Below are 56,602 nucleotides of genomic sequence, written 5' to 3'. Positions count from 1 at the left end.
GGCCAGGCCCGGAATGGTCATGAACAGAACCAGCGCGGTGGCGGTCAGCATCCAAGCTGTGTCACCGGAATTCAGCGTCGCTTCCTCAGCCATGGCTAGGCCGGGGGAAAGCAGAGACAAAAGGGCTCCAAGCCCTGCGATTTTTCGCAGAGTCATGATTTAACTCCTGGGACGATTCTGGGGGTGGGGCGGCGTTGGGCTTAGATCGCGTCGGTATCGGTTTCGCCGGTACGGATGCGAATCGCCTGCTCCAGGTTGACCACGAAAATCTTGCCGTCACCGATCTTGCCGGTGTTGGCAGCCTTGGTGATGGCCTCGATGACGCGATCCAGTTGGTCGTCAGCGATGGCCACGTCGATCTTCACCTTGGGCAGGAAGTCGACAACGTATTCAGCACCGCGATACAGCTCGGTGTGACCTTTCTGGCGACCGAAGCCTTTGACTTCGGTAACGGTGATGCCTTGCACGCCGATTTCCGACAGCGACTCGCGGACGTCGTCCAGCTTGAACGGCTTGATGATGGCAGTGACTAGCTTCATGAACTCTCTCCCGTATTAGGTTGACTTGCCCCAGGAATTCTCAGCCCTCGACAAGTCTAAGCGCAGTGTCCGGCTTTTGTAATGCACCGACCGCCCTAGCTGGCGTGGTCGACATCCATCAACCGCTCCTGGCGAAACACTCCCCACGCTTCGCCTGACGCACCGGTACTGCATCGGTGCATGCGTCACCAGGGGCTAAGCAGAAAGCTTGCCAGCTACATCAAAAGCCTGATGTTTCAGGACTTTGCGCTGGTGCCGAGGATGTGACCGAGCATTCATAATAGAAACTACGCACAGAGTTGGTGCATCGAGCCATCCGCGCACGCTCAAAAACCGTGCACCGCAGTGCCAGGCCTCGGTTTTCGCCTGCGTGCTACACTGCCCGCCGTCTGTATCTGGAACCTACCCATGCTCCCGCCCAAAGCTCTGCTCGACACCCTCAGTAGCCACGCCTCGCGCCTGTTCAGTGGCGACAGCCCACTTCCTCGCGCCGAACTGGAAGCCCAGTTCAAGGCCCTGCTGCAGAGTGGTTTCAGCAAACTCGATCTGGTCAGCCGGGATGAGTTCGATAGCCAGATGGTGGTTCTGGCCCGCACCCGCGCCCGCCTCGAGGCGCTGGAGGCCAAGGTCGCCGAACTGGAAGCCAAGCTCACCGCAGCAGACTAAGGTTTGTTGTAGGAGCGGCTTCAGCCGCGAACAGGCTTCGCGGCTGAAGCGGAATGCCGCCCAGCCGCTCCTACAGGCACTGCACCCTACTTGATCAAGGAGTGATCATGTCCCTGGCAATCGTCCATAGCCGCGCCCAGGTCGGCGTCGAAGCACCGGCCGTTACCGTCGAAGCGCACCTGGCCAACGGCCTGCCATCCCTGACGCTGGTCGGCCTGCCGGAAACGGCGGTCAAGGAAAGCAAGGATCGCGTGCGCAGCGCCATCCTCAATGCCGCTTTCGAGTTTCCCAGCAAACGCATCACATTGAATCTGGCGCCGGCTGATCTGCCGAAAGACGGCGGTCGCTTCGACCTCGCCATCGCCTTGGGCATCCTCGCCGCCAGCGGCCAGGTGCCCGCCCAGTCACTGGACGAATACGAGTGCCTCGGCGAACTGGCGCTGTCCGGCGCAGTGCGTCCGGTGCAGGGGGTATTGCCAGCCGCCCTGGCAGCACGCGAAGCCGGGCGCACCCTGTTGGTGCCGCAGGCCAATGCCGAAGAGGCCAGCCTGGCCTCGGGGTTGAAGGTGATTGCCATCGAGCATCTGCTGCAGATCGCCGCACACCTCAACGGCAGCGCCCCACTTGAACCCTATGCGGCACAAGGTCTGCTCCGGCAAAGCCTGCCCTACCCGGATCTGGCCGAAGTACAGGGGCAACTGGCTGCCAAACGTGCGCTGCTGGTGGCCGCCGCGGGCTCGCACAACCTACTGCTCAGCGGCCCGCCCGGTACCGGCAAGACGCTGCTGGCCAGCCGCCTGCCCGGCCTACTGCCAGCGCTGGACGAAGACGAGGCACTGCAGGTCGCCGCGATTCACTCGGTGGCCAGCCATACGCCGCTGCAACACTGGCCGCAGCGGCCTTTTCGCACTCCCCACCATAGTGCTTCCGGGCCAGCATTGGTCGGTGGCGGCAGTCGCCCACAGCCTGGCGAAATCACGTTGGCCCACAAGGGCATTTTGTTTCTCGATGAACTGCCGGAATTCGATAGAAAAGTGCTCGAGGTGCTGCGCGAACCGCTGGAAAGCGGCCACATCGTCATCGCCCGGGCGCGGGACAAGGTGCGCTTCCCGGCGCGCTTTCAGCTCGTCGCCGCCATGAACCCCTGCCCGTGCGGTTACCTCGGCGACCCGAGCAATCGCTGTCGCTGCACGCCAGAGCAGATCCAGCGCTACCGCGCCAAGCTATCCGGGCCACTGCTGGATCGCATCGACCTGCACCTGACGGTCGCTCGCGAGACGACGGCCTTGAATGCTCCGCCGCAGGATGGTGAAAACACTGCACAGGCGGCGGCCAAAGTGGCGCGGGCGCGTGAACGGCAACTGCAACGCCAGGGCGTGGCCAACGCCTTTCTCGACTTGCCGGGGCTACGCCAGCACTGCGCGCTGAGCGATACGGATCGTCAGTGGCTGGAAAGCGCCTGCGAACGCCTGGGCCTTTCCCTGCGCGCCGCGCATCGCGTGCTCAAGGTCGCGCGCACCCTGGCCGACCTGGCGGAGGAAAAACACATCGCCCGTGCACACCTGGCCGAAGCGTTGCAGTACCGCCCCGCCGCCGGGTGACTCAGCGGAAGCGCTCGACCTCCTGACGCAACTGCGCGGCAAGGCGATCCAGCTCACGCGCGGTTTCGGCCAGATTGGCCACCACCTCACGCTGTTCACCATTGGCCTGAGCGATGCTTTGCAGGTTGGAACTGAGCACGGTCGCTGTACTGCTCTGCTCGCTGGTGGCTGTGGTGATGGCGGCGAACTGCTCGCCCGCGGCCTCGCTCTGCTCGCTGATCTGCGCCAATGCCGCGGCCACCTTGGCGTTGCGCTCCAGGCCGTCCTGCATCAACTGCCGGCCCTGCTCCATGGTGGCGATGGCACTGCTGGTTTCGCTCTGGATGCTGCCGATCATCGCGGAAATTTCGTTGGTCGCCTCACGGGTACGCCCGGCGAGGTTGCGCACTTCATCGGCGACCACGGCAAAACCACGTCCCTGCTCTCCGGCCCGCGCGGCCTCAATGGCGGCGTTGAGCGCCAGCAGGTTGGTCTGGTCGGCAATCGCGGTAATCACGCTGACGATTCCGCCAATCTCCTGGGAGCGCTGGCCAAGGCCGTTGACCACCTTGGAGGTCTGCTCCAGCGCCTCGGCAATCTGCACCAGCGCCTCGGAGGCCTGATCCATCGAGGTGCGACCGATACGGGTCTGCTGGGCGTTGTCACTGGCCAGGCGCTCGGTGCTGCGCATGTTGTCGGCGATGTTCTGCGAGGTGGCACTGAACTCTTCCACTGCGCCAGCCATGCTGCTGATCTCGCCCGATTGCTGATCGATGCCCTGATAAGCATCGCGCGACAGCGTGGACATCGCCTGCGAACGTGCGCTGACATCCTGGGCAGCGCTGCGAATCCCCGCCACCATACTCGCCAGGGCTTCGCCCATACGGTTGAAGCTGCGCGCCAGCTCACCGATTTCATCGTCGCTAGACTGCGCCATGCGCGCCCCGAGATCACCGGCACCGAGCGCCTGGGCCTGCTGCACCAGGTCACCCAGCGGGCGCAGTTTGCGCCGCAACAGCCAGACCACAGCGATCACCGCCAACAGCAGGGTCAGTGCACTGCCAATGGCCAACTGGGTGCCGACATGCCAGGTGACGGCCTGGATTTCCTCGCGCGGCATGCTCGCCAGCACCGTCCAGGGGCCGCCGGCAAAGGGCATGGCAACGCTGTAGAACTCCTCACGGCCGTCCGTCCAGAAACCGCCTTTGCCGCTGTTGCCGATCAGTTCGGCAAGCGACGCGGGCAAGGTGGTCATCGCCACCGCACCGGCGGGCGCCACCAGCCACTTGCCCTGCTCGTCGAGCAGCGCCAGCGAGCCCGTGCTGCCGATGCGGAAATCGCTGAGGTTACGCATCTGCAGGTTCTGCGCGTCGGTGTAGTCGAAGCCAACGAACAGCACCGCGATCACCCGTCCGCCGCTATCGCGCACCGGGGTGTACTGGGTCATGTAGAAGCGCTCGAACAACAGCGCGCGGCCCACATAATTCTGCCCAGCCAGCAGACGCTGGTAAGCCGGGTGTTGATGATCGAGCACGGTGCCGAGCGCACGGGTGCCGTCCTGCTTGGTCAGCGAGGTGGTGATGCGCACGAACTCTTCGCCGTCACGCACGAAGACCGTGGCAACACCGGCGGTCATGCGGGTGAAATCGTCGACCTCGCTGAACTCGTTGTTGAGCCGCGTCGCGCCCAGATAGAGCGCCGGAGTCTGCAGGCTGCCGACAGTGACGCGCTCGTCGTTGCGCACCTGCAAGCCACCACTGAAGCGCTGCTCGAACAGCCCGGCCAGGCGCTGCGTGCTGTCGCGCAGGCTGCCATGGAAGGTGTCCAGCTGATCGGCCAACAGGCGCGCTTCACTGCCCAGGTGCTCGGCCCGGGTCACCAGGTTGGCATTGTTCAGCGAGCGCAGGGCGAACAGGGTGCTGATGCTGATCAGCAGAACCAGCATCAGCGCCAGAGCAACAGCCAGCTGCAGAGCGATACGGGAACGGGGAGGGGTCATTCAGGCCTCTCAAGGCCTGCCTCATGATGGCAGGCCGAACGGAACAGGGGGATGAACTGGCCAGAGTCGTCATACGACCGGGGCCAGGGCGCGGCAGGATACCTGAGCAGTATGGTTGGTCAATCAGCGTTTGCCGAACGGCCATCAATAATTATCAAAACCCATCCGCATTACCGTTCAAACCACGCGCTGTACATTCGGCAGTTGCATCGACGCCACTTCCGCCAGCAGATACTCGCGCAGCCGCTGCAGACGCGCCTGCGCACGGTGGCCACGCGGCCAGACCAGGTAGTAGCTGTCACCACTGAACACCGCTGTCGGCCAGGGCAAGCCGAGCCGACCGGCACCCACGTCTTCGGCCACCATCAGCAGATCACCGATGGACACGCCGTAACCGCGCGCGGCGGCGACGATGCCCAGTTCGAGCATGTCGAACAGTTGGCCGGTCTTCAGCGGCACCTGCTCCCCCAGGCCCGTGGCCTGCAGCCAGCGCCGCCAGTCACGACGATCCGGAGTCGGGTGCAACTGCTCCGCCGCCTGCAGGCGCGCCAACGACCAGGGCCCCGCCTCACTATCGGCCGCCGCGCACACCGGGATCAGCCACTCCTCGAACAGCAGCACGCTTTCCCATTCCTCCGGAAACTGGCCATCGGAGAGCAGCACCGCACAGTCGAAGGGCTCGTGGCGAAAGTCGACCTTGTCCACATCCATCCAGGCACTGGTGAGCTGCACCTCGCTGTCCGGGTTGGCCAGACGAAAGTGCGACAGGCGCGCCAGCAGCCAACGCATGGTCAGGGTCGACGGCGCCTTCAGACGCAACACCTCGTCGTCTGCACGCAGAGCGGCGCTGGCGCGTTCCAGCGCATCGAAGCCGTCGCTCAACCCTGGCAGCAAGGCACGGGCGGGGTCGGTCAGTTGCAGGCTGCGACCACGACGCTCGAACAGGCGACAGGCGAAATACTCCTCCAGCGTGCGGATATGCCGGCTCACTGCGCTCTGGGTGATGGCCAGTTCTTCCGCGGCACGGGTGAACGAGGCATGCCGTGCCGCAGCCTCGAAGGCACGCAGGGCGTACAGCGGAGGCAGTCGTCGGGTCACGGCATCAAACCATGAGTTTTAATCATGCCAGGCATGGCTATTTTCCTTTTGTGGGTAATCCGTACAAACCAGAGAATAGCCGTCATTGCTCATCCCCCGACAGCCTGGGGATGCTTACCCTGCCGAAGTTTTACTCATCATGAAGAATTCCATTGGTCACGAACTGGGCGCATTGCTGCGCCTGGCCGGCCCGCTGATCTCCGCCCAGCTGGCCCACGCGCTGATGATTTTCACCGACACGCTGATGATGGCCATGCTCGGCCCTCAGCAGTTGGCTGGCGGCGCACTGGGCGCCACCTGCTATTTCATCTTCTCGATCTTCTGCACCGGAGTGATTGCTGCGGTGGGCAGCCTGGTCGCCATCCGCCATGGCGCCGGTGACACTGGCGGCGTCACGCGGTTGCTCCGCAACGGCTTATGGCTGGCCATATCGCTGGGGATCGTCAGTGCGCTGTGCCTCAATGGCCTGGGCCCGCTGCTGCCACACCTTGGCCAGGATCCGGCGGCCGCCAGCCAGGCCATGGAATTTCTCCGCCCGCTGTCGCTGGCCCTGCCTGGTTATCTGTGCTTCATGGCCTTGCGCGGCTTCACCAGCGCCATCGGCCACCCGGGCCCGGTGATGGCCATCAGCATCGTCGGCACCGCGGCCAACTTCATCATCAACTACGCCTTGATCAAGGGCTGGTTTGGCCTGTCCAGCCTGGGTCTGAGCGGCATCGGCATGACCACTGCGCTGGTCAGCAGCGCGATGGCCCTGGCCTTGGCGCTGTATATCCTGGTTTCACCGACCTACCAGCGCTACCAACTGCGCGGTGGTCTGGGTCGCCCGCAGCGCGCGGAAATGCGGGCGCTGCTGCGCCTTGGTCTGCCCATCGGCGGCACCTACGCTGCCGAGCAGGGCCTGTTCACCTTCGCCACCCTGTGCATGGGCGCCCTCGGCAGCGTGCAACTGGCAGCGCATCAGATCGCCATACAAACGGTAGCGCTGGCGTTCATCGTGCCGCAGGGGCTGTCCTACGCGGTGACCTTCCGCGTCGGTCTACATTACGGCGCCGAACGCCTGCACCTGTCGCGCCTGGCCGGAAACCTGGGCATGGTTCTGGGCGCATCGCTGATGCTGTTGTTCGCCCTGCTGTTCTGGCTGGCACCGGAGTGGATCATTGGCCTGTTCCTCGACCGTCACGACCCGGCCTTCGCCGACATCGTCACCCTGGCGGTGAGCCTGCTGGCGATCGCCGCCTGGTTCGAGCTGTTCGATGGCCTGCAGAGCATCGCCATGGGCGCGATTCGGGGGCTCAACGACGGCCGCACCACCCTGATGATCGGTCTGGCGGGTTACTGGTGCGTTGGTGCGCCGCTGGCCTGGCTGTTCGCCTTCCCGCTCGGTTGGGGCGCGCATGGCGTCTGGTGGGGGCTGGCGGCGGGACTAGCGGTCACGGCTACCGGCCTGGTATTGGGTTTCCAGTGGAAGACCGCACGCCTGCAACGGCCGAACGGGGTGGCGGGCGCGGCCTGTCTGTCGTAACGGCCATTCGGCCAGTGCGCACAGCGCGCCCTACGCCGGGCCTCCGGTCAGCAAAGGCTGGCGCATGCCGAATACCAGAAAGCGCGCCAGCTCGGCCAGCGGTACCGCCTTGCTGATCAGGTAGCCTTGCACCTGGTCGCAGCCGAACTGGCGCAGCATGTCGAGCTGCTCGATGTTCTCCACACCTTCGGCCACCACCTCGAGATTGAGGTTGTGCGCCAGGTTGATCATCGCCCGCACCAGTTGGCGATTCTCGGCGCGTTCGCCCATGCCACCGACGAAGCTGCGGTCGATCTTCAGCAGGGTGATCGGCAGGCTGTTGAGGTGGACGAACGAAGAGAAACCGGTGCCGAAGTCGTCCAGCGAGAAGCGCACGCCCAGCCGCCCCAGTGCCAGCATGGTCTGCTGCACCTGGTCGCTGCGGCGCATCACCGCGGTTTCGGTCAACTCGAACTCCAGCCACTGCGCATCCACCCCGCGCTCTTCGATCAGACGGCTGAGCGTGGCCAGCAGCTGGCTGTCCTGAAACTGGCGGAACGACAGGTTGACCGCCATATGCAGGGCCGGCAGACCGCGCCCACGCAGCCACTGCATGTCGCGCAGGGCACGGGAAATGACCCAGTAACCAAGCGGCACGATCAACCCGGTTTCCTCGGCCAGCGGCACGAACTCGCTGGGCGACAGCAGGCCACGCTCGCGGTGTTGCCAACGCACCAACGCCTCCAGGCCGACGATGCGCCCGGTCTTCAAGCACAGCCGTGGCTGGTAGTGCAGCTCCAGTTCGTCGCGGCGCAGTGCGCGACGCAGTTCGCTCTCTAGATCGGCCTGGCTGCGCTCACTGCGGTTCAGGCGTTCGTCATAGACGTGAAAGACGCAGCCCTGCTGATTCTTGGCCTGCTGCATGGCGATATGCGCATGCCACAGCAATGGATCGGCACCCTCGCCGGAGCGCGCATGGGCCAGGCCGAGACTGCAACCGACCAACAGGCTTTCGCCGTCCACCCAGTAGGGTTCGGCCAGCACCTCGGTAATGCGCTCGGCCAGGCGCTCGACGCGTTGCGGGTCACGGCGCACATCGAGGAGCAGGGCGAATTCGTCGCTGCCCAGGCGAGCCAGCTGATCGCAGGGCTGCAAAAGCCCCTTGAGCCGCGACACCACCTGCATGATCAGGCGGTCGCCACCCTGATAGCCGAGCGCGTCGTTGGCATGACGGAAGTTGTCCAGATCGAGATGGCCGAGCACCAGGCCGCGACCGTTGCACTCACCCAGGCGCGCGGCAAGCAAGGTCTGGAAACCCTGGCGGTTGGCGATGCCGGTCAATGGATCCTGCTCGGCCAGACGCTGCAGCGTTTGCTTGAGGTTGCCCTGCTCACGCGCATAGCGCAGGCAGCGGCGCAGCATATCGAGGCTGAGGTTGCTGCGTACCAGCCAGTCACTGACGCCTGCCGGCTCTTCGCTGGGCTCTTCATCGAGCAGCAGCACCATCGGCAACGGACATTGATTGGGTTGAGGAAGGCGATCCGGTGTCGCCAGCAGCAGGCCACTGGCGTGGTCATCGAACAGGTTGCTGGCCGCTTCCCAGGAGGGCGCGGTGATCAGCGGGGAGGGGCTGCCCAGTGCGCCCAGTTGCTCGCGCAACAATTCGGCCCAGTCGGGCGAATCCGCCAGCAGGATCAAACGCATGGGTTCGACGAGCGTGGACAAGCAACCTCCCCCAATGACCACAAGAAGAATGGCGAATCGCGTCGCCTGAACGCGTCGTAATCGACGTCTAATCAATCACATCCGAGTGAAAATAGATGCACATCCTGAGGTATTGCCAAAAAACCGGCAAGTGAAACCAGAGTACTGCATAGATCCACATAACCCAGCGCGCCAACATTCAATTCCGTGCGCCAGCCCACAGTTCCAGACGGTCGCGGCAGAAGTTGCCAGGCCTGCTAAAATGCGCGGCCTTTTTCCTGCGAATGATGATCCCATGTCCCGACTGAACCCCCGGCAACAGGAAGCCGTGAACTACGTCGGCGGCCCTCTTTTGGTGCTCGCCGGTGCAGGCTCCGGCAAGACCAGCGTGATCACCCGCAAGATCGCCCACCTGGTGCAGAACTGCGGCATCCGCGCCCAGCACATCGTCGCCATGACCTTCACCAACAAGGCAGCGCGCGAGATGAAGGAGCGCGTTGGCACCCTGCTCAAGGGCGCCGAAGCCCGCGGCCTGACGGTGTCGACCTTCCACAACCTGGGCATGAACATCATCCGCAAGGAATACGCGCGCCTGGGCTACAAGCCCGGCTTCTCGATCTTCGATGACGGCGATATCAAGGCTCTGCTCACCGATATCATGCAGAAGGAGTATTCCGGCGATGACGGTGCCGACGAGATCAAGAACTACATCGACAGCTGGAAGAACGACCTGATTCTGCCGGACGAGGCCCTGGCGGGTGCGCGCAACCCCAAGGAGCAGACCGCCGCCATCGTCTACCTGCACTACCAGCGCACGCTCAAGGCGTACAACGCGGTGGACTTCAACGACCTGATCCTGCTGCCGGTGAAGCTGTTCCAGGAACACGCCGACATTCTGGAAAAGTGGCAGAACCGTATCCGCTACCTGCTCGTCGACGAATACCAGGACACCAACGCCAGCCAGTACCTGCTGGTGAAGATGCTGGTGGGCATGCGCAACCAGTTCACCGTGGTCGGCGACGACGACCAGTCGATCTACGCCTGGCGCGGCGCGCGGCCGGAAAACCTCAACCTGCTCAAGGAAGACTACCCGTCGCTCAAGGTGGTGATGCTCGAGCAGAACTACCGCTCCACCAGCCGCATCCTCAAGTGCGCCAACGTGCTGATCGCCAACAACCCCCACGTGTTCGAAAAGCAGCTGTGGAGCGACATGGGCATGGGCGACGAGATTCGCGTGATCCGTACCCGCAACGAAGACGCCGAGTGCGAGCGCGTGGCCCTGGAAATCCTCACCGAACACCTGCGTACCCAGCGCCCGTACAGCGAGTTCGCCATCCTCTACCGTGGCAACTACCAGGCCAAGCTGATGGAGCTGAAACTGCAGCACCACCAGATTCCCTATCGCCTGTCTGGTGGTACCAGTTTCTTCGCCCGCCAGGAGGTGAAGGATCTGATGAGTTACTTCCGCCTGTTGGTCAACCCGGACGACGACAACGCCTTCCTGCGCGTGATCAACGTGCCGCGTCGCGAAATCGGCTCGACCACCCTGGAAAAACTCGGCAACTACGCCAACGAGCGCAAGATCAGCATGTACGCCGCCGCTGGCGAGATCGGCCTCGGCGAACACCTCGACGCGCGCTTCACCGAGCGCCTGCAACGCTTCACCAGATGGATGGATCGCGTGCGCCAGGAATGCGCGCAGAACGACCCGATTGCCGCCATCCGCAGCATGGTCATGGACATCGACTACGAGAACTGGCTACGGCAGAACGCCTCCAGCGACAAGGTGGCCGATGCGCGCATGGGCAACGTCTGGTTCCTTGTCGACGCCCTGAAAAGCACCCTGGAGCGCGACGAAGACGGCGACATGACCATCGAGGACGCCATCGGCAAACTGGTGCTGCGTGACATGCTCGAACGCCAGCAGGAAGAGGAAGAAGGCGCCGAAGGCGTGCAGATGATGACCATGCACGCCTCCAAGGGCCTGGAGTTTCCCTCGGTGTACATCATCGGTTTCGAGGAGGAGATTCTTCCCCACCGCTCCAGCATCGAAGCCGACACCATCGAGGAAGAACGCCGCCTGGCCTACGTCGGCATCACCCGCGCCAAGCGCAACCTGGCGCTGACCTTCGCCGCCAAGCGCAAGCAATATGGCGAGGTGATCGACTGCTCGCCGAGCCGCTTCCTCGATGAACTGCCGCCGGAAGACCTGGTGTGGGAAGGACTGGAAGAGGCGCCCGTGGAGGTCAAGGCTGCACGCGGCAACGACGCCCTGGCCAATATGCGGGCGATGCTCAAGCGCTGAAGCCTGGGAATTGCTGTCTGGTGGGCTAAAGCCCACCCTACTCCACTGAAGCCGGGTACTGCTGTCTGGTGGGCTGAAGCCCACCCTACTCCACCCATACACAGCGTAGGGTGGGCCGGGCGGCGATTCGCTTCAGCCCACTACGTCAATGCCACTGGCACCCTCGCCATATTTGCCAGTCAGAAGAAAACATCGTTCAGAAACAGGGACTGAAACCATGCGCACTTTCACGCTCGACCTCGACGCCCTGACTCAACTGATCAATGGCCGTGAACAGCAGGAGAACTGGCTGGATCTGGAAAGCGGTAGCGTTCTAACCCTGTCGCCGGACGATCAGTACAGCGACGAGCGCCAGCAGGTGGAACTCGACCCGGATCGCTACACCCAGATACCCAACCTCGACGTGCCGCAGCGCGTGGCCATGCGCGAGTCCTTCCTGTTCACCCTCGATGACCTGCACGCCCACCCACTGCTCAGCGCCGCGCTGACCAGTCGCAAGCCGCTGCGCTCGTTCGACTACGAGATCGAGGCTTTTCCGGCGATCCGCGAACAGTGGCAAGCCTACGAACTCAAGCAACTGCGCGAGTACGCACTCAACTGGCTCTACGAACTCGGCCTGGAACCCGCGCCGGACAGGATGCCACTGGATACCCGAGGCATTCCCAGGGATATCCTGCGCAGGCTCAACAAGAGCGCCTGAAGGAAGGCCGACGGCGAGCGTCGCGCGGCGGGGACAGCCTTCCAGGCAGCGAGGGTGCTGCACTGGAAGAACACGGGGAACGAGCCGGGTTCGACTGGCGGAACCCGGGCACAACTCACTCGAACTGCGCGGCCACCTTCGACCACAGGCTGACCGGGCGCCCCTTCTGCTCGAAGAAGGCGATCTCGCGCTTGATTCCGGAGCTCAGATCCCAGCCGGGCAAGTCCAGAATGATCAGCTCCTCCATGGCCTCCATGAACACGGCATCCACGGGGCCCCAGAGCTTACCGATGACGGCGCTGTCGCGGTTCTCGAACGCCAGGTTGATCGGGTGAGACATGGACACCTGGCTGAACACGCAGTGACCTGACTCGATGATGGTCGCCGCCACCACGTTGCATGCCAGGAAGCGTTCATGAACGACCTCCGAATCGGCATGACTGTAGGGGCAGGCGAGAAAAATCTTACGCATGACGAACCTCTTTCTACGGGGGAGTCGGGGGCCGGAGCCCCCGGGTAAATCAGGCGGGGCTCAGCTCGGAGTTGCCGACGGGCTCGGCTTTGCGCTCCTCGGCCTCATAGCGGTTGGCGGCCGGGACGGAGATCTTCACGGCGATGAAGACCGCCAGCAGGCCACCGAACAGCTTGGCCAGCAGGATCGGCATGATCAGCGAGGGCTGGAAGTTGGCGGTGAAGGCCAGGTGATCGCCGATGGTGGCCTGGGCGCAAACGCCCATGGCGACGCACAGCACCTTGTCGCGGGCATTCATGCTCTTGAACATGTGGTACACGGCGATGATGTTCGCCAGCACCATGACGAAGGCGGCGGCGCCGGGGGCGGAGAGGCCCAGCTGGCGGCCGAGCATTTCCATCGGACGACGGCAGTACTTGTTGAACAGGTAGCAGATCGGGAAAGTGCCGGCGAGCATGATGCCGATGTAGCCGGCGATCTCGATGGCGCGGAACAGCTCCTTCTCGTCGGCGAACATCGGGTCGAAGCCCCAGCCCACGGTCTTCGAGAAGAACCCGGTGAAATGCTCGACGATGGCGAAGGCCAGGATCATCTTGATGAAAGCGTCCATCAGCTTGCCGAAGATCAGGAAGCCGTTGACCATCATGGTCGCGCGGTAGCGCAGGCCGGCGGCGAGCAGGAAGCAGAAGACGAACAGCGGCGCCAGCAGTTTCAGCGCACCGACGAAGTCGAGGGTCAGCAGATGCGTGGCCTGCGAACTGGTCGAGACGATGTCGCGCACCGGCAGGTTGAACAGGGTGATCATCATCAGCGCCGCCAGCACCGCGAAGGGGATGCTGATCAGGCCGGCCATGGCACCGAGGGCCAGGTACTTGTGATCCTTGCGCTCGAGCATCATCAGCCCGACCGGGATCAGGTACACGATGGTCGCCCCGGAGGTGTAGCCGACGATCATCGCGGCGATCCACATGTCACGGTTAGCCGTCAGCGCATCGGCCAACTGATAACCGCCCATGTCCACGGCGATGATGGACAGGGCCGCGATCGACACGTCCGAACCCATGGCCGCGAAGTACGGGCCGAGCACCAGCGAAATCAGCTTCGACAGATAGGGGATCGAAATCATGATCCCTGCCTGTGCGAGAAACACCGGCCCGATGGAGTGGATGCCGTTGACGAATTCCTTCCCCAGCCCGCTCTGTGGCTGAACCACCGAAGCGAAAGCCCCCACCACTGCGCCGATCATTATCAGGTAGATAACGAAGTTTCCGAACTCTGCCATCACATTCACCCTAGTCTTCTTACTTGACGCCCAGACCGCCAACGCAAGGTTCTTTCTATATGGCGCCTCTCACGCAGAGGCGTGTTCTCTCGTTCTCGTCGCTCTCGCGAGCCGTCTCGACCAACCCTGTGAGACACCGTAATAGCAACCACTATGCATGCCATTTTGAGGTTTAAATGTGGGAATGACCGTTGATAACCACCAGTTCAGTCAGCATTCCTGTGAGTTCCATCTATAATGCCCGCAACGACGGCGCTGGACGCCGAGGCGTGAAAGCACGAAACCCGCAACCCGTGCCCTTGCCCCCGCCAGCCCAGCGACTCCGTTCTCTTCTTTCGCCTCAAAGGTGTGCCGAGGTAACACAACCTCGCCCCGTTATGTGGCGGCCCGGTAACAGCTTCAGGATGCGATATGCGCCCCAGTGAACGACGGCAACACATTCTCGAACTGCTTCGCCAGCGCGAGAGGATTTCGGTGGATGAACTGGCCCGAAACCTGGGCACCTCGCAGGAAACCATTCGCCGCGACCTCGCCGAACTGGCCGACAACGGCCAGGTGACCAAGTACCACGGCGGCGCCTCCCTGCCGCCCAGCGGCGAGCATGAAAACGCCTTCCAGACGCGGATGAACGAGTTCGCCAGCGAGAAGAAAGCCGTCGCCCGCTATGCCGCGGGGCTTTACGCACCGGGCGACAGCATTCTGATCGACACGGGCACCACGACGCTGTTCTTCGCGCGCGAGCTGGCCCGCCTGAGCCGCATCACCGTGATCACCAACTCACTGCAGATCGCCACCAGCATCGGCGCCAGTGGCAATCGCGTGTTCATGATCGGCGGTGAGTACCGCCCCGAGTCCGCACAGAACACCGGCGCCCTGGCCTTGGAGCAGATTGCCCGGTTCAACGCCGAGCATGCGGTGGTCACCATCGGCGCCCTCAACCCGGACGGCGCCTTCGACTTCTCCATCGAAGAGGCCGAGATCACCCGGGCGATGATCGCCAGAACCCGCTACCTGACGGTCATCGCCGACTCGTCGAAGATGGGCCGCCGGGCGCTTTTCGAGGTCTTCCCGCTGAGCCGTATCGACCGCCTGATCACGGATCGCAAGCCGTTGGGGGCATTGGCCGAGGCCCTGCAGGCTGCCCACGTCGAGGTGCACGAAGCGCCTGCATTGAGCCGGATGGAGTCAGGCCCGCTGGGCGCGGGCCTGAAGCGCTGAGCGCTGCCTCAGCGCCAGCTACGGCAACGGGTCACCGCATCGGCGAATGTCTCACGCCACTGGCGGGCGACACCGGCCTCGACCTTCGGCCGGAAGCTGGTGCTGGTGTTGCGCGGCGGCGCAAGGTCGACCCCTACGCCCCGAGCCGCCAGCGCCGCGCAACCGAAGGCCGTCAGTTCGTCGAAGCGCTGAGTCACGATGCAACGCTGCAGGGCATCGGCGAGGAACTGGGCGAAGTAAGGACTGCGCGCCAGGCCACCATCGATGGACAACTGGTCGGTGACGTTGAGAAACCCGTCCATCGCCGAAATCACCTCGACACTGCGCAGCGCCACGCCCTCCAACAGCGCCTGGCACATGTCCTGCCGGCTGGTGGCGGCGTTCATGCCAACCCACAGCGCGGCCGCGCTGCGATCCCAGTGCGGGCAGGCAAGGCCTGAAAGCGCCGGCACGAAGGCCAGTTGCCGACCGATGGCCGGTGGCTGGTCGAAGGCCGCCAGCTCGGAAAAGTCGTTGAACAGCCCCAGCCGGCCAGCCCACTCGACCGCAGCACTGGCGTCGTACACACCCCCGTCCATGGCGTACTGCGGCTTGCCGTCGATCTGCCAGGCGATGGTCGCCAGCAGGCCCTTCTCGGGTGCGCGAATGATCTCCTCGCCAGTCAGCGTCAGCGCGAAGGCGCCGGTACCGAAGGTGATCTTCGCATCGCCGGGGTTGCGGCAGCCGTGGCCGTAGAGCGAGGCCTGCTGATCGACCAGCGAGGCGGTCACCGGCGTGGCACCGATCTCGCCGAAATGCCCGACGGTATCGCGGATCTCCGGCAAGGCTTCGAGCGGCACGCCAAACAGCGCGCACAACTCGGGATCCCATTGCGCGGTGGCCAGGTTCATCAGCGAGGTACGCGAGGCGGTGGTGACGTCCGTGGCGAAGACCCCGGTCAGGCGATCCAGGAAATACGCATCGGTGGTGCCCAGGCGCAGCCGGCCTTCACGCTGGGCCTGCTGAGCAGCAGGCAGGTTGCGCAGAATCCAGGCCAGCTTGGAGGCGGAGAAATAAGGGTCGAGCGGCAGCCCGGCGCGCTCCAGGGTCAGGGCTTCGCCACTCTCCGCGCGCAGGCGATTGATCTCGTCGGCGGTACGGTTGTCCTGCCAGACGATCACCGGTGACAACGGCTCGCCAGTGCGAGCATCCCAGGCCAGGCAACTTTCCCCCTGGTTGGCCAGGCCGATGGCATCCACCCGGCCGGTCGCTTCGAGGCAGCGCTGCAGGTTGTTCAGCAGCTCCAGCGGATCATGCTCGACCCAGCCCGGGTGAGGATGATGCTGCTGATGGCGCAAGGCGAGCTGAATGTCGGCGCTGCCGTTGTGTGAAACCACCAGCACGCGGGTGCTGGTGGTTCCCTGGTCTAGAGCTGCGATACGCAAGGTTTTAACTCCCCTCGGCAGAGGCTGTTAACGGCGAATGAAGTCGACTTCGAGTTGCCGGGTTCCCTCGGGAATTCCCAGCTCGGCTATGGGCACCAGCATGCGCCGCTCGGGCAGACAGGATCGCGGTTTTGACCAGATGTCCCGACCATCGGCCCGCACCACCAGTTGCCCCGAAGTGGCCGTACTGACCCGTAGTTGCAGGTGCCTGAGCCCTGCAACAGCCCCCGGCACCAGCACCTGGGGCACGCAGAGTTTCAGGGCGCTACCACAGCGGACAGCGACACCCTCTTCGATGAGCGGCAGCTCGCCATGCAGATCCTGCACGATCAGCCCCGCAACGCGTCGCCCTTCGCGGAACGACCAGCCCGCGGTCTCGATCGGGCGCAGCAGATTACCGGCCGCGAAATAGACAGGATCCGAGCAACGCCCGAATTGGTCGATCACCGGCCCACCACTTTTGCTGTCTATGCGCAGGTCGCTCATGCGTGCCAGGCTCGACTCGGGCGTGAACTCGCCGGTCAACAGCACGCCGTCGCACTCGAACTCGCGTACCTCGCCACTGGCGAGCCTGACGCTGGCCGATTCGACCCGGCCAAGACCGTTGATCTGCACCAGTTCGGCACCATAGTGCATCGGCACGCCACACAGTCGCGGGAACAACGACAAGGGCCAGCGCGCAGTCGCCCGCGCGTTGCGTTCGACCATCGCCACTGGCTTGATACCGGCCCGACGGCAGCTGAGTACGGCTGACAGACTGACCAGCTCGGTGCCGACGATCAGCGGGCGCTCGAAGGGTTTCAGGTGCTGCAGATACAGATAGGACTGCAACGCGCCGGTGTTGATGACGCCAACCGGCCGATCCCCGCCCAGCAGACGCGCGGAGCGCGGCACTTCACGCGCCCCGGTCGCCAGCAGCACGCGCCTGGCCTGGAGGCGGAATGTGCCTTCCGGGGACACGCCCTCGATGCAACCGCCGGTGGCCAGTCGAGTAACGCTGTGCCTGAGCAGGATGCGCACCCCGGCCTTTTCCGCCTCTTCGACGTTGCGCTGCGCGTAGTCCGGCCCGCTGTAGATTCGGCCGTATTCGCGGAAGCCGAACGGCGGATGCCCGCAGTGACGAGGAATGCCACCGGCGGCCGCTTCGCGTTCGATCACCACCACTTCGTCGATGCCCTGGCGCCGCAGCTCCACGGCAGCCGCCAGGCCGGCCGGGCCGCCACCGATGATCGCGACATCGACGCTCTGCATTTCAGTGGTTCTCATGACAAACACCTGTTGCGAGTGGAACGGCCAGGCGGCCGGCGCTGAGTTCGGCGACCTGCGCCCCACAGTAAAAACCCTGGCAGCGCCCCATGCAGGCCCGCGTACGGCGCTTGAGCCCGCCAAGGTCACCCGGCGGCAATAGCCCTTGCAGGGCATTCTCGATCTCGCGGCGGGTCACCATTTCACAATGGCAGACGATCTCGCCATAGCCGGGGCGCTGGTAATCACGCGGTTGATGCTCGGCCAGGTTCGGCATGCTCGGCCACTTCAGGGTCTGCGCGTCGAGCGCCTCATGCCGGCGCTCGTAGAGCCGGAAGACGTGCTGGGCGATGCCCAGTGCAGCCGTCAGACCGGTGGAGCGAATGCCACCGACGCTGATCCAGTTGCGCTCCGGCACCGGGTGAATGCGGTAGTGCTTCTTGTCGCTGGCCGGGCGCAACCCTGCATAGGTCGCCGTGACCGGCATGCCGGCCAACCCTGGCACACGCTCGACGGCAGCCTCGATCAGTTGCTCCAGCGTCTCGGACTCCAGGCCGGCATGCAGGCGATCATCCTGTTCTTCGGCAGTCGGCCCGACCAGCAGGTTGCCGAAGATCGTCCGGGTCAGCACGATGCCTTTGGTGCGCTCGTTCGGCACCGGCAGGACGATGGCGTTGAGCAGCTTCGCCGACGCCTTGTCGAAAACTACGAACTGCCCCTTGCGCGGATGGATGCTGAAGGACGCCTCGCCCAGCAGACGCTGCTCCAGTTGGTCGCCGAACAGCCCGGCGCAGTTGATCACGGTCGTTGCCGTGACGTAGCCCGTCGAGGTTTCGAGCAACCATTTGCCGTGATCGAAGAAACCACCCAGCACTTCCGTGCCGAAACGTGCCTGGGCGCCGGCCATCATGGCCTGGAGCAGATAGCCCAGCGGCGCGGACCAGGGGTCGATGAGAAACTCGCCCGGCACGTCGACGCCGCCCAGGGCGCGCGTCGACAGGTGCGGTTCACGCCGGCGAATGGTCTCGGCATCGATGAAGCGCACATTGTTCACATCATTGGCATGCGCCTGCTGCACGATAGCGTCCAGCTTGCTCATGTCCTCGTCGGTCCAGGCCACGACCATCGCGCCGGTGCGCAGCACCGGCAGATTCATCCGCTGATGGATGTCGAGGTATTCGCGGTAACCGGCCTGCATGCATTCCAGCTCGACACTGCCCGAGGGCGCATCGAAGCCCGTGTGGAGAATCGCGCTGTTGCCCTTGCTGGCCCCGGACAGGATGTCCGCGCCTTTCTCGAGCAACAACACCCTGGCACCTTCCAGCGTGAAGCGGCGGGCCATCGCACAGCCGACCACACCACCACCGATGACGACGACATCGAAGGCGCTGTCCGGCCTGGGCTTGGGGTTCAGATCATTCATTGCATTGCCTGTTTGTCTTCGGCCTTCTCGACCGTGATGACGGATATTCAGTGCAGTGCACATGCCACCGAGCATAATTTTGTGGATATGTGGTTTTATCCGACCAATAACAGTCGATGATGCTGCATGCGATGAGCAACATGCCCGATTCACACAAGCCAATGCCTGGCCACCCCCCTCGTATAACCTGAGCGCAGCGCTGTATCAGAGGCTAATCGAGGCTTTTCAGGGAAGCCATTTTCATTCAGGCAGGTTATCGGACTTGTCGCCGTTCTGGGGATTTGGCGGTGCAGCCTACGCCTGATACAGCGCTACACACTGGTGCATGCGCTGCTACATTTCGACTCACAAAGCTCAATTCATTCAGACACCTAGCGAAAAACGACGACGCCTTCACGGGTGATCCTGTGTAATTCGAAAACGGCTCCCACACATTTCAGCGTGCTCGATATCGCCAGGTTTCATTGACAAAACTGCGGAAATTCCACAAACAGAACACAGATACCAACAAACAAATAAACGCTGGCATGCCGGGTGCGTAGTTGCCACTGATCATCATGAGGTAAAGAGACATGACCGCTACCCGCTCGCTCGCCCAGCTTTTCCCCTCCCTTGACGACATCCCCGAGCAGTACCGCCTGGGCGAACCGATCGTACAACGTGAATACCTGATCGACGGCGTCCTGCAGCATTGGTCTGGCCCACTGGCCAGCGTGCGCAGCCCGATCTACCTGCGCACCGAGGCAGGCGAGGAACAGGTCATCCTCGGCAGCACACCGCTGCTCGACGCGCAAACCTCACTGGCGGCACTGGAGGCGGCCGTGCATGCCTACGACAGCGGTCAGGGCGCCTGGCCGACCATGCGTGTGGCCGAGCGTATCCAGCACGTGGAAACCTTCCTCAAGCGCATGCGCGAGCAGCGCGATGCCGTGGTCAAGCTGCTGATGTGGGAAATCGGCAAGAACCTCAAGGACTCGGAAAAGGAGTTCGACCGCACCTGCGACTACATCGTCGACACCATCGAAGCGCTCAAGGCGCTGGATCGCCGCTCCAGCCGCTTCGAACTGGAGCAGGGCACGCTTGGGCAGATCCGCCGGGTACCGCTGGGCGTAGCGCTGTGCATGGGGCCGTACAACTACCCGCTCAATGAAACCTTCACCACGCTGATTCCGGCACTGATCATGGGCAACACCGTGGTCTTCAAGCCCGCCAAGTTCGGCGTACTGCTGATCCGTCCCCTGCTCGAAGCCTTCCGCGACAGCTTCCCCGCTGGCGTCATCAACGTCATCTACGGCAGCGGGCGCGAGACCGTCAGTGCCCTGATGGCCAGCGGCAAGGTCGACGTCTTCGCCTTTATCGGCACCAACAAGGGCGCCAGCGCGCTGAAGAAGCTGCACCCCAAACCGCACCGCCTGCGCGCAGCCCTGGGCCTGGATGCGAAGAACCCCGGCATCGTGCTGCCCGAGGTGAACCTGGACAACGCGGTCAACGAGGCCATCACCGGCGCCCTGTCGTTCAACGGCCAGCGCTGCACCGCGCTGAAGATCCTGTTCGTCCATGAAGCGGTGGTGGATGACTTCCTGGAACGCTTCAACAGCAAGCTGGCGAACCTCAAACCGGGCATGCCCTGGGAGCCTGGCGTGGCCCTGACGCCGCTGCCCGAGCCGGGCAAGACCGGCTACCTCAGTGACCTGGTGGCCGATGCCGTGGCTCACGGCGCCAGCATCACCAACGCAGGCGGCGGTGACGTCCGTGGCTCGTTCTTCTACCCAGCGGTGCTCTACCCGGTGACGCCGCAGATGCGCGTGTACCAGGAAGAGCAGTTCGGCCCGGTCGTCCCCATCGTTCCTTACCGCGACCTGAAGACCGTGATCGACTATGTCCTGCAATCGGACTTCGGCCAGCAACTGAGCATCTTCGGCAACGACTCGGCGACCGTGGGCAAGCTGGTGGACGCCTTCGCCAATCAGGTCGGGCGCATCAACATCAATGCCCAGTGCCAGCGTGGCCCGGACACCTACCCGTTCAACGGACGCAAGGACTCCGCCGAAGGCACTCTGTCGGTGCACGATGCCTTGCGCGTCTTCTCCATCCGCACGCTGGTGGCCACCCGCTTCGACGAGGACAACAAGACCCTGATCAGCGAGATCATCCGCAATCGGGAGTCCAGTTTCCTGACCACGGACTACATCTTCTGAGAATCTGCCGACCCGGTCAGCTATTCACATGCGACTGCCGGCCCGTACAGCACTGGCCGCGGTCGCTACGACCGTCGGAGAGTCTGTGCTTGCACTACACAATGCAGGGCATTTTGAGCGAAAATCCGCAGCTTTTCTGCTCAAACCAGAGGATCGACCGTGGAGTCGTTGAAACAGAAGATACGCAGCGAAGGCATCGTGCTGTCCGAGCATGTACTCAAGGTGGACGCCTTTCTCAACCACCAGATCGATCCGCGCCTGATGCAGGAGATCGGCCACGAGTTCGCCCAGCGTTTCGCCGGCCAGGGCATCACCAAGATCGTCACCATCGAAGCCTCGGGCATCGCCCCGGCGGTGATGGCCGGCCTGGAGCTGGGCATCCCGGTGATCTTCGCGCGCAAGTTCCAGTCGCTGACGCTCAAGGACGACCTGCTGATCTCCAAGGTGTTCTCCTTCACCAAGCAGACCGAAAGCACCATCGCCATCTCCGCACGCCACCTGACCGCAGCCGACAAGGTGCTGGTGATCGATGACTTCCTCGCCAACGGCCACGCCGCCAAGGCGCTGATCGACCTGATCCAGCAGGCCGGCGCACAGGTCGCGGGCATCGGCATCGTCATCGAGAAGTCCTTCCAGGACGGCCGCAACCTGCTGGAGAGCGAAGGCTACCGCGTCGAATCGCTGGCCCGTGTCGCAGCGCTGGAAAACGGCCAGGTACGCTTCCTCGATTAAGAGCGACCGGTGGCCTCTAGGCCAGCGAGCAGCAGGCGCTGATACAGCGCCTCGCGCACGCCGTCCGGCGCTTCCAGGCTCATGCGTCGCAGGTGCTCGGGGTAGGCGGCCGGTTCAGGCGCATCGAGCGTGGCCTTGCCCAGCTCCAGCACCTCGGTCAGACGCAGTTTGCTCTTGAGCCAGCTCAGCGCCCGCAGCAGATCCTGCTCCACGGCACTGAAGTCACTGCCCAGCGGGTATTCGGCAAACAGCGTCGGATACTCATCACGCAACCACTGCAGACGCTCCGGCAGATTGTTCGTGAAGCGTTCCTGCAGACGAAAATCCGCAGGCAGCTTGCCGGCCTGCTGCGCCTGCTCGATCAGCCCGGGCTGAAAGCGCGAATCGCTGATATTGAGCAGCGCCTTGATCACCTGGGCGTCGGTCTTGCCGCGCAGATCGGCGATGCCGTACTCGGTCACCACGATGTCGCGCAGATGCCGGGGAATGGTGGTGTGGCCATATTCCCAGACGATGTTCGAACTCACCTCGCCGCCGGACTCGCGCCAACTGCGCAGCAGCAGGATCGAGCGGGCATCCTCCAGCGCATGGGCCTGGGCGACGAAGTTGTATTGCCCTCCCACACCGCTGAGCACGCGACCGTCTTCCAGTTGATCGGCGACGCCCGCGCCAAGCAGGGTCATGGTGAACACCGTGTTGATGAAGCGCGCATCGCGACGCTGCAGACGCTTGAGTTCCTCCTGACCATGCAGCTCGTTGATATAGCGGATACCGGTCATGGCGAAGCGCTGCCGCTCGGTGTCATCCAGCTCGCGCAAACGTCGATAGAAGCTTTCCGGGCCGAGGAAGAAACCACCATGCAGTACGACACCGCCCCTGGCTCGGCCAAGGTAAGGTTGCAGGCGGGCCTGCGCCTGTGGATCGCTCAGATCAGCCGCGATGCGGCCACCGTCAGGCAGGTGCAACTCGCCCTCCTCCAGCCGTATACCACCTGGCAGCAAACCACTGTCGCATAGCCAGGCCAGATCACCCGGCTGCAACGTCGCCGGCAGCCCGGCGTCGAGCAAGGTCTGAACGCTCTGCAGACGCCCCTGCTGATCCAGCGCCCCCGCCAACGACAGACGCTGCAGCCGTGTATCCGCGTACACCTGACGCCGCACCAGGCCTGCCTCGGCCAGCGCCAGCAGGCCATTGACGAACATCTCGCTGCAGCCATACAGGCCCTGCTCGAGGGGTGCGAGACCGCCACTGGCAGCGATCGCCTCCGCCCAGGCTTCGTTTGCTTGGAGCGCCTGCATCAACTGACGGTAGCCCGTGTTATCGCGTTGCCTGACCATCAACGCCGCGGCCAGGGCGTCGCCCATGGAGCCGATGCCGATCTGCAAGGTGCCGCCGTCGCGCACCAGGGCACTGGCGAACAAGCCAATGCAGTGATCCTGCAGGGTCACCGGCATGTTCGGGGTGGAAAACAACGTGGTGCGCTCATCCTCGACGATATGAATATCGAAGGTGTCGCGTGGCACCTGGGCATCGCCCGCCATGTAAGGCAAGTCGCCGTGTATCTGGGCCACGCTGAGCACGGTCTCGCCTGCCTCACGACGCTTGTTCAGCAGTGGCAAGAGGTCGAGCGTCACGTCGGGGTTGCAGCTCAAACTGAAGTGCTCGGGCTGCGCGGCATCGGCGGCGACCAGCTGAGCGACCAGGTTCAGACCCTTGGCATTGAGATCACGGGCGACATGGCTGTAGTTGCTGCTGATGTAGTCCTGCTGCGCCGGCTCACATTGGAGCAGGCTGCCAGGCTGGAAGAAAAACTGCTCGACCCGCACGTTGGCCGGCAGATCACCGCTATGCAGATCGGCGAGAAACGCCAGCTCGGGATAATCGCCATACACGCGGTCGACGAAGGGTTCGAGAAAGCGCCGTTGCAGATCCTGGTCGGCACGCGGGCGCGCCAGGCACAGCGCGGTGTAGATGGTCAGTTGCCGCTCGGGCATGTCGCGCACCCGTGCGTACAGCGCGTTGACCCAGCGATTGGGCTTGCCTAGGCCGAGCGGCAGGCCCAGATGGATCGGCCCGTCGATCTCGCTCAATACGCGGTCGACAGCTTGTTCGAGGGTACAGGTGTGCGGCATCTGACGCTCCTCGCGACATCCATGACGAATGCTGCTTGGACTGCATGGCCGTCGGCATGGTTGCATGCCATCGCCTTAAACGAAAAAACCGCCCAGAGGGCGGTTTTTCATGGAAGAGGCGAGTCTTACAGACCGGACATCTTCTTGATCGCTTCGCGCAGTTCGTCTTCCGAGCAGTCCGCGCAGGTGCCTTTCGGCGGCATGGCGTTGATACCGGAGATGGCGGCGGCGAGGATGCCGTCAAGGCCGCCCTGGTGATCGGCGCGATCTTTCCAGGCAGCGGTGTCACCGATCTTCGGTGCGCCCAGGACGCCAGAACCATGGCAGGCGTTGCAGTGCTTGGCGATGATGTCGTCAGCGGAGCGGGCACCACCACCGGCGGAAGCTGCAACGGTTTCAACGCCTTTGCACTCTTCGCCCATGATGCACACCTCGCCGACTGGCTTGAGGCGCTCGGCGATTGCGTCATCGGTCGTGGCCTGAGCAGTCACTGCCCACAGGGCCAATACGGCAGCCGGTACTGCCAGCATTTTCTTCATCAGATTCACGGTAAACCCTCTTCGTGGCTAGTCACGCTCGCGGCCACGGTTTCGCGAGCGGGCGACAGTATAACGGCAAGCAGCCCTGGCCGAAACAACCCATATTGTCGCAGGGATATTTACGCCAACGATAGCAGCACCGCCCGCTCAGCTCTCCACACTTTGCGTGAGCGCGTCGTTTCGCACCCGCACATAGGTTCCGAAAACATGATCCCAGAGCGGCGAGGAAACACCGAAATTCTTTTCCACACCGCGCTGATGATGCAGGTCGTGGTTCGTCACCAAGCCAAGCATAAGCCGATAGAGAGGGGGTTCCGGGCGGTGCATGACGTAATGCAGCGAGATGTAGGCCAGATAACCGAGCATCACCCCGGCGATCAGGGAGGCCAGGCCCACGGCCTGGAACAGGGCGAGTAGCGCGATGAAGGTCGCCGTGGTCTTCCAGCTGGATATGCCGATCAGGGCCAGGACGTCGAGGTGATGCGTCCAATGCTCACGCCGGTACCACGCATGGAAGAGGAAGCGGTGCATGGCATATTCGACGAAGCTCCAGATCAGCACCCCGGCCGCGATTTGCCAGAGCAACACCGGCCCCACTAGCAAAGCGGCCACGAACAACAGCGGGACGGTGAAAAAATCCAGGTAATAGGCGAATGACGACATCAACCACTTGTTGCTGGCTGCCATGCTGCAGGCTCCTTGCCATGCCGGATCGAAACCGGGCTAGTCCATTGAGAAAGCGCGCCAGTCTAGCGTTCGGCCAACAGCCTGACGCTCGACGAGTTGGCGAATCGGTGCACGTCGACGAGCGCCCCTTTCACCAGAAAGGGGCGCCCATCCGGATCAGAAATTCGCGGGTGTGGTAGCGCTGATCAGACGCGCCGGTACGTCGAAGGGATTGCGAAAGCGATGCGGCTTGCTGCTCTCGAAGTAGTAACTGTCGCCCGGCTCGAGGACGAACACCTCGTTGCCAACGGTCAGCTCCAGCCTGCCCTCGACCAGCATGCCGGCCTCTTCGCCTTCGTGGGCGTACATCTCGTCACCGGTGCCGGTACCGGCCGGGTAGGTCTCGTCAAGGAAGGAGATGGCACGGCTTGGATGGGCCTTGCCGATCAGCTTCATGGTGATGGCGCCACTGCAGATATCGGTCAGCTCGGAGGCCCGGTAAACCACCTGAATCTGGTTCTCCTGCTCCATATCGAGCGAGAAGAATTCCACCAGCGACATGGGAATGCCGCCGAGCACCTTTTTCAACGAACTGATCGAGGGGCTCACGCTGTTCTTCTCGATCATGGAAATGGTGCTGTTGGTAACGCCCGCACGCTTGGCGAGTTCACGCTGGGACAGGCCTTTGAGCTTACGAATCGATTGCAGTCGAACGCCGACGTCCAATGCTGGAATCCCCCTTGGGATATGAGACGGAAAGTGCCCGTATCATGGCATAGCGTTCGGAATTTACAACACTTCCGTTCACCCTTCGCCTACACGGCGCGCATGTTCTTTCGAAAAGCCGCGAGCTAGAGCCGTGCGGGTTAGCAATAGGCGCGCAGTGGGGTGCACAGCGCACGTGGCCTTCCGATCCGGGCTCAGTTGCCGAGATAGTGCAGCGGCACCCGTCGCAGGTTGCAGAAGATCTGGTAGGGGATGCTGCCGGCAGCTGCAGCCACGTCACTGGCCAGCACCTGCTTGCCCCAAAGCTCGACGCGGCTGCCAAGGCCGGCCTGCGGCAGGTCGGTCAGATCGACGGTTAGCATGTCCATCGACACGCGGCCGATCAGCCGGGTGAGTTGGCCGTCCACCAGTACTGGCGTGCCAGTCGGCGCGTGACGCGGATAGCCGTCGGCATAGCCCATGGCGACGACACCGACACGAGTCGGCCGCTCGGACACGAAGCGCGCGCCATAACCTACCGGCTCGCCGGCCGGCAGCTCGCGCACGCTGATGATCTTCGACTCCAGGGTCATCACCGGCTGCAGGCGCGACGCCTGCTGCTGGGCGCCTTCGAATGGGGTGGCACCGTACAGCATGATGCCGGGCCGTACCCAGTCACTCGGCACCTGCGGCCAGCCAAGCACGGCCGGCGAATTGCGCAGGCTGACTTCGGCGCTGAGACCTTCGCGCGCCTGCTGGAACACCGCCAGCTGCTCGCTCGTGCGTTCGCACTCGGGTTCGTCGGCGCGGGCAAAATGGCTCATCAGCACGATCTTGCTGACCTTGCCGCTGGCCAGCAGACGCCGATAGGCCGCCTGATAGTCCGCCGGGTGCAGACCGACGCGGTGCATGCCGCTGTCGAGTTTGAGCCAGACGGTCAGTGGCTTGCTCAGTTGCGCCTGTTCGATGGCCTCGATCTGCCACTGCGAGTGGGCGACGCACCACAGGTCATGCTGATCGATCAGCGCCAGCTCGTCGGCCTCGAAGAAGCCTTCGAGCAACAGGATCGGTGCGCGAATCCCCGCCTCGCGCAATACCAGCGCCTCTTCGATGCAGGCCACGGCGAAACCGTCGGCCTCAGCTTCGAGTGCCTGCGCGCAGCGCACCGAGCCATGCCCGTATGCGTCGGCCTTGACCACGGCGAGCGCGCGGGCACCGCTCAGTTCGCGGGCCAGACGGTAGTTATGACGCAGGGCATCGAGATCGATCAGGGCACGGGCGGGACGCATGGTTCGTTATCTCTCAATCATTCACTGAGGCGACAGTTTTTCATTGGCAGTTCCCGGATTGCATCCGGGCTACATGCAGACACGTCGTCATTCAAAAAAAACCCGGCGGGGGAGCCGGGTGAAAAGCCAACACAAAAAGATCTGCGTGTAGGCGATGGCCACCTCAAACGGCAGCCACCACGCACATTTCCACCAGCACTTCGGGCTTGTACATCTTCGCCTCGACGCAGGCGCGGGCTGGCGCGTTGCCGTCGGCGACCCAGGCGTCGTACTCGGCATTGAGGCCGTCATAGTCCGCCATATCCTTGAGGAAGATGGTCAGCGACAGGATCTTGCTCTTGTCGCTGCCCCCCTCGGCCAGCATCTTGTCGATGTTGGCCAGGGTCTGGCGGGTCTGCTCGCGGATGTCACCGTCGAAGTCGTCGGCCAACTGGCCGGCGAGGTAAATCGTGCCGTTGTGGATCACCACTTCGCTGTAGCGTTTGGCCACATGCAGGCGCTGGATCGACATAGGGGTAAAGCTCCTTGGATTGCGAAAGCGCGAAGGCTATCAGGTGCGCAGCGGCTGCGGTGCGCTGTGCACTTCACGCGCCTTGCGCGAGTAACGCGAGATATCCAGACCATCGGCGCTGATCTGCGGACGCTTGTTGGCCATCAGGTCGGCGAGCAGACGACCGGAGCCGCAAGCCATGGTCCAACCCAAGGTGCCGTGACCGGTATTGAGGAACAGATTGCGGTAGGCGGTGGCGCCAACGATGGGAGTACCGTCGGGCGTGGCCGGACGCAGCCCCGTCCAGAAATCGGCACGCTGCAGGTCGCCGCCTTCCGGGTAGAGGTCGGAGGTGATCATCTCCAGGGTTTCGCGGCGACGCGGGTTGAGCGACAGGTCGAAACCGGCGATCTCGGCCATGCCGCCAACGCGGATGCGACCGTCGAAACGGGTGATGGCGACCTTGTAGGTCTCGTCGAGAATGGTCGAGGTCGGTGCCATCTCCGGATTGGTGATCGGCACGGTCAGCGAGTAGCCCTTGAGCGGGTAAACCGGAGCACGGATGCCCAGCGGCTTGAGCAGTTGCGGGCTGTAACTGCCGAGGGCGAGCACGTAGCGATCAGCCGTTTCGAGCTTGCCGTCGATCCACACGCCATTGATGCGATCACCGACAGCGTCCAGCCGTTGGATGTTCTGGCCGAAGCGGAACTCGACGCCGAGCGCCTTGGCCATGTCCGCCAGCTTGGTGGTGAACATCTGGCAGTCGCCGGTCTGATCGTTGGGCAGGCGCAGGGCGCCGGCCAGCTTGTGCTTGACGCCAGCTAGGGCCGGTTCGACGCGGGCGATGCCGTCGCGGTCGAGCAGTTCGAACGGCACACCGGAGGCTTCCAGTACGGCGATGTCCTTGGCGGCTGCATCGACCTGGGCCTGGGTGCGGAACAGTTGAGTGGTGCCGAGTTGGCGACCTTCATAGGCGATGCCGGTCTCGGCCCGCAGCTCGTCGAGGCAGTCGCGGCTGTACTCGGACAGACGCACCATGCGCTCCTTGTTGATCGCATAGCGGCTGGCAGTGCAGTTGCGCAGCATCTGCGCCATCCACAGGTACTGGTCGACGTCACCAGTGGCCTTGATCGCCAGCGGCGCGTGTTTTTGCAGCAACCACTTGATGGCTTTCAGCGGTACGCCCGGAGCTGCCCAGGGAGAAGCGTAGCCGGGAGAAACCTGGCCGGCGTTGGCGAAGCTGGTTTCCAGCGCCGGGCCGTCCTGGCGGTCGACAACCACCACCTCGAAACCCTGACGGGCGAGGTAGTAAGCACTGGCGGTACCAATCACACCGCTGCCGAGAACCAGAACACGCATGTTTTTCTCCCCGCCGCGCCCAAGGCACGTGCGTTACAGGCCATTGTTGTCGATGGCCGCAGTATAGGAAGAGCAACGCAGTGCTTTTCACCATATACACAGCTATATTTGGCGAGAATTCTTGGCAAAAAGCCGTTTTACAGAGGCGGATTCCCCATGAGAACCCAGCATCAAAGCCGTCGTGAACTGGACAAGATCGACCGCAACATCCTCCGTATCCTGCAGGAGGATGGGCGCATCAGCTTCACCGAACTGGGCGAGCGGGTGGGCCTGTCGACCACGCCGTGCACCGAGCGCGTACGCCGCCTGGAGCGCGAAGGCATCATCATGGGCTACCACGCCCGCCTCAACCCGCAGAACCTCAAGGCCAACCTGCTGGTGTTCGTCGAGATCAGCCTGGACTACAAGTCCGGCGACACCTTCGAGGAATTCCGCCGCGCCGTGCTCAAACTGCCGCACGTGCTGGAGTGCCACCTGGTATCCGGTGACTTCGACTACCTGGTGAAGGCGCGCATCAACGAGATGGCCAGCTACCGCAAACTGCTTGGCGATATCCTGCTCAAGCTGCCGCACGTGCGCGAGTCGAAGAGCTACATCGTCATGGAAGAGGTGAAGGAGAGTTTGGCGCTGCCGGTGCCGGAGTAAGCAGCGACAAGCGGCAGGTTGAAGGCAGAACGCCCGCGAATGCGGGCGCTGTATGGTCGTTAGACGGCAACTCACCGTAGGTGGAAAACCGCGAAGCGTTTTCCACCGGGTGGCTCAATAGCTATAGGTCAGGGTGAACAGCACATTGCGTGGATCACCGAAGTAGTTGTTACCGTAGTCGACCGACTTGTAGTAGCGCTTGTCGAAGAGGTTGTTGATGTTCATCGCACCAGAGAGTTCGTCGGTGAAACGATAACCCAGGCGCGCATTCCAGATGGCGAAACCAGCCTGCTCTCGACCGTTGTAACCGTAGCCCGCAGACCCGCTTTGCGCATTCACACCACCACCGACCGAGACCCGCTCCCACTCACCCGGCAAACGGTAGTTCAGCCAGGTCCGCAGCATATGTTTAGGTACCTCGACACTGGCACCAACGTCATCGGATACGCTGGGAGCATCTTTCTGGAAGCGCAGCAGATTGAGGGTGTAAGAGGCGTATACCTGCAGGTTGTCGACTAGCTCACCATTGAGCTCTGCCTCGAAGCCCCGGCTGATGGCCGTGCCGCCAGCGTAGTAACAGGTGCCGCCGCAATTGGCGTCCTGGATATCCTGATCGAGGTCGGCATCCCAGATCGGAATGTTGTCCTGCTCCATGCGAAACATGGCAAAGGTGGCATTCAGCCGCCCCTCGTCGAACACACCCTTCAACCCTACTTCTACGCTATTGCCCGTCTTCGGATCGATGATGCTGCCCGTGGCACTGCGCATCGATTGCGGCAGGAATATCTTGGTGTAGCTGGCGTAAGTACTCCAGGTCGGATCGAGATCGTAGATGATGCCGGCATAGGGCGTGACCTGCGCCGACTCCTTAGCCACCGACTTCGAGGCCCCCCAGGCGCCATCCGAGCGGTAAGCCTTCTGGTAGGACGACACCCGCGCACCCAGGATGATCGAGAGCGAATCGGTCAGGTAATACTGACCCATACCGTACGCGCCCTTCTGGATCGACGCGAAACCGTCGTCCAAGCGGTTGGCGGCCAGGATGGACTCCTTGGAGGGTTTGTTGCCATCGACCGGATTACCGAATATGTCCCAGTTGGGCACGTGGTTACGTTTCCAGCCGAAGGTATCGCTGCTGTCCAGATCGGTGTAGTTCGCCCCCATGGTCAGATTCAACTGGCGATCAGCGAGCTGAGTGCGCCCGTTGAGGTAGATGTCGCCGCCCCAGTGCTCGGAGAAGAAGTCAAAGACGTAGGCATCGCCACGTAGCGGGCCGGTGTTGTCGGGGTTATTGACGCCGGATCTCAGCAGGTACTGGTAATCGCTCTTTTCCCGGACGTTGACCACAGTGGTGGTCAGCGACCAGTCGTCGTTGAACTGGTGGGAGATGTCGAAATAGTAGGTGTCCTGGATCTTGTCCCAGTAGGCCCACTTGCCGCCGAGGAAGGCAGAGCGACTGTAGTGTGGAATCGAGCCATCGTTGTAGTTGGGCAGGCCGTTGGCATCGATATTAGCGTCGACACGCTCGCGGCTGTAACCAACGCCGATACGGGTGGCGTCCGTCAGGTCGAAGTCGAGCGCGGCATAGAGGGTTTGCCGATCGTCACCCACATGGTCGGTGAAGGAATTGCGGGTGTCGTAATCCATGACCAAACGACCACTCAGATGCCCCTGCTCATCCAGCGGGCCCGATATATCGGCCTGGGTACCGTAGTGATCCCAGGAACCGGCCTGGGCCGTCAGCTTGACCTGGTTGACCGCGGTCGGTCGTTTACGCACGAAGTTGACCGAGCCGGACGGGTTGCCACCGCCCTCCAGCAACCCTTGCGCACCGCGGAGGATTTCCACCCGATCGAAGATCGCCGTCTGCGCCGTGAGGTTCGAGCCTCGCGCGTAAGACTGCCGCTCCAGTGGCACACCGTCGTACTGGAAGTTCTCGATGAAAAAACCGCGTGAGTAGTACTGATCGCCTGTGCCGAACATAGGCACGACAGTTACCCCCGGCGCGTTGTCCAGCACATCCTTCATCGTTGTCAGGTTCTGGTCTGCGAGGCGCTGTTGAGTGACCACACTGACCGACTGCGGGATGTCCTTGATGCTCTTGGCACCCTTGCCGATGGTGACGACGGGCGAGGCATAGGAAGCGGTGTGTTCAGTGGTGTATCCCATGCCCTGCCCCTGGATGGTGATCGCGCTGAGGTTGAGCGCATCCCCTTGCGCAGCGACCTTCTCGATCAGAATCACATCACCACTCACGCGGCCCTGCAGGCCCTTGTCGTCCAGCAGCTGCGCCAGGCCCTGGTCGAGCTCGTAATTGCCGTGCAGGCCCGGCGATTGCTGATCGGCCAGCACGTCGCTGGCGACAATCAAGCGCAGGCCGGATTGCTCGGCAAAACGCGTCAGAACCTGGCCGAGCGGGCCAGGGGCGATATCGAACAGCACGCTGGCATGCTGCTGGCTGTCGGTCTGCGCGTAGGCATTGATGCCCATCACACCGGCCGCGATGGCCAGGCTCAGGGCTGTCTGTCTGATGATGTGTCGCATGTATCTCCCCCGCCGAAATTAGCGAAATAAAAATCGATCTCGATAGGAAAGACGTCAGCGCTTGAAAACCTGACAGCGCCGTGAAGAACAATTTTCGCGATTATTTCGTGCGATCCGGATCGCGCTCGATCACGGTCAACCAGGGCAGTTGGCGCACGCGCAATGGCAGGGACTGCTGCAACAACTGCAACTGCGCCATCACGTCACCGGTACCGACGATGCCAGTCACTGGCAGGCTGCCCAGTTCGTCGTCACGCAGCCAGATCACCCCGGAGTGGTAACGGCGCAACTCGTCGACCACTTCGCCCAGCGGCCGCTCGTTGAATACCAGGCGATCACGGCGCCAGGCGGTGGCCGCATTGACATCCACCACCTGCGGACGGGACAGCCATTGCGCGCCGTACTGCAGCCCCTGCCCCTCCTCGACTTCAGCGACCTGCGCGGATTGGCCATGGGTGACGCGCACCGCATGCTCAGTCACCACGAGGTGCACGCTATTACCGCTATTGCGCACATCGAAGGCCGTACCCAAGGCGCGTATGCGGCCATTGCCGGCCTCGATCTCGAACGGTCGCTGAGGATCGGCTGCCACCTGCACGAACACTTCGCCAGCGTACAGCCGCACAAGGCGCTGGGTGCCGCTCAGCTCGATATCCACCCGCGTGCGCGGCGCCAGCTCCACTCGGGAACCGTCGGCCAGTTGCACGGAACGCCGTTCACCGACAGCGGTACGCTCATCCGCCATCCAGCCGTGGTTCTGCGCCTGCCAGTACGAGCCGCCTGCCAGGCCGATGGCCAGCACCAAGCCGAGCAACGGCATGCGCCTGCTTTTCGGTCGTTCGAGCGTACTGCCCAGGCGCTCCCACAAACGCTCAGCGGTCTGCGCCGCTTGCTGGTGTACCGGCGAGGTGGCGCACCAGCGCAGGTAGTCATCCCAGCTTGCACTCTGGCCTTCGCCAGCATGCAGGTCGACCAACCACTGCAGAGCCTGCTCAGTCAGTTCATCTGCCAGCGGCTCGTCGAGTTCCTGTTCGCAAAGGGCCGATTTCATTCAGTCGTCCAGTAAACCGAGGCGGCGAATGCAATGACGCAGGGCGCGCATGATGTATTTGCTGACCATGCTCGGCGACACGCCCAGGCGTTCTGCAATCGCCGCATGGCCAAGGCCGTCCAGCCGATTGAGCAACAGTGCACGGCGACAGTTGTCCGGCAGTTCGCTCAGCGCCTCGTGCAAAAGTTGCACCTGCTGGCGCAGCTCCAGCAGACGTTGCGGGCATGGATAGGGATCGAGCAGTTCATCCTCGACATCGTCCAGAACGGCCGTGGCAACACGTCGCGAACTGCTGCGCCCCAGATCGATTATCAGGTTGCGCAGCATGCGAATCAGAAAGAAGCGCGGGTTCTCGATATCGACCGTGCGCCGTTCACGTTCGAGGCCGACATAGCGGACGAAGGTGTCCTGAGTGAGATCGGCCGCCATTTCCCGATCCCCGAGGCTGCGGTAGGCAATCTGCTGTAATTCGCGATGGTAGAGGCGAAACAGCTGATCGAGATCATCGGCAGCCAAGGCAGACTCCGGAGAAAGGAATGCTGGGGATTCAGGCAGGCCGCAAGACTACAGATTATGAGAATCGTTCGCAATGCTATCGATGAGACGCCAGAGGGAAGAACGCCCGCATCGCTGCGAGCGTTCTTGCGCAGCGCAAATGGCTTACCAGAAGGTGCCGCGCAGAGTCAGGGTGAAATTGCGGGGCTCGCCATAGTAGTTGCCGTACTCGGACGTACCGACGCTGGCGTAGTAGCGGCGGTCGAACAGATTGTTGCCGTTGAGGGCGACCGTCCAGTTCTGGTCGACGTCGTACTCGACCATCGCATCGTAGACCGCGTAACCCGACTGACTGAAATCGTAGTCGCGGCTGTCGATGACGTTCCAACTGCTGTCGAAACGATACGCCTGGCCTTCCACATAGGTCGGGCTGGTCACGGTCACACCGCCGCCGATACGCCAGTCGGACAATTCACCCGGCAGGTTGTACAGCGTCCACAGCTTGAACAGGTGCTTGGGCGTAACGGTGCTGTAGAGCCTCTCCTCGGTGTCGTTATGGATCTGGTTGTAGGTGTAGCCGACCATGATGTCCCAGCCTGGCGCAATTTCCCCGGTCGCTTCGAGATCGATGCCCTTGCTGGTGATCTTGTCCTGAGCCAGGAAACAGCATGATGCGCTGTAGCTGAACGGAGGGTTCGGGTAGGCCGGGTCTTCCGCCGCCTGGTTCTCACGCGTGGTGTAGAACAGCGCGGCGCTGACGTTCAGGCTGCCGCCAAGCAGCTCGCCCTTGATACCGGTTTCGTAGGTCTTGCCGGTCATGGGTTCGATGGATTTCTTCGCATCCAACGGCCCCTGGAGTTTCTGCGCCTGAGGCTTGAACACCTCGGCATAGCTGACGTAGCTCGACCATTCATCGTTCAGCGCATAGATCAAGCCACCGTAGGGCACGAGCGTGGTCGGCTGGCGATCGAACACATCATCCTGCAGCGTCCACGACCCGGTTCCGTCCTGCGCACGCGTGCTGTAGGCCTGCTCGAACTTGTAGCGCTGGGCGCGGGCGCCGATCACCAGTTTCAGCGGATCGGTCAGTTGCAGGCGTAGCGTCGAGTACAGGCCGTACTGCTCACGACCGTTGGGGTGGTAGTCGCGCCAGAAACTGTGGTTGGTCTCGTTGTGCGGCAGCGGTGTGGCCCCAGGGTTCCAGATGTCGATCAGGCCACCCTTGCCCAGCATGCCCTGGGCTGCACGCCAGCGACTGGTAACCTTCTGATAATCACCGCCGACGAGAAGCTCGTGCTGCCGTCCGAAGGCATCGAAATACCCTGAAAGGTTCACATCGAACACCTGCTGCTTGCTCCAGCTGGAGACGTAGCTGCCCCACCAGTACGGGCCAGTGCCGGTGGTTTCGTCCACGGAGCCGTAGGGGATGATGCCCTCGGTGGTGGAGCCGTTGTAGGAGTACGTGTAAGAAGTGTTGAGCTTCCAATCCTCATTGAAGTGGTGATCGAGTTTCACGAACCACTCACGGGTGTAGCTATCGGACCAGGCCTGACCGGTGGTGTACCAGGTGCTGCGAGGCAACTTCAGATCACCGCCGGTGCTGTAACGCGGCAGGCCGTCACCCGTGCCGTTCTCCTTGAGTTTGTCGTAGCTGCCGCCCACCGTGAGCATGGTGTCATCGCTGAGATCGGCCTCGAAGATGCCATAGAGAAATGGCTTCTCGGTACTGCGGTTATCCATGAAGTACTGGCGATCCGTGTACGCGGCCACCACACGTCCACGCAGCTTGCCGTCGAAAGCCAACGGGCCGGTGAGGTCGATCTCGTGTCGATAGTTGTCCCACGAGCCGGCAGAGGTATTTAACTTCAGCTGGTAGCTGTCCAATGGCCGCTTGCGCACCAGGTTGACGATGCCACCCGGATCACCCGTGCCACCCAACAGACCGCTGGCGCCACGCAGCACCTCCACGTGGTCATAGGGCGCCATGTCGTAAAGACGGTCGCTATAGAACGTGCCCAGTCCGGTACCGATATCCATCGGCGAAGCACCGTCGATCTGCACGTTATCGATGCCGAAGCCACGCGAATAGAACTGCTGAACGTGATAGTTGTTGTTGCGCACGGTGATGCCCGGCGCTCGCTTCATAGCCTCCGGCAAGGTGGTAATGCGCTGATCCTCAATCATCTGCTGGCTGATGATCGACACCGTTTGCGGCGTTTCCTTGAGGCTGACCGGGGTCTTGGAGCCGACGCTGACCAGGCCAGTGGTGTATGAACCCGATCCCTCGGTCGCCTCGCCCATGCCCTGCCCCTGGATGGTGATCGCGCCGAGATTCAGCGTAGCGCCGACCGAGGCGGGTTCAGCGATCACATAACTGCCATCACCGGTCTCCTGAACCGTCAACCCCGTGCCCTGAAGCAGACGCTGTAACGCCTGCTGTACGGTCAATTCACCGCTCAGCGCCGAGGCCCGCTGGCTGGTAGCGATCTCGGTGGCGAAGAGGATGCGGCTACCGGTCTGCCCGGCCAGCGCATTGAGCGCCTGATCCAGCGGCTGCGCAGGCAGCTTCAGGGTGTAGGTAGCCTCCTGCGCATGCAGGGTGGACGCCAGCATGATGCCTGCCGCCAGCAGTGAAAGACGACTCAGCCGCGAACGGCGCGATGATGGTTTGGTGTTCATGAATCTCCCCGGTGACGCGATCAGAAATGACGTTCACAGGGAATGGCGGATGAGCGTCGGGCGATGTTGAGGTCGAGATGCAAAAAATTCTCGTTACTTTCTCGGGACTGGGATCGGCAATCGTGGGAGGGGCTTTAGCCGCGACTGCCTCGCTACAGAGTCAAAAGCTCGCGGCTAAAGCCCCTCCCACATAAAGCTGAAAGAGCTAGCGTCCGCTGATCGTCACGCTGCCATCAGCACTGCGCATGAGCGCTACCGGCAGGATCGCCGGCAGCAGGTCGAGCAGCGACTCGACGGCATCGCTGTCGAACTCGCCGGATACGCGCAGGCTGGCGATACGCGGGTCGGCCAGACGAACCGGCGCCTGGCGATAACGCTGGATATCGGCGATCACCTCACTCAACGGCGTGCCGTCGAAGCGCAGCTTGCCGTGCTGCCAGGCAGTGACGCGCTCCATGTTCGCCGCCTCGCCGGCACCAACCCGGCCGGCATGAGCCAATGCCTGCTGACCACCCTGCAAACGCTGAGGCGCTGACTGCAGGGTGGAGACCTCAACCTCGCCCTCCAGCACGGCAACGGCAACACCACGGCTATCGCTGCGTACGTTGAACACGGTACCGATGTCGCGCACGGAGACATCCTGGCTGCGCACGATGAAGGGCTTGTCGCCATGCTCGACGGTGAAGGTCGCCTCGCCACTCAGCAGCTCGATCTGCCGACTGCGCAGGCGCCGCTCGATGCGCAGGTGCGTGGCGCTGTTGAGCACCACCCGGCTGCCATCGGCCAGTTGCAGGCTGTCACGCTGGCCGACAGCGGTACGTACATCTTCGCTGTGCCAGGCGGGATCGAAACTCCATACGGTAAAACCCAACAACAACGTAGCCAGGCCACCACCCAGGGCCTGCTTGCGCCGCCGCTGGCGATCGCTTTGCGCCTTGGCTTCCGCAAGCAGCGCATCGCGCGAAGGCACGCGGTTGCGCAGTGCGTGCTCGAATGGCGCAAGCGGGTCGCTGCCGGCTACGCCGTCGGAACGATCGGACTGAGCCATGTCTCAGCCCCGCCCGGCCAGCGCTCGCCGCGCCGGCTCCCAGTCGCGGGCGATGCTGCGCATGGCGCGGGAGAAATGCTGGGTCACCATGTTGGTGGAAATGCCCAGCTCGTCGGCGATCTCGCGCTGCGGCATGCCGTGGATGCGGTGCAGCAGAAATACCTGGCGGGCGCGGGCCGGCAAAGCGTCGATGATGGCCAACAGGGCTTCGAGCTGTTGTTCGAAATCCAGCGCGGCGGCTCCGTCGAGCTCGTGCACGTGCCAGTCCGGCACTTCGGCGGTCACTTCGAAATAGGCGTTGCGGGTGTTATCGGCACGACGGCGGTCGATGGCGCGATTGAACGAGGCGCGGCGCAAGAAGGAAAAAGGCAGGTTCACCGGCTGCTGCGGCGGTTTCTCCAGCAGTTGCAGGCAGACATCGTGCACCACCTCACGGGCGAACTGGCTGCCCTGGAAACGCCGACGAATGTACTCGACCAGCTCGTCGTAATGCAGCGCAAGGGCGCCGATCAGCTCGACGCTGGAGGAGGATTTGGTCATGGCGGCGACACACGACTAATTGAAAGTGAGTCGCATTATATGCACGCACTGAGAAATCCACTACACCAGACGTTGTCGCGTCGTGGCGATCAGCCGGTGCACCTGGCGCTCCACCGCTGGCTCGATCGGTTGCTCCGGCCCGCGGCCGTGCGGGCAAGGCAGACGCGGTGTCGTGCCGAACAGACGGCAGATCAGCGGGCGCTGGTCATACACCTCGCAGCCGTTCGGCCCCAGATGCACGCAGTTGTATTCGGCCAACGCCGCATCATGCTCGGCATCGCTCTTGACCGGCAGACGTGCCAGCTCTTCGGACGACGCCGTGACCGGCCCACAGCAGTCATGGCAGCCGGGGACGCAGTCGAAGCGTGGAATCTGTCGACGCAGGTGATCGATCTTGCGGTCTGTGCAGCTCATGCGCGGGCGCCTGGAAACGAAGGCGACAGTTTACCGCGCCATACTGGCGCCTGCCCGCAGGGTGACGGTCCGCCCCTGAAGGGCACATCGGCTGCACAACGATCCCCGAGCGGAGCGCACGACGTCCTTCTGCTGTCCCGCGTGTTTTTTCCGACTGACACTTGGCGCCGGACGGATCACGCGCTTATGCTGCGTTGAATTTTCCACACAACGAAATCAGGATTTCGCACATGAACGCCCGCGTTCAACAGCCCGTCCACAGCCCACAGCATGCCGCCTCCTATTACGCCGCCAGCGTCAATCGCCAGCAGGCCTACCCGCCCCTGGGAGGTGATCTGCAGGTGGACGTGTGCATCGTCGGCGGCGGTTTCAGCGGCCTGAACACCGCCATCGAGCTGGCCCAGAAAGGCTTCTCGGTAGCACTGCTGGAAGCACGCAAGATCGGTTGGGGCGCCAGCGGGCGCAACGGCGGGCAGCTGATTCGCGGCGTCGGCCATCATGTCGAACAGTTCGAAAACGTGGTCGGCAAGGAAGGCGTGCGTCAGTTCAAGTTGATGGGCCTGGAAGCGGTGGAAATCGTGCGCAGCCGCGTCGAACAGTTCCAGATCGACTGCGACCTGACCTGGGGCTACTGCGACCTGGCCAACAAGCCCGCTCACTATGAAGGCTTCGCCGAAGACAAGGCCGAACTGCAGAGCCTCGGCTATCGCCACGAGATGCGCCTGGTGCCGCCGGAGCGAATCCATGAAGTAGTCGGCTCGGACAATTACTGCGGCGCGATGATCGACATGGGCTCGGGGCATCTGCATCCACTCAACCTGGCCCTCGGTGAAGCCGCCGCCGCCCAGTCGCTGGGCGTGCAGCTGTTCGAAGAGTCGCCGGTGACGCGCATCGACTACGGCAGCGAGGTGCGCGTGCACACCGCCAACGGCCAGGTGCGCGCAAAAAACCTGGTGCTGGCCTGCAACGCCTATATCAACGGGCTCAACCCGACCCTCAGCGGCAAGGTGCTACCGGCCGGCAGCTACATCATCGCCACCGAGCAACTTTCCGAAGAGCAGGCCCGCCAACTGATCCCGCAGAACATGGCGCTGTGCGACCAGCGCGTGACCGTGGACTACTACCGCCTCTCCGCCGACCGCCGCCTGCTGTTCGGTGGTGCCTGCCACTACTCGGGGCGTGATCCAGCCGATATCGCCGGCTACATGAAGCCGAAGATGCTCAAGGTCTTCCCGCAGCTGGCCGACGTGCGCATCGACTACCAGTGGGGCGGCATGATCGGTATCGGTGCCAACCGCATGCCGCAGATCGGCCGACTCAAGGATCAAGCCAACGTCTTCCATGCCCAGGCCTACGCCGGCCACGGCGTCAACGCCACGCACCTGGCCGGCAAGCTGCTCGCCGAAGCCATTGCCGGCCAGGAAAGCCGTGGTTTTGACCTGTTCGCCCAGGTGCCGCACATGACCTTCCCCGGCGGCAAACACCTGCGCTCACCACTGCTGGCACTGGGAATGGCCTGGCATCGATTGAAAGAGCTGCTGTAGTGCCGTGATCGATGAGGCGTCGTTGATTGCGGGTGCTCAATATGGAAGTAGAACCAGGCACAACGCGACCGTTGCGTAAATCACACCGGTGACTTTGTTGAGTGCGGCTTTGTTGTCGAAAGCCGCACGCGCCTTGTGGGCGAGAAACATGTATCCGCCATAGATCGACAGCGAAATGATCATCGCCGTCAGACTCAGGGCGACAGCCTGGATGGCATACGAAAAATGCGGGCTGATGAAGCCGGGGTAAATGAGCAGGCTTGCCAACCACCCCTTGGGGTTGGTCAAGGAGACGAGAAAGGAATCGGCGAACATCTTCCTTTGGCTCGACATCTCCGTCTTGGCGTCGCTTGATTCGGACGTGGCGAAGAAGGAGCCGAACGCCAGGTAGGCAAGATAGATCCCCCCGCCCCAACGTAAATAAGTCAGCACCCAACGGTTGTCATGGATGAGCAAACCGACGCCCAACAGCACCACGGTCGCGTGGACGGCGGTTGCCAGTCCGAAACCGAATGCGCCGGGCAACGTCGCCCTGACTCCATGCTTGAGCGCCTGCGCAACCGCAAACGCAACGTTCGGCCCAGGCACGGCAACTGCGGCCGTGAAGGCCGCAGAAAACAACAACAGCAAATGCCAATCCATAAACCCACCAAAAGCCGTCTCACTACCCAGGCCCAAATGCAGCCTCCAGAACGGCAGTGCCCGAAAACGAGTGCGCACGGTGCCCCCTAGCGCAGGGCACCGACATGTATCCGTGTCGGGCGCTAGGACGTGACCTTGCGTTGCTCGGAAACCAGGCGCACCGCCAACCCGGCCAGCACGCCGCCCATCACGTAGCGCTGCGCGACCAGCCAGCGCGGCCTGCCCACCAGCCACGCCGACAGGCTGCCGGCGAACAGTGCGATGAGCAGATTGACCGTGAAGCTGACGCTGATCTGGGTCAGCCCGAGCAGGATGCTCTGCTGGAAGACCGAGCCATGCTCAGGCGATACGAACTGCGGGAAGATCGACAGATAGAACACGGCGATCTTCGGGTTCAGCACATTGGTCAGAAACCCCATCAACAGCAACCTCGAGGGCGGATCTGCAGGCAATTGCCGGGCTTCGAAAGGTGATCGTGCACCGGGCCGGACAGCCTGCCAGGCGAGGTAAAGCAGGTAGGCTGCTCCCGCCCATTTGAGCAGGTCATAGGCGATGGGAATCGCCAGAAACAGGGCCGTGATACCCAGTGCTGCGGCGAACATGTGCACGAGAAACCCCAGAATGACACCCAGCAACGAGATCACGCCGGCCTTGCGCCCCTGGCAAATGGAGCGCGAGATCAGGTAGATCATGTTCGGGCCCGGCGTCAGCACCATCAGCAGCGCTGCACCGGCAAACAGCAGCAAGTCGTTCAGCGGAACCATCAAAATCTCCCAATCTCAACCTGGCAGGGCCTCATTCATAACGTCCAGAACGGTCGGCTCGCCTCACGCTCGGCCTGAGCACGGGTAAGGCCGATGTCGCGCAGATGCTGGTCGCTGAGCTTGAGTAGCATGCGCCGGGTATTCAGGCGACGCCAGAAGGCCGGCCAGTCGCGGCCGAAGTAGCGAGTCTCGCTCTTCCCTGCCGCCACCCGTACAACCTCGCCCACTGCGGCAAAATCTGTCTTGCTGAACCCAGTCATGTTTGCGCTCCCGTAGCCATCTGTCATGGGAGATCAGAATGCCGCCAGCAGAAAAGTCATGACAGATTCAAAAAACTCTTATTAACTCCATACAGATTCCACAGTTTTTTCCCTGAATGGGAATTTTCGCACTGATCTGTACTGGTCTCAGTTCATACACCCTGTACCAACCGGACGACTGTCATGACGCTCTATCTGAATCTGGCCAAGCTCCTCGGCACCCGCATCGAGCAGGGGCTGTACCGCCCCGGCGACCGTCTGCCGTCGGTACGCAGCCTCAGCCAGGAGCATGGCGTCAGCCTCAGCACGGTGCAGCAGGCCTACCGTCACCTGGAGGACATGGGCCTGGCCTCGCCACGGCCGAAGTCCGGCTACTTCGTACCACTGGGGCGGCAAATGCCTGCGCTGCCGCAAACAAGTCGCGCAGCGCAGCGTCCCGTCGAGGTTTCGCAGTGGGATCACGTCCTGGAGCTGATCAGTAGCCCAGGTCGGCACGAGGTGCTCTCGCTGGGCCGCGGTCGTCCAGATATCAGCGGCCCGACGCTGAAGCCGCTGCTGCGCAATCTGTCTCGCCAGGCGCGTCGGCAGGATCCGGACGTGCTCACCTACGGCAATATCCGCGGTGATATTCGCCTGCGTGAACAGATCGCCCGGCTGATGCTCGACTCCGGCTGCCAACTGGCCGCCGAAGACCTGGTGATCACCACCGGCTGTCACGAAGCGCTGTCGGCAGCAGTGCGCGCCATCTGCCAGCCCGGCGATATCGTCGCAGTCGATTCGCCAAGCTTTCATGGCGTGATGCAGGCGCTCAAGGGCTTCGGCATGAAGGCGCTGGAGCTGCCCACTGACCCGCTCACCGGGATCAACCTCGACGCTCTGGAAATGGCCCTGGAGCAATGGCCGATCAAGGCCATCCAGCTCACGCCCAACTGCAACAATCCGCTCGGCTACATCATGCCCGACGCCAACAAGCGCGCCCTGGTAGCCCTTGCGCAGCGCTTCGACGTGGCGATCATCGAGGACGACGTCTACGCCGACCTCGCCTACAGCTACCCACGGCCGCGCAGCATCAAGTCCTTCGACGAGGATGGTCGCGTGCTGTTCTGCAGTTCCTTCTCCAAGACCCTGGCACCGGGTCTGCGGGTCGGCTGGATCGCTCCGGGGCGCTATCTGGAGCAGGTGGTGCACATGAAATACCTGGGCACCGGCAGCACCGCACAGTTGCCGCAACTGGCCCTGGCCGAATACCTCAAGGACGGTCATTACGAACCGCACCTACGGCGCCTGCGCGCACAGTACCTGCGTAACCGCGACCTGATGGTGGATTGGGTCAGCCGCTATTTCCCGGCCGGCACGCGGATCAGCCGCCCGCAGGGCAGCTTCATGCTGTGGGTGGAGATGCCCCAGGGGTTCGACAGTCAGAAGCTCAACCGCGCCCTGCTGCCGCACAAGATCCAGATTGCACCGGGCAGCATCTTCTCCGCAGCCGGCAAGTACCGTAACTGCATCCGCCTCAACTACGCCGAGCCACCGAGCGCGACCATCGAGGCGGCGGTGAAGCAGATCGGCGCGACCATCGCCGAACTGATCGAAGAGGCCGATCTGCAGCAGGCCCAGGAAGTCGGGCAGTGGCGCTGAACGGATTCAGGAGCGCGCCGTTTCCATCTCGCTGAAGGCACCCCGCCGACTGGCGAGGATGATGAACACGAAGGCGCCGGTGGCCATCAGCAGCGGCAGCGCATGGCCACTCAGCCATTGGCTGACCGCGCCAGTGGTCAGCGGCCCGATCAGGCAGCCCAGGCCCCACAGCTGGGCGATGTGGGCATTGGCGCGCACCAGCTCATCGTCGCGGTAGCGCTCACCGATCATGATCAGCGACAGGGTGAACAAACCGCCCGCGCTGGCACCGAACGACACCAGCACCGGCCACATCATCGGGGTATGCAGCAGTAGCGGAATCGCCAGGCTGGACAGCAGCAGCACGACACCGCAGCCGCGGAACAGCAACTGCCGGGACATGCGATCCGCCAACCAGCCGATGGGCAGTTGCAGCACCGCGTCACCGACCACCACCACGCTGACCATGAACAGCGCCACCTCCTGGGTGAAGCCCTGGCGCAGGCTGTAGATCGGCAACAGGGTCAGCATCATCGCTTCGAAGGCAGCGAACAGCATCACTGCCCAGGCAATCGCCGGCAGCTTGCGGCAGAACACCAGCAGGCCACGCCCCGAGGCGCTGTGTGCATCCACCTTGGGCGCACCGGTACGCCCGAGCAGGATCAGCGAACCACCGATCAGCAGGCACACGCCCGTCCAGAAGCCGGCGTCGGTGGCCGTACCGAGCGCCGTCAGCAGCAACGGCCCGCTGAGCTGGCTGAGGGCGTAGCCCGTGCCATACAAGGCGACCAGGCGGCCGCGCCATTTTTCCACGGCGAGCTGATTGATCCAGCTTTCGCCGAGGATGAACACCACGGTCAGCGCCACGCCAATGAACAGGCGCAAGCCAATCCAGACCGCGTAGTTCTGCACCAACGCCAGCGCCGCCACCGACACCGCGCCCAGCAGCAGGCACATCTGCATCAGCCCGGTGGTACCGAAGCGCGCCGCCAGACGCCCGGCCAGCGAAGCGCCAAGCAGCACACCGACGGCTGGCGTGGCCGCCATCACGCCGATGGCGAAGGAGTCGTAGCCCCAGCTCTCCAGGCGCAACGAAACCAGCGGCATGGTCACGCCCAGCGCCAGACCGATGCTGATGACCGCCGAACAGACGGCGAAATAGGTGCCCCAACGCATTGCCGAGTTCCTTCGTTAACGAGCGTCTGCAAAGACAACGGCCGGACTCCTCATCAGGGAGTCCGGCCGCAGGTAGAGCGTTTTAAAACAGATCTTCTACCGAAACCAACTTCGATAAAGATCTTCTGGGCTAAGGCCAGGCAAGGCGCCCCGGAGCCTTCAAGCGCAGCGTACTGCAGTACGTGAGCATTGAAAGCGAGGACGCAACGCCGTATGGCCGACGACCAGGAGATCGCCCCGCTACCGTTACAGTTTGATCCAGGTGGCCTTCAGCTCGGTGTACTTGTCGAACGCATGCAGCGACTTGTCGCGGCCGTTACCGGACTGCTTGAAGCCACCGAACGGCGCGGTCATGTCACCGCCGTCGTACTGGTTGATCCACACGCTACCAGCGCGCAATGCCTTGCCAACCAGGTGAGCGCGCGACAGGTTGCTGGTCCATACCGCTGCAGCCAGACCATAGACGGTGTCGTTGGCGATGGCGATGGCTTCGTCCTGATTGTCGAAGCCGATCACCGACAGCACCGGGCCGAAGATTTCTTCCTTGGCGATGCGCATGGCGTTGTTCACGCCGTCGAAGATGGTCGGCTCGACATAGGTGCCGCCGGTTTCTTCCATCACCCGCTTGCCGCCGGCCACCAGCTTGGCGCCGTCGTCATGCCCGGCCTGGATGTAGCTCAGCACGTTGTTCATCTGCGTGGTGTCGACCAGCGCACCGACATTGGTTGCCGGATCCAGCGGGTTACCCGGTTTCCAGGCCTTGAGCGCCTCGACCACCATGGGCACGAAGCGATCCTTGATGGAGTTTTCCACCAGCAGGCGTGAGCCGGCGGTGCACACCTCACCCTGGTTGAAGGCGATGGCACTGGCGGCGGATTCGGCGGCGGCCTGCAGATCCGGTGCGTCGGCAAAGACGATGTTCGGGCTCTTGCCGCCGGCCTCCAGCCAGACGCGCTTCATGTTCGACTCACCGGCGTAGATCATCAGTTGCTTGGCGATCTTGGTCGAACCGGTGAACACCAGGGTGTCGACGTCCATATGCAGGGCCAGGGCCTTGCCCACGGTGTGGCCGAAGCCCGGCAGCACGTTGAACACACCGGCCGGAATACCGGCCTCGATGGCCAGCTGGGCGATACGGATACCGGTCAGCGGCGACTTCTCGGATGGTTTGAGAATGACCGAGTTACCGGTGGACAACGCCGGACCAAGCTTCCAGCAGGTCATCAGCAGCGGGAAGTTCCACGGCACGATGGCAGCGACCACGCCAACCGGCTCGCGGGTGACCAGGCCCAGCTCATCGTGGGCGGTGGCGGCGACTTCGTCGTAGATCTTGTCGATGGCTTCGCCGCTCCAGCGGATGGCATTCGCCGCGCTGCTCACGTCGATGCTCAGCGCGTCACTGATCGGCTTGCCCATGTCGAGGGTTTCCAGCAGCGCCAGCTCCTCGCCATGCTGCTCGATCAGTTCGGCGAAACGGATCATCACCTTCTTGCGCTTGGCCGGCGCCAGGCGCGACCAGACACCGGAGTCGAACGTGGCGCGGGCATCCTTGACCGCCAGCTCGGCGTCGGCCTGATCACAGCTGGCCACCAGGCCGAGCAGGCGACCATCGACCGGGCTGATGCACTCGAAGGTGGCGCCAGACTCGGCGGCGCGATACTCGCCGTGAACGAAAGCACGGGTTTCGATGGTCAGGGTCTTGGCACGCTGTTCCCAGTCGGCACGGGTCAGGCTAGTCATTCCGGCATCCTCTTCAATAGGTGGAAGCGGCGCCCGCGAGGGCACGCACTGTCAATAATTCTGCAAGGCCAGGCCGCTGGCCAAATCCTGTTCACCACACTAAACCAGAGGGCCGTGGCTTTTCAATATTTTTGACATAGGCGGGCAAAAGCCCTTGTCATGTTCGTTTTTTTAAACATAGACTGCGGCCATGACTTTGCCGTCGCGGCCCTGCTGGCCGCGCAGTTGCCGCCACCGACACCACGGAACAGCCAGATGAACATCGAACAGATCGTCGACTTCGCCCAGGCCGGCACGGCCGCCGAACACTACCGCCCCGCACCGGAAAAAGTGCTCAAGGGCGACCCCGAGCAAAGCGTGCGCAACCATTACAGCAGCCCGTGCGGCCAGTTCAGCACCGGCATCTGGGAAGGCGCCGTGGGCCAGTGGACGGTGAGCTACACCGAGCACGAATACTGCGAGATCCTGCAGGGCGTTTCCGTGCTGCGTGATGCCGATGGCAACGCCAAGACCGTACGCGCCGGTGACCGTTTCGTCATCCCTGCCGGGTTCTCCGGCACCTGGGAGGTGCTGGAAGCCTGCCGCAAGGTCTACGTGATCTTCGAGCCCAACTAAGCACCTGACCCCGAGCCTTACGGACTGGTTCCGGGCCCACCGAATCCTGTTGTTGCTTGTCACCCTTTGGCCCGCCTGACGCGGGCCTTTTTCTGCGCATCAAAAGCTTCAGCGCGCGAGCGCCACCGTCGAGGAGGAACGCATCGTTCCGGCAGTCAGCGCCAGCAGCGCGAACAAGGCAATGGCGTAATCCATGCTCAACCAACTCGCCAGCCCACCAAACACGGGAGCCCCCAGCGTCTGGCCGACGGCGATACTGAGAAAGGCGACCGTCAGCCCGGTCGCGGGGCGCTCAGGCAGCGCCGAAACACCCCAGACCAGATAGAGGCCACTCAAGGTGATGTAGGCCGCACCAAACAGCGCGCCGCCTACAAGCACCATGATCGGCGTGCTGCCAATGCCGACCAGAACGATAGCGAGCGCCAATGCGCCCAGACACGCTCGATGCGCCCGGTCGACACCCAACTTGGCGATCAGGCTGCCCGCACCTGCGCCAGCGATGCCGGCGACGCCGATGACCACCCAGAGCAACCCCGCCCCAGCGCCTTCCCAACCCAGACGCAACGACACGATCTGGCTGCCGAACGACCACAGCGCCGTGCTGGCTGCGCCCATCAGCAAAGAGGCGACCACCAGGCGTCTGAGCGCCGTACTGAACGGAGGCCGACCGGCATCAGCCTGCCTTCGTGAGCAAGCCGTATTCGGAACATGGCGAGCCGCCAACACCGCGAGCACACATGCCGCCGCAGCGAAGACGCCGTAGGCCAGGCGCCATTCACCGCCGATCATCAGGGCGACGGGAGCGGATAGGATCACACCGGCACTGGTGCCAGCATTGATCAGGGTATTGCTGGCGTCCTGCCGCTCAGGCTGAACGATCGCAGCCACAGCGGCCGCCATGGGCGGCGATGCCAATCCAGTACTCACCCCGGCCAACAGAACCGCAGCGGCAAGCCACGCCGCAGAGGGCGCCAGGGCAATACCCAGCATGCCCAAGGCCGCAATCAGCGCGGCCACGACGGCAACGGCACGAGCCCCCATGCGTTCGGTCAACTGCGCAGCCACGACAATGGCAAGGCAGTAGCCCAGAAACGAGCCACCGGCGATCAGCCCGCCCACGGCATCCGCCAGGGCGAGATCCGCATCGATCTGCGGCAGGAACAAGCCGAAGGCGAAACGGGCAAAGCCGTAGCACACGGCGATCAGGCCGAAGCCTGTTGCGCCGAGAGAGAACTCACGACTCATGCCCGCGCCCGTTCGACCAGCGTCGTCGCCGCCCTGCGCGCGGTATCCACCGCCGCTACGCCGCGATAACCGGCAGCGGCTGTCGCCCCCTCGAAGAGGACGACGATTTGCTCGATCAGCTCATCATCCACGCCAGCGCCCATTTGCCGCGTAAGTATCTGCCCAACCGTTTCGCTGAAGCGTGCCTTGTACGCGGTGACGGCTTCGGTGATTTCCGGCACGGCGCTGCCGATCTCACCCTGCGCGCGCAGGAACAGGCATCCACGCGCACCCTCTTCACTCATCCAGCCTGCCAATGCATCGAACAGCGCCTCGACGCTGTCTACCTCAAGACGCTGCAGGAAGCGCTGGCCACGGGTCATCAGCACCGCCGCGATGAGTTCATTCTTGCTGCCGGCGTGCTTGTACAACGTCCGGCTGGACATGCCAGCGGCCTGGGCCAGGCGGTCCATGCCGGTTGCGTTGAAGCCGTGACGGTCGAACAGATTTTCGGCTGCAGATATGAGCTTCGCGTCTATATTCATGATGGCCAAGGTAAAACGATCATTTTACCTCGTCAACCAAATAGCTAATCTCAGGCAAAAAAAGACCCGCACAAGGCGGGTCTCTTCATGAGCACGCAGGCGCGTGCTCAGCTTCCGGCTCAGGCCAGCTCGTCGAAGCACTCGGCGACGATGGCGATGCCTTTTTCCAGTTGCGCGTCCGGAATGGTGACGGGCATCAGGAAGCGGATGACGTTGTAGTAGGTGCCGCACGACAGCAGGATCAGGCCCTTGTCGCGCGCCTTGGCGACAATCTTGCCAACCAGTTCGGCAGCCGGCTTGTGCACGTCACCGCCCTCGAACAGCTCGATGGCGACCATCGAACCCAGGCCGCGCACGTCACCGATGACCTTGTGCTTTTCGGCGATCTTGTTCAGACCGGCCTTGAGCTTCTCGCCAACGGCGTTGGAGCGCGCCAGCAGGTTCTCTTCGTCGAACACCTTGAGTACGGCCAAGGCCGCGGCGCAGGCGATCGGGCTGCCGGCATAGGTGCCGCCCAGGCCACCGGGGGCGATCTTGTCCATGATCTCGGCCTTGCCGCATACGCCGGAGATCGGGAAGCCGCCGCCAACGGACTTGGCGAAGGTGGTCAGATCCGGCACCACGCCCAGTTGCTCGGTGGCGAAGAAGGTGCCGGTACGGCCAGCGCCGGTCTGCACTTCGTCAGCGATCAGGAGGATGCCGTGCTGGTCGCACAGGGCACGCAGGCGCTGCATGAAGGCCGGGGAGTTGACGTAGAAACCGCCCTCGCCCTGCACCGGCTCGATGATGATCGCGGCGATGTCCTGCGGCTGCGCGTCGTTCTTGAAGATGCGCTCGATGCTGGCGATGGACTCGTCCTCGCTCACACCGTGCAGCGGGCACGGCGCCTGGGCGCGGTACACGCCAGCCGGCATCAGGCCCATACCAGCGGAGTACGGCACGACCTTGCCGGTCAGCGACAGGGTCATCATGGTGCGGCCGTGGTAGGCGCCGGTGAAGGCGATCACGCCAGCGCGGCCGGTGGCGGCACGGGCGATCTTCACCGCGTTCTCGACGGCTTCGGAGCCGGAGGTGACCAGCAGGGTCTTCTTGGCGAAGTCGCCCGGTACGCGCTTGGCGATTTCTTCGCACAGCTCAATGTAAGGCTCGTAGGCCAGCACCTGGAAGCAGGTGTGGGTCAGCTTGGTCAGTTGCTCCTGAACGGCAGCGATCACCTTCGGATGCAGGTGGCCGGTGTTCAGCACGGCGATACCGCCGGCGAAGTCGATGTACTCGCGGCCTTCGACGTCCCACACGGTGGCGTTCTCGGCGCGCTCGGCGACGATCGGGTGGATCTGACCGACGCCGCGCGGTACGGCGGCCTGGCGGCGTTGCAGCAGGGATTCGTTGGTCTTGCTCATGGTGTCCTCATGGTCGCCCCCGGCGGGTGGTCGGTTCAGCATGCGATGATCGACTGAACCGGGCCGCAGGGGACTCAATAGGGTTACGACGTACAACCGGGGCGCCGCACGCTCTTTCGCACCTTGCCCCGTCTTGGCATCAGATGCCGCCCAGGCACATGTACTTGATCTCGAGGTAATCCTCGATCCCGTACTTGGAACCTTCGCGGCCCAGGCCGGAAGCCTTCACGCCGCCGAACGGCGCGACTTCGTTGGAGATCAGGCCGGTGTTGATACCCACCATGCCGTACTCCAGCGCTTCGGCCACGCGGAACACGCGGCCCAGATCACGGGCATAGAAGTAGGAGGCCAGGCCGAATTCGGTGTCATTGGCCATGGCGATCACCTCGGCCTCGTCCTTGAAGCGGAACAGCGGCGCCAGCGGGCCGAAGGTCTCTTCCTTGGCCACGGCGGCGGTTTTCGGCACGTCGAGCAGAATGGTCGGCTCGAAGAAGGTGCCACCGAGCGCGTGCGGCTTGCCGCCCAAGGCCAGCTTGGCGCCTTTGCCCACGGCGTCCTCGATGTGCTCCTGCACCTTGGCCACGGCCTTGCTATCGATCAGCGGGCCGGTGGTGGTGCCGTCTTCCAGACCGTTACCGATCTTCAGCTTGGATACGGCGGCGATCAGCTTCTCGGCAAAGGCGTCGTAGACACCGTCCTGTACATAGATACGGTTGGCGCAGACGCAGGTCTGGCCGTTGTTGCGGTACTTGGAGATCAGCGCGCCTTCGACGGCAGCGTCCAGGTCGGCGTCGTCGAAGACGATGAACGGCGCGTTGCCGCCCAGTTCCAGCGACACCTTCTTGATGTCCTGGGCGCACTCGGCCATCAGTTGACGACCGATCTCGGTCGAGCCAGTGAAGGACAGTTTGCGCACGATCGGGTTGCTGGTCAGCTCACCACCCACTTCGCCGGCGCTGCCGGTGACTACGCTCAGCACGCCTTTCGGAATGCCGGCGCGCTCGGCCAGCTCGACCAGGGCCAGGGCGGAGAACGGGGTTTGCGAAGCCGGCTTGATCACCATGGTGCAACCGGCGGCCAGCGCCGGGCCGGCCTTGCGGGTGATCATCGCGGCGGGGAAGTTCCACGGGGTGATGGCAGCGGTGACGCCGATCGGCTGCTTGATCACGATCAGGCGTTTGTCCGGCTGGTGACCCGGAATCACGTCACCGTAGACGCGCTTGGCTTCTTCGGCGAACCACTCGATAAAGGAGGCGGCGTAGGCGATCTCGCCCTTGGCTTCGGCCAGCGGCTTGCCCTGCTCCAGGGTCATCAGACGGCCCAGGTCATCCTGGTTTTCCATCAGCAGTTCGAACCAGCGACGCAGCTTGTTCGCACGCTCCTTGGCGGTCAGCGCACGCCAGGCCGGCAGCGCCTTCTCGGCGGCCTCGATGGCGCGACGGGTTTCCGCGCGGCCCATCTTCGGAACATGGCCAATGATCTCGCCAGTCGCCGGGTTGTTCACGGCAATGGTCTGACCGCTGTCGGCGTCCAGCCACTGGCCATCGATATAAGCCTGTTGGCGCAGCAGCTGGGGGTCTTTCAGTTGCATGGCAGTCTCCTTCAGTTCCGACACCCGGGCGTCGGCGTAAGTCGTTGGAGTCACGGACAGAACCCGCAGGCTGAACATGAGCCGTGCGGGGCCTGGTAATGGATTCAGAGCCGTTGAACGTGCGAGGGTTCAGAATGACCGAACACGCCGTTTGAAATCTCAAACGAATCCTAGGATCGGCCGGGGTAAAGGGCAATAGGCGGCAAAGCAAAAACCGCAAAATAATGGCAAAAACTTGCAAAACAGCCGTTGAAGCGCCTCGAAAGTGTAAAGCTCGTTCTGAATAATGCACACTCATGCAGAATGGACGCTAACCGCCGAGATGCGTATGATTGCGCTCCGCAACGCACTCGTAGCTCAGCTGGATAGAGTACTGCCCTCCGAAGGCAGGGGTCGTGGGTTCGAATCCCGCCGAGTGCGCCATTTAAGAGGCCCGCCAATGTGCGGGCTTTTTCGTTTCTGCAGTTCAGCGCTTACTCTCCCTGGCATAACCCCCTAGGATGGCGACCAGGCAACAGAGGGAAATGCATATGGATATCTTGCTGCTGATCGTGACCGGCTTTGTGGTGATCTTCATCTACTCCTGGCGGCGCTCCCGGCCCAGACCGCGTCCAGACAAGAGGAAGCGCAGCGGCCTGAGCGGGCAGGATTCCAACTCCGGCTTCGGCGATTTCAGTGGGGGTGGTGATAGTGGTGGAGGCGGCGGTGACTGAGCAGCCAGTACAAGGCCCAGTTGAAAAGCCTGTGGCCTTTTTCATTTTCCACTCTCAGACACCAGCCAGAAGGGCGCGCTTGCACGACCACCGTCGGTCCGACGGGACGAGGGCTAGCCTGGAGTAACGGCCTGCGTCTTGCGCAGATGCCCGAGCAGATCGGCAAAGATGCGCTCGGGCGCCATCGAGAACAGCAGCATCTCTACCTGATGGTGACCGTCCGCCCCCAGGCCAAGCTGCATGGCGGTCTCCTCGAGCAGCGCCACGTAGCGCGAATAGGTCTGCTTCTCCGGAAGATGAAATTTCTTCTGCACCCGCGACGAGAGCTGGCGATGCCTGACGTCCTCGTCGCTGATCAGGTCCAGCCGTGACAGGAGGAAAAGGGTCTCCAGATCGATCAGGTTCAGTCGCGGGCTACGCCCCTCCGGCATCGGATAGAAGTCGTCCAGCTGACCGTACATGTAGTTGATGGCATTGATCGAGAAAGCCACGCGAGAGTCGTAAATGGGCGCCCAGTCGCATAGCAGGCTCAGGTACTTGGACCAGCTGCTGACCCCCTGCAGTGCAACCTGTTCGAACGACTGCCGCCCTTCTGCCGCCTGGGCACGAGTCCAGTCGACGATACGTTCGAGGTTCTTGTTGGTGCCCACGCCACCCCAGTCGGAAATGAAGTAGCTGGCGATGTCCAGATGCTCCTGGCGGCTGTCCGATCGTGCCAGGCGCTCTTTCAGCCGGGCTTTCAGGGCCAGCGTCTTGTCGAACCAGGTGGCCTCTGCCGGCAAGGGCTGATCGAGGTACTTCGCTGCCGCCACTTCGTTGAATGACCACTTGTAGTGTTCATTCACATTGCCGATGAAGTCTCGCAGATAAGCGGTTAGCGGATTGTCTTGATGCATCTGTTCCCTCACTGGAAATCCTCACGCGACATGCAACGCACGCCCTGCTCAATTATTGATCGCTGCGCACTCATACCGAGGTGCTGCCCTGGTGGATGGCCACGCCTCGCCAGAACCCATGAAGCAGTCCGTCGGGGTCAGGCGGGGTATCGAAAGAGTCGTAGTAGAAAGAAGCCAGGCGCTCGCTGGCAAGCACTTCGCCGCGCATCGCCGCCCACTGCAACCAGTACAGCCCGAGCGGTGGATCGAAGACACTCGACAACTCATCCAGCGCCAACCGACCGAGCAGGTAACAGGCCATGGGATCCTGCTCATCGGCACCACGCCTGTACCAAGCAAGGGCTTTGGCATGATCGGTGGCAAAACCCTCGTCACCGTTTTCGTACAGCCCACCAAGTGCCTGTGCGGCACATCGAACACCCTGCTGGAACGCCTGTTCGTAGTACTCGCTGGCCAGGTGCGGATCGACGACCACGCCCTTGCCATAAGCGTGCTGCTCGGCCTGGTTGAACAGCGCCTCAGCCGAGCCCTGCATGGCTGCGATCCTGAACAGTTGCTGTGCCAGCTGCGGGTCAGCTTCGACACGTGAGCCGTTCAGCCACAACCAGCCAAGATCGTTCAGCGCATCGGCATCGCCAGCGACGGCTTGCGTGCGCAGCACCTCGTAATGCTGACGCAGGGCATGTGGGTCGCAGAGACTCCGGAGCTGGTTACCGGCCTTTATCTGGCAGTAGGTCACGCAGCCCTGCGTCGCCATTTCCTCGATACGCAACGACGGCATGCCTATGCCGGCGTAAAGCATTTGCAGCAGGCCTGGCTGGCGGATGTCGATTGCGGCGGCTTGCGGAAGAAGCCCGTCGACAAGATTGAACACGTTGCTCGATTTGCTCATGCTGCCGCCCGTTCGCTGATCGCCTCGGCACATTCTCTACATCATCGCGACAGGCCATGTCGCATGAGCACAAGGACGACACATGGAGCAGCTTTATCGTCATGACCTGATCCTTCGCCTGCTTCCCGGCAAGGACAACCCGCTGAATTCACAGGCCATTCACCAGCGCGTGATCAACCAGGGCATCGAGGCCGACATACGCACCGTGCAGCGTGACCTCAAGGAACTGAGCCAGAAGTATCCCCACGTCCGCAGTCGCAAGGAAAACAAGGCCAACGTCTGGTGGGCAGAGAAGTCGCTTTCACGCCTGAGCATGCTGCCCACCGACGCGATGAACCTGGTGATGATCATGGATCACGCCGCACGCTTCGGCATGGCTTCACAGGTTGATAAGCTGGCGCCAATCCGTGAATACGCGCGCTCGCTGCTCAAGGGCAAGCATCTGGATCAGGACTATTCGGGCAAGGTCATCAGTAACACCCGCTTCGTGACGCTGGAGGCCGGAGCGGTGAAGCCCGAGGTGCTGGAGGTTTTGCAGCAGGCGTTGCTGGATGAGAGTTCGGTTGAGGTCAGCTACCTCAAGCGCGGTGCCAGCGCGCCAAAGTCACTGCTACTAAGGCCGCTGGGGCTTTCCTACCAGGACTCCAACATCTACCTGTCCTGCGTGTTCAGGGGATTGCCGCCAGGCAACATCGCGGCGCTGCCGCTGCACCGGTTCATCTCGGCGCGCACGACCTTCGAAGACCTGCCCGCTCCGCCGGATTACGACATCAATTCCGTCGCCGCGCAGCGCAGCCTGGTGAACCTCAAATCCGACCAGCCCGTTCGCCTCAAACTGCGCGTCAGCCCGACGCTCTGCGAGCGCCTGCAGGAAAACGCCTTGGCTGCGGATCAGCACCTGCACGCCGACGCGGATGGCTGGTGGCGATTGAGCGCAAACCTGTACCTGAGCCAGGGGCTGGAGCTCTGGTTGCTGGGCCAGGGCGAGCATGTGGAGGTGCTCGAACCGGCATCCCTGCGTGAGCAGATGCGCGCTATCGCGCTCAGCATGGTCAGGCTCTACGACAAGGGTTGAGCATCGCGACACTGGCTGTCGCGCTGCGCACTCATCCTGCCTCCATCATCTGAAAAGGAGGCAGCACCGATGAAAACCTATTCCGTGTTCATGCAGCGCACCGTGGCCAGTGCAGGCCCGACCGCGAATTTCACCATGACCGTGCAGGCCATCAGTTCGGCGATGGCCAAAGCCACTGCCGAAGCCCAGTACCCAGGTTACAAATGCTTCAACTCGCCAGTTCAGGTTCGCGGATAGTGATGGGCGAAACAGTCGTCCTAGATATCGCACTGCTGGCGCCGACCAGGGCGCAGGCCGAGCACCTGCTCGCGCGGATACGCCAGGCCGGCAATATCGAGCATGCTCGATTCTTCGCATTGGGGATGGACGAAAGCAGGCCCGAAATGTTTTTCCACGAGGTGCACTGGCTGCCAGGCGGCAACGCAGTGCTCCCTCGGCAGAGCCTCAGTAGCCTGGCGGCTATCGTCCATACCCACCAGTGGCGGCTGCCGTACCGCGAGCTGCATTCAGGCTTTCGCCACTACATCTGGGACAGTAGTGAGCAGATGGCGGGCTTCTGGGCCAGTCTCTATCGGGCGAGGGGAAACCCAGCGATACCAGGACTCGACTGGAATAGCTACGCCGACTGGAGCCCAGGGTTGCGGGTCGGCCGCAGCCTGCGTGCCTGTGGGGTGAACCTTGCCGAGGCCGTCGAGTTGCTGTCAGCACGCCTGCATGACACCCCCTGCAGAGCGGCAGGTCAGGCCTTGCTGATCATCGAAGCCGGTTGCCCGGTTACCTTCGGCGGTTATGTCGACGCACTCGAACGGCTCGGCCGCGAAACAGGCGCCGAAGTCATCCCAACCGGTTGGCAGGTAGCGCAAAGCTCCGGGTGTGGTCTCTGGCTATCGTGGTTCGGATCATGAGCGCACGCGCAAACGCCTCGATTGAAACCAGACATCACTGCGGCGCTGAGAGGCTAGGTGTCCGCGGAAGGGTCATCTTCGTGCTGCTCCTTGCCAAACCTGCGACGCAGCCAGCGGCGAATATCACCGATGAGCATCGCGACCGCACCGATGATGGTGAGCGCAACGAAGGCAAATACGAATTTGGCCAGCAGATCCGTTGCGCTCGCGACAAGACGCCGATTGCCATATTCGAAACTGGCCAGCGCCAGGTCGTGAAAACCCAGCATCAGCAGTACGGCAAGAGCGACCCTGAATACTCGCAGGCATGTCAAAACG

52 protein-coding genes, 1 tRNA gene and 1 pseudogene (2 of these 54 only partly in view) are annotated in these 56,602 nt (G+C 62.8%); 17 read left to right on the top strand and 37 right to left on the bottom strand.

Annotation, left to right across the window (positions count from 1 at the left end):
* On the bottom strand, positions 1-156 hold the start of the coding sequence (locus tag HS968_RS01580; RefSeq protein WP_119692347.1) for an ammonium transporter. 1,161 nt of this gene lie to the left of the window's left edge; 156 of the gene's 1,317 nt are visible here — the first part of the coding sequence; its start codon is at positions 154-156; its stop codon lies beyond the left edge, outside the window.
* 44 nt (positions 157-200) lie between these two features.
* Positions 201-539 (bottom strand): P-II family nitrogen regulator, encoded by a 339-nt coding sequence (gene glnK, locus HS968_RS01575; protein ID WP_003096476.1) that lies wholly within the window; start codon positions 537-539, stop codon positions 201-203.
* 408 nt (positions 540-947) lie between these two features.
* On the opposite strand from glnK, the gene HS968_RS01570 reads away from it, so the two are divergent.
* The gene (locus HS968_RS01570; protein WP_021487638.1) at positions 948-1,205 is read left to right on the top strand and encodes an accessory factor UbiK family protein; all 258 of its coding nucleotides are present in this window, start codon (positions 948-950) and stop codon (positions 1,203-1,205) included.
* A gap of 107 nt (positions 1,206-1,312) precedes the next feature.
* Positions 1,313-2,806, top strand: a complete 1,494-nt coding sequence (locus tag HS968_RS01565; RefSeq protein ID WP_182369862.1) for a YifB family Mg chelatase-like AAA ATPase — start codon at positions 1,313-1,315, stop codon at positions 2,804-2,806.
* A gap of 1 nt (position 2,807) precedes the next feature.
* On the opposite strand, the gene HS968_RS26580 is transcribed toward HS968_RS01565, so the two are convergent.
* The 3 genes and pseudogenes from HS968_RS26580 to HS968_RS01555 all read right to left on the bottom strand — a co-directional run bounded on the left by HS968_RS26580 (position 2,808) and on the right by HS968_RS01555 (position 5,882).
* The gene (locus HS968_RS26580) at positions 2,808-3,530 is read right to left on the bottom strand and encodes a methyl-accepting chemotaxis protein (RefSeq protein ID WP_407681673.1); all 723 of its coding nucleotides are present in this window, start codon (positions 3,528-3,530) and stop codon (positions 2,808-2,810) included.
* Between the two features lie 183 nt (positions 3,531-3,713).
* Positions 3,714-4,730, bottom strand: a pseudogene (locus HS968_RS26575) (Cache 3/Cache 2 fusion domain-containing protein); the annotation flags it as partial.
* Positions 4,731-4,961: 231 nt separating this feature from the next.
* Complete coding sequence (locus tag HS968_RS01555) at positions 4,962-5,882, bottom strand: LysR substrate-binding domain-containing protein (protein WP_182369860.1); 921 nt, start codon at positions 5,880-5,882, stop codon at positions 4,962-4,964.
* Positions 5,883-6,021: 139 nt separating this feature from the next.
* On the opposite strand from HS968_RS01555, the gene HS968_RS01550 reads away from it, so the two are divergent.
* On the top strand, positions 6,022-7,407 hold the full coding sequence (locus HS968_RS01550) for a NorM family multidrug efflux MATE transporter (protein WP_182369858.1): 1,386 nt from the start codon (positions 6,022-6,024) through the stop codon (positions 7,405-7,407).
* Positions 7,408-7,437: 30 nt separating this feature from the next.
* Here the strand turns inward: HS968_RS01550 and HS968_RS01545 are convergent, their stop codons facing one another.
* A complete protein-coding gene (locus HS968_RS01545) occupies positions 7,438-9,111 on the bottom strand; it encodes a putative bifunctional diguanylate cyclase/phosphodiesterase (RefSeq protein ID WP_182369857.1) in 1,674 nt (557 codons plus the stop codon).
* Between the two features lie 274 nt (positions 9,112-9,385).
* Here HS968_RS01545 and rep point away from each other — a divergent pair, with 274 nt between their 5' ends.
* Both rep and HS968_RS01535 read left to right on the top strand, forming a co-directional pair.
* Positions 9,386-11,395 (top strand): DNA helicase Rep, encoded by a 2,010-nt coding sequence (rep, locus tag HS968_RS01540; RefSeq protein WP_119692353.1) that lies wholly within the window; start codon positions 9,386-9,388, stop codon positions 11,393-11,395.
* 217 nt (positions 11,396-11,612) lie between these two features.
* Positions 11,613-12,095, top strand: coding sequence for a UPF0158 family protein (locus HS968_RS01535; RefSeq protein ID WP_182369856.1), 483 nt, complete (start codon positions 11,613-11,615; stop codon positions 12,093-12,095).
* A gap of 115 nt (positions 12,096-12,210) precedes the next feature.
* On the opposite strand, the gene HS968_RS01530 is transcribed toward HS968_RS01535, so the two are convergent.
* Both HS968_RS01530 and eutH read right to left on the bottom strand, forming a co-directional pair.
* Positions 12,211-12,567 carry a DUF1937 family protein gene (locus HS968_RS01530; protein ID WP_119692355.1) on the bottom strand — a complete coding sequence of 119 codons (357 nt, stop codon included), beginning with the start codon at positions 12,565-12,567 and terminating at the stop codon, positions 12,211-12,213.
* A gap of 49 nt (positions 12,568-12,616) precedes the next feature.
* Positions 12,617-13,849: an ethanolamine utilization protein EutH gene (gene eutH / locus HS968_RS01525; protein ID WP_182369855.1), complete on the bottom strand. Its 1,233-nt coding sequence runs from the start codon at positions 13,847-13,849 to the stop codon at positions 12,617-12,619.
* Between the two features lie 411 nt (positions 13,850-14,260).
* On the opposite strand from eutH, the gene HS968_RS01520 reads away from it, so the two are divergent.
* Positions 14,261-15,067: a DeoR/GlpR family DNA-binding transcription regulator gene (locus tag HS968_RS01520; protein ID WP_119692356.1), complete on the top strand. Its 807-nt coding sequence runs from the start codon at positions 14,261-14,263 to the stop codon at positions 15,065-15,067.
* A gap of 8 nt (positions 15,068-15,075) precedes the next feature.
* On the opposite strand, the gene HS968_RS01515 is transcribed toward HS968_RS01520, so the two are convergent.
* Genes HS968_RS01515 through HS968_RS01505 form a run of 3 tightly spaced genes read right to left on the bottom strand, consistent with a single transcriptional unit; the run spans position 15,076 to position 19,159 of the window.
* On the bottom strand, positions 15,076-16,491 hold the full coding sequence (locus HS968_RS01515; protein WP_182369854.1) for a glycerol kinase: 1,416 nt from the start codon (positions 16,489-16,491) through the stop codon (positions 15,076-15,078).
* Positions 16,492-16,518: 27 nt separating this feature from the next.
* A complete protein-coding gene (locus HS968_RS01510) occupies positions 16,519-17,757 on the bottom strand; it encodes an NAD(P)/FAD-dependent oxidoreductase (protein WP_182369853.1) in 1,239 nt (412 codons plus the stop codon).
* Positions 17,744-19,159: an NAD(P)/FAD-dependent oxidoreductase gene (locus tag HS968_RS01505; RefSeq protein ID WP_119692359.1), complete on the bottom strand. Its 1,416-nt coding sequence runs from the start codon at positions 19,157-19,159 to the stop codon at positions 17,744-17,746. Before HS968_RS01505 ends, HS968_RS01510 begins: the two co-directional genes overlap by 14 nt.
* 572 nt (positions 19,160-19,731) lie before the next feature.
* Between HS968_RS01505 and HS968_RS01500 the strand changes: the two genes are divergently transcribed.
* Together HS968_RS01500 and HS968_RS01495 are read left to right on the top strand one after the other, a co-directional pair.
* A complete protein-coding gene (locus tag HS968_RS01500; protein ID WP_182369852.1) occupies positions 19,732-21,357 on the top strand; it encodes an NADP-dependent glyceraldehyde-3-phosphate dehydrogenase in 1,626 nt (541 codons plus the stop codon).
* A gap of 159 nt (positions 21,358-21,516) precedes the next feature.
* Positions 21,517-22,089, top strand: coding sequence for a xanthine phosphoribosyltransferase (locus tag HS968_RS01495; RefSeq protein WP_119692361.1), 573 nt, complete (start codon positions 21,517-21,519; stop codon positions 22,087-22,089).
* On the opposite strand, the gene HS968_RS01490 is transcribed toward HS968_RS01495, so the two are convergent.
* From HS968_RS01490 to dadA, 7 genes are all read right to left on the bottom strand, one after another.
* Positions 22,086-24,221, bottom strand: coding sequence for an acetyl-CoA hydrolase/transferase family protein (locus tag HS968_RS01490; RefSeq protein WP_182369851.1), 2,136 nt, complete (start codon positions 24,219-24,221; stop codon positions 22,086-22,088). The two genes, HS968_RS01495 and HS968_RS01490, sit on opposite strands and share 4 nt — an antisense overlap.
* Before the next feature lie 125 nt (positions 24,222-24,346).
* On the bottom strand, positions 24,347-24,769 hold the full coding sequence (locus HS968_RS01485) for a c-type cytochrome (RefSeq protein WP_106737680.1): 423 nt from the start codon (positions 24,767-24,769) through the stop codon (positions 24,347-24,349).
* Between the two features lie 138 nt (positions 24,770-24,907).
* Positions 24,908-25,447, bottom strand: coding sequence for a sterol desaturase family protein (locus tag HS968_RS01480; RefSeq protein WP_182369850.1), 540 nt, complete (start codon positions 25,445-25,447; stop codon positions 24,908-24,910).
* A 156-nt stretch (positions 25,448-25,603) separates the two neighbouring features.
* On the bottom strand, positions 25,604-26,152 hold the full coding sequence (locus HS968_RS01475; protein ID WP_119692364.1) for a cupin domain-containing protein: 549 nt from the start codon (positions 26,150-26,152) through the stop codon (positions 25,604-25,606).
* Between the two features lie 194 nt (positions 26,153-26,346).
* Complete coding sequence (gene alr / locus HS968_RS01470; protein ID WP_182369849.1) at positions 26,347-27,420, bottom strand: alanine racemase; 1,074 nt, start codon at positions 27,418-27,420, stop codon at positions 26,347-26,349.
* Between the two features lie 163 nt (positions 27,421-27,583).
* A complete protein-coding gene (locus tag HS968_RS01465) occupies positions 27,584-27,931 on the bottom strand; it encodes a RidA family protein (protein ID WP_079784941.1) in 348 nt (115 codons plus the stop codon).
* Positions 27,932-27,970: 39 nt separating this feature from the next.
* The gene (dadA, locus tag HS968_RS01460) at positions 27,971-29,269 is read right to left on the bottom strand and encodes a D-amino acid dehydrogenase (protein ID WP_182369848.1); all 1,299 of its coding nucleotides are present in this window, start codon (positions 29,267-29,269) and stop codon (positions 27,971-27,973) included.
* A gap of 156 nt (positions 29,270-29,425) precedes the next feature.
* Between dadA and dadR the strand changes: the two genes are divergently transcribed.
* Positions 29,426-29,914, top strand: a complete 489-nt coding sequence (dadR, locus tag HS968_RS01455) for a transcriptional regulator DadR (RefSeq protein WP_017678280.1) — start codon at positions 29,426-29,428, stop codon at positions 29,912-29,914.
* A 114-nt stretch (positions 29,915-30,028) separates the two neighbouring features.
* On the opposite strand, the gene HS968_RS01450 is transcribed toward dadR, so the two are convergent.
* The 7 genes from HS968_RS01450 to HS968_RS01420 form a co-directional block, all read right to left on the bottom strand.
* Positions 30,029-32,458, bottom strand: a complete 2,430-nt coding sequence (locus HS968_RS01450; protein WP_182369847.1) for a TonB-dependent siderophore receptor — start codon at positions 32,456-32,458, stop codon at positions 30,029-30,031.
* A gap of 100 nt (positions 32,459-32,558) precedes the next feature.
* On the bottom strand, positions 32,559-33,509 hold the full coding sequence (locus HS968_RS01445) for a FecR family protein (RefSeq protein WP_182369846.1): 951 nt from the start codon (positions 33,507-33,509) through the stop codon (positions 32,559-32,561).
* A complete protein-coding gene (locus HS968_RS01440; protein WP_182369845.1) occupies positions 33,510-34,025 on the bottom strand; it encodes an RNA polymerase sigma factor in 516 nt (171 codons plus the stop codon).
* A 144-nt stretch (positions 34,026-34,169) separates the two neighbouring features.
* The gene (locus HS968_RS01435) at positions 34,170-36,683 is read right to left on the bottom strand and encodes a TonB-dependent siderophore receptor (protein WP_182369844.1); all 2,514 of its coding nucleotides are present in this window, start codon (positions 36,681-36,683) and stop codon (positions 34,170-34,172) included.
* A 205-nt stretch (positions 36,684-36,888) separates the two neighbouring features.
* Positions 36,889-37,731 carry a FecR family protein gene (locus tag HS968_RS01430; RefSeq protein WP_182369843.1) on the bottom strand — a complete coding sequence of 281 codons (843 nt, stop codon included), beginning with the start codon at positions 37,729-37,731 and terminating at the stop codon, positions 36,889-36,891.
* Positions 37,732-37,734: 3 nt separating this feature from the next.
* Positions 37,735-38,271, bottom strand: coding sequence for an RNA polymerase sigma factor (locus HS968_RS01425; protein ID WP_182369842.1), 537 nt, complete (start codon positions 38,269-38,271; stop codon positions 37,735-37,737).
* A gap of 60 nt (positions 38,272-38,331) precedes the next feature.
* Positions 38,332-38,685, bottom strand: a complete 354-nt coding sequence (locus HS968_RS01420; protein WP_013713450.1) for a YkgJ family cysteine cluster protein — start codon at positions 38,683-38,685, stop codon at positions 38,332-38,334.
* A 230-nt stretch (positions 38,686-38,915) separates the two neighbouring features.
* Between HS968_RS01420 and HS968_RS01415 the strand changes: the two genes are divergently transcribed.
* The gene (locus HS968_RS01415) at positions 38,916-40,229 is read left to right on the top strand and encodes an NAD(P)/FAD-dependent oxidoreductase (protein WP_182369841.1); all 1,314 of its coding nucleotides are present in this window, start codon (positions 38,916-38,918) and stop codon (positions 40,227-40,229) included.
* 36 nt (positions 40,230-40,265) lie between these two features.
* On the opposite strand, the gene HS968_RS01410 is transcribed toward HS968_RS01415, so the two are convergent.
* The 3 genes from HS968_RS01410 to HS968_RS01400 form a co-directional block, all read right to left on the bottom strand.
* Positions 40,266-40,871 (bottom strand): LysE family translocator, encoded by a 606-nt coding sequence (locus tag HS968_RS01410; RefSeq protein ID WP_182369840.1) that lies wholly within the window; start codon positions 40,869-40,871, stop codon positions 40,266-40,268.
* 122 nt (positions 40,872-40,993) lie between these two features.
* On the bottom strand, positions 40,994-41,635 hold the full coding sequence (locus HS968_RS01405; RefSeq protein WP_182369839.1) for a LysE family translocator: 642 nt from the start codon (positions 41,633-41,635) through the stop codon (positions 40,994-40,996).
* Positions 41,636-41,670: 35 nt separating this feature from the next.
* On the bottom strand, positions 41,671-41,895 hold the full coding sequence (locus HS968_RS01400) for a DUF1127 domain-containing protein (RefSeq protein ID WP_182369838.1): 225 nt from the start codon (positions 41,893-41,895) through the stop codon (positions 41,671-41,673).
* 183 nt (positions 41,896-42,078) lie between these two features.
* Between HS968_RS01400 and HS968_RS01395 the strand changes: the two genes are divergently transcribed.
* The gene (locus HS968_RS01395) at positions 42,079-43,533 is read left to right on the top strand and encodes an aminotransferase-like domain-containing protein (protein ID WP_182369837.1); all 1,455 of its coding nucleotides are present in this window, start codon (positions 42,079-42,081) and stop codon (positions 43,531-43,533) included.
* A gap of 6 nt (positions 43,534-43,539) precedes the next feature.
* Here the strand turns inward: HS968_RS01395 and HS968_RS01390 are convergent, their stop codons facing one another.
* Together HS968_RS01390 and HS968_RS01385 are read right to left on the bottom strand one after the other, a co-directional pair.
* A complete protein-coding gene (locus HS968_RS01390; RefSeq protein ID WP_119692374.1) occupies positions 43,540-44,688 on the bottom strand; it encodes an MFS transporter in 1,149 nt (382 codons plus the stop codon).
* A 246-nt stretch (positions 44,689-44,934) separates the two neighbouring features.
* Positions 44,935-46,428, bottom strand: coding sequence for an aldehyde dehydrogenase (locus HS968_RS01385; RefSeq protein ID WP_182369836.1), 1,494 nt, complete (start codon positions 46,426-46,428; stop codon positions 44,935-44,937).
* 255 nt (positions 46,429-46,683) lie between these two features.
* Between HS968_RS01385 and HS968_RS01380 the strand changes: the two genes are divergently transcribed.
* Complete coding sequence (locus tag HS968_RS01380) at positions 46,684-47,043, top strand: cupin domain-containing protein (protein WP_182369835.1); 360 nt, start codon at positions 46,684-46,686, stop codon at positions 47,041-47,043.
* Between the two features lie 108 nt (positions 47,044-47,151).
* Here the strand turns inward: HS968_RS01380 and HS968_RS01375 are convergent, their stop codons facing one another.
* The 4 genes from HS968_RS01375 to gabD all read right to left on the bottom strand — a co-directional run bounded on the left by HS968_RS01375 (position 47,152) and on the right by gabD (position 51,803).
* Positions 47,152-48,288 carry an MFS transporter gene (locus tag HS968_RS01375; RefSeq protein WP_182369834.1) on the bottom strand — a complete coding sequence of 379 codons (1,137 nt, stop codon included), beginning with the start codon at positions 48,286-48,288 and terminating at the stop codon, positions 47,152-47,154.
* Positions 48,285-48,812: a TetR/AcrR family transcriptional regulator gene (locus HS968_RS01370; RefSeq protein ID WP_182371560.1), complete on the bottom strand. Its 528-nt coding sequence runs from the start codon at positions 48,810-48,812 to the stop codon at positions 48,285-48,287. Before HS968_RS01370 ends, HS968_RS01375 begins: the two co-directional genes overlap by 4 nt.
* Positions 48,813-48,931: 119 nt before the next feature.
* Positions 48,932-50,212, bottom strand: coding sequence for a 4-aminobutyrate--2-oxoglutarate transaminase (gene gabT, locus HS968_RS01365; RefSeq protein WP_182369833.1), 1,281 nt, complete (start codon positions 50,210-50,212; stop codon positions 48,932-48,934).
* 139 nt (positions 50,213-50,351) lie between these two features.
* Positions 50,352-51,803 (bottom strand): NADP-dependent succinate-semialdehyde dehydrogenase, encoded by a 1,452-nt coding sequence (gabD, locus tag HS968_RS01360; RefSeq protein ID WP_119692379.1) that lies wholly within the window; start codon positions 51,801-51,803, stop codon positions 50,352-50,354.
* Positions 51,804-52,149: 346 nt separating this feature from the next.
* Between gabD and HS968_RS01355 the strand changes: the two genes are divergently transcribed.
* Together HS968_RS01355 and HS968_RS01350 are read left to right on the top strand one after the other, a co-directional pair.
* Positions 52,150-52,226: transfer RNA gene (locus HS968_RS01355), tRNA-Arg, on the top strand.
* A gap of 107 nt (positions 52,227-52,333) precedes the next feature.
* Positions 52,334-52,516 (top strand): hypothetical protein, encoded by a 183-nt coding sequence (locus HS968_RS01350; RefSeq protein ID WP_182369832.1) that lies wholly within the window; start codon positions 52,334-52,336, stop codon positions 52,514-52,516.
* Between the two features lie 113 nt (positions 52,517-52,629).
* On the opposite strand, the gene HS968_RS01345 is transcribed toward HS968_RS01350, so the two are convergent.
* Together HS968_RS01345 and HS968_RS01340 are read right to left on the bottom strand one after the other, a co-directional pair.
* Positions 52,630-53,412 carry a hypothetical protein gene (locus HS968_RS01345; RefSeq protein WP_182369831.1) on the bottom strand — a complete coding sequence of 261 codons (783 nt, stop codon included), beginning with the start codon at positions 53,410-53,412 and terminating at the stop codon, positions 52,630-52,632.
* Positions 53,413-53,482: 70 nt separating this feature from the next.
* Complete coding sequence (locus HS968_RS01340) at positions 53,483-54,304, bottom strand: tetratricopeptide repeat protein (RefSeq protein ID WP_238338902.1); 822 nt, start codon at positions 54,302-54,304, stop codon at positions 53,483-53,485.
* Positions 54,305-54,386: 82 nt separating this feature from the next.
* Here HS968_RS01340 and HS968_RS01335 point away from each other — a divergent pair, with 82 nt between their 5' ends.
* The 3 genes from HS968_RS01335 to HS968_RS01325 all read left to right on the top strand — a co-directional run bounded on the left by HS968_RS01335 (position 54,387) and on the right by HS968_RS01325 (position 56,284).
* Complete coding sequence (locus tag HS968_RS01335; protein WP_182369829.1) at positions 54,387-55,379, top strand: helix-turn-helix transcriptional regulator; 993 nt, start codon at positions 54,387-54,389, stop codon at positions 55,377-55,379.
* 69 nt (positions 55,380-55,448) lie between these two features.
* Positions 55,449-55,616: a hypothetical protein gene (locus HS968_RS01330; protein WP_182369828.1), complete on the top strand. Its 168-nt coding sequence runs from the start codon at positions 55,449-55,451 to the stop codon at positions 55,614-55,616.
* A 2-nt stretch (positions 55,617-55,618) separates the two neighbouring features.
* Positions 55,619-56,284, top strand: coding sequence for a hypothetical protein (locus HS968_RS01325; RefSeq protein WP_182369827.1), 666 nt, complete (start codon positions 55,619-55,621; stop codon positions 56,282-56,284).
* A 53-nt stretch (positions 56,285-56,337) separates the two neighbouring features.
* Here the strand turns inward: HS968_RS01325 and HS968_RS01320 are convergent, their stop codons facing one another.
* Positions 56,338-56,602: the 3' portion of a hypothetical protein gene (locus HS968_RS01320; protein WP_182369826.1), read on the bottom strand. It continues 11 nt past the right edge of the window; 265 of the gene's 276 nt are visible here — the last part of the coding sequence; the start codon falls outside the window, past its right edge; it ends in the stop codon at positions 56,338-56,340.

It is taken from the genome of Pseudomonas berkeleyensis (assembly GCF_014109765.1).
Taxonomy (GTDB): Bacteria; Pseudomonadota; Gammaproteobacteria; order Pseudomonadales; family Pseudomonadaceae; genus Aquipseudomonas; species Aquipseudomonas berkeleyensis.
The sequence above is the reverse complement of the archived record's forward strand: the minus strand, read 5'-3'. Positions and strand labels throughout refer to the sequence as shown.

Excerpts from the sequence above, each read along its gene's own strand:
- HS968_RS01330 (WP_182369828.1), top strand. The coding sequence starts at position 55,449 with ATGAAAACCTATTCCGTGTTCATGCAGCGCACCGTGGCCAGTGCAGGC.
- HS968_RS26580 (WP_407681673.1), bottom strand. The coding sequence starts at position 3,530 with ATGGCTGGCGCAGTGGAAGAGTTCAGTGCCACCTCGCAGAACATCGCC.
- HS968_RS01450 (WP_182369847.1), bottom strand. The coding sequence starts at position 32,458 with ATGCGACACATCATCAGACAGACAGCCCTGAGCCTGGCCATCGCGGCC.
- HS968_RS01500 (WP_182369852.1), top strand. The coding sequence starts at position 19,732 with ATGACCGCTACCCGCTCGCTCGCCCAGCTTTTCCCCTCCCTTGACGAC.
- HS968_RS01335 (WP_182369829.1), top strand. The coding sequence starts at position 54,387 with ATGGAGCAGCTTTATCGTCATGACCTGATCCTTCGCCTGCTTCCCGGC.
- glnK (WP_003096476.1), bottom strand. The coding sequence starts at position 539 with ATGAAGCTAGTCACTGCCATCATCAAGCCGTTCAAGCTGGACGACGTC.
- HS968_RS01380 (WP_182369835.1), top strand. The coding sequence starts at position 46,684 with ATGAACATCGAACAGATCGTCGACTTCGCCCAGGCCGGCACGGCCGCC.
- HS968_RS01510 (WP_182369853.1), bottom strand. The coding sequence starts at position 17,757 with ATGAGAACCACTGAAATGCAGAGCGTCGATGTCGCGATCATCGGTGGC.
- HS968_RS01570 (WP_021487638.1), top strand. The coding sequence starts at position 948 with ATGCTCCCGCCCAAAGCTCTGCTCGACACCCTCAGTAGCCACGCCTCG.
- eutH (WP_182369855.1), bottom strand. The coding sequence starts at position 13,849 with ATGGCAGAGTTCGGAAACTTCGTTATCTACCTGATAATGATCGGCGCA.
- HS968_RS01415 (WP_182369841.1), top strand. The coding sequence starts at position 38,916 with ATGAACGCCCGCGTTCAACAGCCCGTCCACAGCCCACAGCATGCCGCC.
- alr (WP_182369849.1), bottom strand. The coding sequence starts at position 27,420 with ATGCGTCCCGCCCGTGCCCTGATCGATCTCGATGCCCTGCGTCATAAC.
- HS968_RS01395 (WP_182369837.1), top strand. The coding sequence starts at position 42,079 with ATGACGCTCTATCTGAATCTGGCCAAGCTCCTCGGCACCCGCATCGAG.
- HS968_RS01400 (WP_182369838.1), bottom strand. The coding sequence starts at position 41,895 with ATGACTGGGTTCAGCAAGACAGATTTTGCCGCAGTGGGCGAGGTTGTA.
- HS968_RS01340 (WP_238338902.1), bottom strand. The coding sequence starts at position 54,304 with ATGAGCAAATCGAGCAACGTGTTCAATCTTGTCGACGGGCTTCTTCCG.
- HS968_RS01465 (WP_079784941.1), bottom strand. The coding sequence starts at position 27,931 with ATGTCGATCCAGCGCCTGCATGTGGCCAAACGCTACAGCGAAGTGGTG.
- HS968_RS01430 (WP_182369843.1), bottom strand. The coding sequence starts at position 37,731 with ATGGCTCAGTCCGATCGTTCCGACGGCGTAGCCGGCAGCGACCCGCTT.
- HS968_RS01325 (WP_182369827.1), top strand. The coding sequence starts at position 55,619 with ATGGGCGAAACAGTCGTCCTAGATATCGCACTGCTGGCGCCGACCAGG.
- HS968_RS01445 (WP_182369846.1), bottom strand. The coding sequence starts at position 33,509 with ATGAAATCGGCCCTTTGCGAACAGGAACTCGACGAGCCGCTGGCAGAT.
- HS968_RS01435 (WP_182369844.1), bottom strand. The coding sequence starts at position 36,683 with ATGAACACCAAACCATCATCGCGCCGTTCGCGGCTGAGTCGTCTTTCA.
- gabT (WP_182369833.1), bottom strand. The coding sequence starts at position 50,212 with ATGAGCAAGACCAACGAATCCCTGCTGCAACGCCGCCAGGCCGCCGTA.
- HS968_RS01425 (WP_182369842.1), bottom strand. The coding sequence starts at position 38,271 with ATGACCAAATCCTCCTCCAGCGTCGAGCTGATCGGCGCCCTTGCGCTG.
- HS968_RS01370 (WP_182371560.1), bottom strand. The coding sequence starts at position 48,812 with ATGAATATAGACGCGAAGCTCATATCTGCAGCCGAAAATCTGTTCGAC.
- HS968_RS01530 (WP_119692355.1), bottom strand. The coding sequence starts at position 12,567 with ATGCGTAAGATTTTTCTCGCCTGCCCCTACAGTCATGCCGATTCGGAG.
- HS968_RS01535 (WP_182369856.1), top strand. The coding sequence starts at position 11,613 with ATGCGCACTTTCACGCTCGACCTCGACGCCCTGACTCAACTGATCAAT.
- HS968_RS01480 (WP_182369850.1), bottom strand. The coding sequence starts at position 25,447 with ATGGCAGCCAGCAACAAGTGGTTGATGTCGTCATTCGCCTATTACCTG.
- HS968_RS01550 (WP_182369858.1), top strand. The coding sequence starts at position 6,022 with ATGAAGAATTCCATTGGTCACGAACTGGGCGCATTGCTGCGCCTGGCC.
- HS968_RS01385 (WP_182369836.1), bottom strand. The coding sequence starts at position 46,428 with ATGACTAGCCTGACCCGTGCCGACTGGGAACAGCGTGCCAAGACCCTG.
- HS968_RS01420 (WP_013713450.1), bottom strand. The coding sequence starts at position 38,685 with ATGAGCTGCACAGACCGCAAGATCGATCACCTGCGTCGACAGATTCCA.
- HS968_RS01350 (WP_182369832.1), top strand. The coding sequence starts at position 52,334 with ATGGATATCTTGCTGCTGATCGTGACCGGCTTTGTGGTGATCTTCATC.
- HS968_RS01410 (WP_182369840.1), bottom strand. The coding sequence starts at position 40,871 with ATGGATTGGCATTTGCTGTTGTTGTTTTCTGCGGCCTTCACGGCCGCA.
- HS968_RS01345 (WP_182369831.1), bottom strand. The coding sequence starts at position 53,412 with ATGCATCAAGACAATCCGCTAACCGCTTATCTGCGAGACTTCATCGGC.
- HS968_RS01505 (WP_119692359.1), bottom strand. The coding sequence starts at position 19,159 with ATGAATGATCTGAACCCCAAGCCCAGGCCGGACAGCGCCTTCGATGTC.
- HS968_RS01375 (WP_182369834.1), bottom strand. The coding sequence starts at position 48,288 with ATGAGTCGTGAGTTCTCTCTCGGCGCAACAGGCTTCGGCCTGATCGCC.
- HS968_RS01520 (WP_119692356.1), top strand. The coding sequence starts at position 14,261 with ATGCGCCCCAGTGAACGACGGCAACACATTCTCGAACTGCTTCGCCAG.
- rep (WP_119692353.1), top strand. The coding sequence starts at position 9,386 with ATGTCCCGACTGAACCCCCGGCAACAGGAAGCCGTGAACTACGTCGGC.
- dadR (WP_017678280.1), top strand. The coding sequence starts at position 29,426 with ATGAGAACCCAGCATCAAAGCCGTCGTGAACTGGACAAGATCGACCGC.
- HS968_RS01390 (WP_119692374.1), bottom strand. The coding sequence starts at position 44,688 with ATGCGTTGGGGCACCTATTTCGCCGTCTGTTCGGCGGTCATCAGCATC.
- HS968_RS01405 (WP_182369839.1), bottom strand. The coding sequence starts at position 41,635 with ATGGTTCCGCTGAACGACTTGCTGCTGTTTGCCGGTGCAGCGCTGCTG.
- dadA (WP_182369848.1), bottom strand. The coding sequence starts at position 29,269 with ATGCGTGTTCTGGTTCTCGGCAGCGGTGTGATTGGTACCGCCAGTGCT.
- HS968_RS01565 (WP_182369862.1), top strand. The coding sequence starts at position 1,313 with ATGTCCCTGGCAATCGTCCATAGCCGCGCCCAGGTCGGCGTCGAAGCA.
- gabD (WP_119692379.1), bottom strand. The coding sequence starts at position 51,803 with ATGCAACTGAAAGACCCCCAGCTGCTGCGCCAACAGGCTTATATCGAT.
- HS968_RS01490 (WP_182369851.1), bottom strand. The coding sequence starts at position 24,221 with ATGCCGCACACCTGTACCCTCGAACAAGCTGTCGACCGCGTATTGAGC.